Source organism: Nostoc sp. (assembly GCF_036918245.1).
Lineage (GTDB): Bacteria > Cyanobacteriota > Cyanobacteriia > Cyanobacteriales > Nostocaceae > Nostoc.
Map to the genome: position 1 here is coordinate 1 of NZ_JBALEF010000091.1, position 45,022 is coordinate 45,022.

Below are 45,022 nucleotides of genomic sequence, written 5' to 3' on the forward strand. Positions count from 1 at the left end.
TACTTCAAAGTTGTGTTGAGGTACTTCAAAGTTGTGTTGAGGTACTTCAAAGTTGTGTTGAGGTACTTCAAAGTTGTGTTGAGGTACTTCAAAGTCGTGTTGAGGTACTTCAAAGTCGTGTTGGAGTACTTCAAAGTCGTGTTGGAGTACTTCAAACTTTGTCGCACCGCGATCAAGTACACAAGTGCGGGCTACGCCTACGCTTGACTTTTAAAACAGTCGCTACAATTATCCTTAAGTGAAGATTAGCAATCAGTTAGCCTGGAAGCTGGTAAAAGTTCAATAATAAAAAAGATTGACACAGCCATTTTTGGTTTCTCAATCCCATAACCTTACTCCCATTCTACAAAAATTATGCAAAATCTCACTAGAATTACTCGTAATCCTGAAGTGATGGGCGGCAAACCCTGCATTCGGGGAATGCGTGTCACCGTTGGAACTGTCGTCGGCTTAATGGCATCTGGTCACAGTAATAGCGACATCCTCAAAGCGTATCCCTACCTCGAAGAAGCCGACATCTATGAGGCACTTGCCTACGCTGCATGGCGGGCTGAAGAGATTGAAGTCCCTCTCAGAAGTGCATGAAAATTTTGATTGAGATGAACCTTTCCCCTGATTGGGTTGCGGTTTTTGAGAGGTACAATATCTCCGCTGTCCACTGGTCTACGGTTGGCGACCCCCGTGAGAAAGATTCAATAATTATGGAGTGGGCAAGAACTAATGGATATATCGTCTTTACTCACGATTTAGACTTTGGTTCCCTACTAGCTGCGACAGGTGCTGATAGTCCTAGTGTTATTCAGGTTCGTACCCAGGATGTTTTGCCAAAAAGTATCGAAAATCTAGTTATAGCAACCGTCAGCGTGGTTAGGACGCTAAGTGCAGGACATACTCCATCGCATCACGTAGACAATCAAACTGGTCAAGTTGCTTGCGAATCCGACTTTTGAGCCAAGACCAGCATCGCTCAATCTTATTAAAGTCCGGTGAATAAGCAGGTAAGTAGAGCAACTCACATCCGGCTTCCTGAATCAGTAGTTGAATACGACCTCCTTTATGAAACGTGGCATTATCCATGACCACTACCTGCCCCGGTTTCAGTAGAGGAATTAAGCACGTTTCCAACCAAATCTCAAAAACAGTCCGATTGCAGGAGCCAACGACTGTAAAGGGAGCCATCAATTGTCCAAGACATTGAGCGGCAATCATATTTACTCGCCCCTGGCGTCGTCCTGACTTCAAGGCATGAAATCGTTGTCCTCTTTCATTCCAGCCATAAGCGTAGTCTTCCCGATTGTCCATGCCCGCTTCATCCACATAAACAATCACTTCCTCCTCATGGGTTGCCAATTGCTCTCGGAATATCTGCCGTTTCACTTCATCCCGTTCTTGGTAGCCGTAGGTCTTTTTTTTCGCGTGAACCCAATTTTCTTCAACCCTCGTGAGATTGTGCGATCGCTGATGTCGCCCTCCCACAGTTGAGCCATCTCCACCTGAGTTTTTTCGCCATGAGTTTTGGCAAATGCGCGAAACTGTTCCCAATCTGTGATTTTATGGTTGTTGCCAGGAGGGCTGTTAGGCAATGCCTGAACATCTCCCGTTTGGGCTTTGCGCTGCAACCAAAGGTTGATCGTGTTGCGGCTGATGTTGAACAGTTCACTGGCTTCGCTTTTCTTGAGTCCATCTAACTCAATCGCTTGGAGTACTTTCTGACGGAAGTCGTAACTGTATGGTTTAGGCATAAGTAGATCAGACGATAGCAGGTCACGATAACATCTTTAGTCTACGTCCTAATTGCCTTGGCGGTTGCTATATTTCAGCCTTGAATCAGTTTGAGTTGTCACTAGAGACAGGTGCATTAGTCACTGTTGACCAAGCCCAATCCAGGGTGCGTATTCTACCAATTAGGCGCGGATAGTATTAGGGAAATATCGCTAACTCAGTTTCCGGGTCAAAAAAGTGAATTTTCTCTAGAGTTAGCGATAACCATAGTTGCTCACCAACTTGTACAAATCGATCTGGTGGTATTCGCACTTGTAGATAATTGACTGTAGTAGCAGGTTGAGATCCCGGTTCGGCAATCTTAACAGCGAGAAAGGAATCGTTGCCGAGATTCTCTACCAAATCTACTTGCACTGGTAGATTTTTAGTGGCAGGCATACTCAAATTCAAGTGTTCTGGGCGAATGCCTAAAATTAGAGTTTTCCCATCATATTTTTGTAAAGCTTTTCCCCAGACTTCTGGCAGGGTGAAACGAAACTGGGAATGAGTAATCAACTGCGGGGCATGAAATTCTACAGAAATAAAATTCATCGGTGGTGAACCAATGAACTCTGCTACAAAAAGATTGGCAGGGCGGTTGTAAAGTTCTAGGGGAGAAGCAACTTGCTGAATTTTACCCTCAGACATAATTGCAATGCGATCGCCCATTGTCATCGCTTCTGTTTGATCGTGGGTAACGTAAATTGTCGTTGTCCCCAATTGGCGCTGCAATTTGACAATTTGAGCGCGGGTTTCCGCCCGCAGTTTAGCATCTAAGTTAGAAAGCGGCTCATCCATTAAAAACACTTGGGGGTCACGCGCGATCGCTCGTCCCAGTGCAACCCGTTGTCTTTGTCCCCCAGATAGCTGTTTGGGTAAGCGATTCAGCAATGTTTCGATTTGCAACAGTTGAGCAACACTACGCACCTGTTCATTTACCGCCCGTTCTTTGTCAGATGTGTAGCGCAATCCTTTAGGTAACTTTCTTGTCGCTCCCACAAAAAGATTTTCTGTCCACGTCCGAAGATATGGAGATGAGGGAGTAATTTCTCCCCCTGCTCTCCCAAAACGGCGGCGTAACCCAAAGGCGATATTGTCATACACCGTCATGTGGGGATATAGGGCGTAATTTTGAAATACCATTGCGATGTCGCGTTCTTTGGGTGGTAAGTCATTGATCAAGCGATCGCCTACCCAGATATTACCGCCAGTCATCACTTCTAACCCGGCGATTAACCGCAGTAGGGTGCTTTTACCACAACCAGAAGGGCCTACCAGCACCATAAACTCGCCATCTGCGATCGTCAGGTTAATCCGTCGCAAGACATTGACACTTTCCGCACGCTCTGGCGCTACATCAGTTTTTTCCGCAAGTGTGAGAGGAGATTGGGTTTGTGAGGTAACACTTTCCCCTTTGCGTGAGGAAAAACTTTTATAAACGTTTTCTAAAATAACTTGGGACACAACTGTTAATTATTATCACTGGGCATGGAGCATCGGGCACTTGTACTGAGCGGAGTCGTTGGCGCAGCCTCTCGTAGAGAAGTATGGGGCATTGGAAAAAGGACTAATGACTAATGACACTTTAGCGCTCATAATAATACACGTTCAGGGTAAATACGAAAAGTTAAAAAAATAGCTTTAACCATAAAAAACAAACTATTCTAAATTTTAGGGCTGTCAGGAGGTGTTGTTATGACTACCGATGTACCTAAAAATCTTTCCCAAGACCCAAGCATTAACCCTGTCCATGACATTGTAGACGTACAAACTACAGATTGTTGCATTGTGGGTGGGGGGCCAGCAGGAGCAGTATTGGCGCTGTTGTTAGCGCGTCAAGGCATTTCTGTAATGCTGCTGGAAGCACACAAAGACTTGGATCGCGATTTTCGTGGCGATACGATTCATCCGTCGGTGATGGAAATTATGGAGGAATTGGGACTTAGCGATCGCTTGCTAGGACTTCCCCATACCAAAATGCGCCAAATTAGTATTCAAACTCCTCAAGATACTGTCACATTTGCAGATTTTAGTCATCTGAAAACCCATTATCCCTACATTACAATGCTTCCCCAGGTGAAATTCCTGGAGTTCATCACCCAAGAAGCACAAAAATATCCTAGTTTCCATCTGGTAATGGGTGCGAATGTGCAGGAATTAATTACAGAAAATGAGGTGATTCAAGGTGTCCGCTATCGAGGAGGCGGTGGTTGGCATGAAATCCGGGCAATACTGACAGTGGGTGCAGACGGTCGCCACTCACGTTTACGCCACCTGGGTGAGTTTGAATCCATCGAAACTTCGCCGCCAATGGATGTCCTGTGGTTTCGCCTACCGCGTCAGCCAGAAGACCCAGAGGGGGGAATGGGGCGCTTTGGTCAAGGTAAGCTAATCGCCATGCTTGACCGTGGTGATGAGTGGCAACTTGCCTATGTTATTCCTAAAGGAGGCTATCAACAACTAAGGGCTGCGGGTTTGGAGGAATTAAAAAAATCTTTTGTGGAAGTGGTGCCAGAATTCCAGCAACGCATTCAAAATTTACATGATTGGTCACAAATAGCTTTTCTCTCAGTCGAGTCTAGCCGTGTCAAACGCTGGTATCGTGAGGGACTGTTACTCATCGGTGATGCAGCTCATATAATGTCCCCCGTTGGTGGAGTTGGCATTAATTACGCGATTCAAGATGCTGTAGTTGCGGCAAATGTACTCAGCAAACCGCTCAAAAACCGAGAAGTACAACTTAGCGACCTAGCAAAAGTACAACGTCAACGCGAGTTGCCCACACGTATCATTCAGGCGTTTCAAACTTTTATCCAAAAACGGATATTAGCCCCGGTTATCACCTCAAATCGCCCCTTTGTACCACCTGCGTTTTTGCGCTTACCCATCTTGCGCGACCTTCCAGCCAGGTTGATCGCCTTGGGTGTTTTTCCAGTTCACGTCAAGGCTTAATTTTTGCCAATAATTTTTTCTATTTAATTAATTAAGTGGTACAATTATACTACTCTATGCAGAATTGAATGCTCAATTTAGTCAAGCGAAGGTGGCGAACAGTATACTTAATGCTGTTCAAAGCGATCGCTTGGCTTTTATGCTAGAAAGGACTAAAAACTCAGAGTGGATGTAGAAAATTTATTCAAACATTATTAAAAAATGCAAACAATTAAACCTATCTAGATATTAATTGGCACTACATAGAAAAACCCCCTCTTTTTCAATCAGTACTTTTTGCAGTCAGGAGTAATTTTAATGAACAGCTGCGTTTTGATGGTGGAAATTATAAACGAGCCACAACTCCGCTATACAGCGGATAATCTGGGAGTCACGGAAATGCTGGTGCAGTTTCCCAATTCCCAGAAACCAGAAGATCCGCCAGCCACCCTGAAAGTTGTTGGCTGGGGGAATTTAGCGACAGAAATTCAGCAAAACTACCACCAAGGCGATCGCGTTATCTTGGTAGGACGTTTAACTATGAATACTGTTGATCGTCAAGAAGGTTTTAAAGAAAAACGCGCTGAATTGACAGTACAACAAATTCAATCTGTTGGAGGTAGTTTTAATACTGATCCATTACCGTCAGCAACCGTAACTCCATCATTCACTGAAACTGCTCCCCGACAACCATCTTCAGCATCTCGTCCTCCACAGAAAGACGTTCCCAGTTACGAGTCAGCACGTCCAGCACCAACCCCAGCGACAAATCCTGTTGGTGTTGCTCCCCAAACGAAAACTTACGAACCCGTACCCCAACCCACATATGAGCGAACCACTTATCCAGCAGTGAAAGAGGAAGAACCAGATCCAGATGATATTCCCTTCTAAAGTTGGTAGTTGAGCATGTATTCTGTTTGCTCACATACTTAGCAGGAAGTATTACGATTAGACAATTTTTACAAATAGCCATCCTTTAGGATGTGCTATTTTTTCTTAGTTGATCATTACTATGCACTATTACCCATAATCAAACTAAGAGTAGATAGGGAAGAGTTAATAGGTATAATTTAGCATTTTTCCTGTTCGTGCAATAACGCCCTTTCAATCAACAACATCATCTCGCTTTAAAGCAGCCGTCAATTCTTTCATAAACTCAACAAAAACGCGAACTTTAGCCGAGAGATAGCGTTTTTGCGGATACAACACGGAGATCGGTAATCCAACTTGGGTCGTGTAGGCTTGGAGAATCGGTTGGAGATCGCCCCGTGCGATCGCGTTCGCTGCAATAAATTTGGGCAATTGCACTACACCGGCTCCTTGAATGACCGCCTCTAAAATGACTTCTGAGTTATCAAATCGCAGATAACTGTCAACGGCAAGGTGAATCGATTTTCCGTCTTGTGCAAACTTCCAGTTAGCTTCTCGCCGAGTCTGTGGATAGATAAAGTTGACACAGCGATGCTGCAATAGTTCTGTGGGTATTATGGGTGTACCATACTGGGCAAGATACTGCGGCGAGGCACAAGTGATGTAGCGTGCAGTTGCCAGGTGGTGCATGATTAAACTGCAATCGCTGCTGATTCCAATCCGCACAGTCGCATCAACGCCTTCCTCAATCAGATCGATCAGGCGATCGTTAAAAGAAACATTCAGATTTAGCTTCGGATATTGTGCGGCAAATTGCAACAGAGCCGGGGCGATATGCATTTTACCAAACACAAAGCTCAGATCCAGTCGCAATGTTCCCATCGGCATGGATTGCGATTGTTTGACTTCGAGTTCGGCTTCTTCCAAATCGTTGAGAATTTGCTGAGAGCGTTGATAAAATCGGTTGCCATCTTCAGTCAACGTCAAACTGCGAGTCGTCCGCTGGAGCAAGCACACCCCCAATTCATCTTCTAAGCGCAATACAGCCCGACTTACGGCTGACGGAGCCATGCCTAACTGTCGGGCTGCCTCGGAAAAGCTGCCATATTGAGCAGAGCGCATAAAAATCATCAGGCTTTTGAGCTTGTCCATTGACGCAACCACATCTTTGAATTTTTTGCATAAGTGCTTTGAATTTTAACTACTTTCTCTCTTCGTCTGTATAAGCTACTGTTTAGACTGTCCGGAAATTTCAGATCCGCAAACAGTATCGAAAAAACAAGCATGACACAGCAAATAAACGCAGAACGACTGATCTTAGTCACCGGAGCCACGGGCAATCAAGGTGGTGCGGTGGCGCGTCATCTTTTGCAGCACGGAAATTTCAAGGTGCGTGCCTTTGTGCGTGACCCAAACAAGCCCGCTGCTCAAGCACTCCAACAAGCAGGGGCAGAACTCGTAGTCGGAGAGTTTAGCGATCGCGCTTCCCTCGATCGCGCTCTGCAAGGTGCCTATGGCGTTTTTTCGCTACAGACCTTCCTTAAAGGCGGATTATCAGCCGAAATCCGCGACGGCAAAACGGTCGCAGACGCAGCTTCATCGGCGGGCATCCAGCATTTCGTCTACAGTTCGGTGGGGAGCGCCGAACGCAACACGGGCATTCCGCATTTCGACAGCAAGTTTCAAGTCGAAGAATACATCCGATCGCTTGGTTTGCCTTACACGATGATGCGTCCGGTTTTCTTTTTCTACAATTACAACGCGATGCGTCCAATGGTTGAAGCCGGAACGCTTTCCCAGCCGCTCAGTCCGGAAACGAAATTACAGCAGCTTTCCGAAGAAGATTACGGGGAAATGGTCGCTGAGGTGTTCGATCGTCCCACCGATTTCTTGAACCGTGAACAGGAAGTCGCCAGTGTGGATATGACAATGACGGAAATCGCTGCCACATTCAGCCGCATTTTCGGAAAAAACGTCGAATACCAACAAATTCCGTTTGAAGCGTTTGAGCAGCAAGCCGGGGAGGAAGTGACCATCATGTATCGCTGGCTTGAGAACGTTGGCTACGGGGCGGATCTAGCGCAGTTGAAACGTGATTTTCCGGCACCGACCGACTTTGAATCCTATTTGCGCGATCGCAACTGGGCAAAATCTGACAAGAACTTGTAATTGATGCCTCACAAACCGATCGGAACTTGCTAACCACTTTAAAGGAGCAAACGATGCGATTCTCGAACAAATTCGTAGTTGTTACTGGTGCTGCTGGAGGAATTGGTAGCGCAATCACGCGCCACTTTCTGTCGGAGGGAGCGAAGGTCTGTGCGGTCGATAACAGAACGGAAGCGCTTAACCAATTGGTAGTTGATCTCGGCTCGCCAGATGCGTTGCTGGCGATCGAGGCAGATGTAAGCAGTGAGTCAAACTGCAAGAATCTCTCAGATCGGGTACAGCAGACGTGGGGTGCAGTCGATATTCTGGTCAACAATGCAGGCAAATTTCCAGTCACGCCTTTTGAGGAGATATCGTATGCTGAATGGCGCGAGATATGTGCAATCAATCTCGACGGCCCATTTCTAGTCACGCGATCGCTCCTACCGTTGATCAAGGTCAGTAAAGCCGGGCGGATCATTAATACGAGTTCTGGAAGTATTTTTGCAGGAACGCCAGATCAATGCCACTACGTCGCTGCAAAGGCGGGTGTGATTGGGTTCACCAGGTCACTTGCAAACGCACTCGGACAACACAACATCACCGTCAATGCGATTACTCCAGGCATAACGGATACACCACCAGTCATTGCGCTTTTTCCTGCCGCTGTACTCGACAAGCAGGCACAAGCAAGAGCGATCAAGCGACGAGAAACTGCTGACGATCTGGTTGGGACAGTACTATTCCTTGCGTCTGATGACGCAGCATTTATAACTGGTCAAACTATCAACGTTGATGGTGGAAACAACTTCGTTTAGTGGAGGAAAATACCGTCGCGTTTGGATGACCACAGATGATTTTCTACTCACAGGTTTAGGCAATTAGTGCGGCGTATCGACCGTGAAACGCAACAGGGCAACTTGAGTAAATCTAAAACAGGAGCAAATTCAACCTCATGGAAAATCCAATTAATGATCTTACGACTGTAAATCCTCAGGACGGTCAGATTCTGTCAGTTGTCGGTGATACCTACCGCCTGGTGATCACTGGTGAACAAACTGGAGGAGCTTACGCCGCCATTGACATGCTGATACCGCCGAAAGGTGGGCCTGGACCCCACGCGCACGCTAACTTTCAAGAATCTTTTTACGTCCTGGAAGGGGAAATCGTCGTTAAAACGAAAGCCCAGTCCTTTGTTGCCCGGAAGGGTTCTTTTGTCAACATTCCCAAAGGCGGGGTAGTGCATGACTTTAAGAATGAGACGGATACAATAGCGCATCTGTGGTGCGTGGTAGTTCCCGCCGGACTGGAGAAATTCTTTCAGGAGATCGGGACGCCTGTAGCGGCGGGAACCTTTCTGCCTCCCCCAATTATGGATCAGGCAGCGCAGCAACGGATGCAGGAAATTGCCAGAAAGTATGGTCAGGAAGTGTTCCCGCCGGACTATCTTGACTAACGAATCACGATGCTTTGCTCAGATTTTGGTATGCGACCGATCGCCGTTCCCGACCCCTTCAGATTCTAAACGTACTCAGGCGGTATGCCATCCGATCATCTGCCGCGTCCCATTAGGCGGACAGTTCAGGGATCATAATGGCGTTAACACGACTATTACTGACAGGATCAGGCATATTTCGGTCGCGGGCGAGACCTATACCATCCTGCTGAACGGCGACCAGACTGGCGATCGCTTCTGCCCGATCTGACCAGTTTCTGCCACGAGCAGCTAAGACGTCATGCAGGGTAGGACGAACCGCGCGGGCCGATCAGAAATATTGGAAGTCGATTCACTGATGAAACTGCACATTCCCGACTCACTGCATCTTGATATCGAGACGCTTACCTTCTGAAGCAATGGAAAAAGCTGGTTGGCTCACGGTACTAAATATATTTCATTTTTAGTGCTGTATTTTACCATACAGTCTTTATGTTTAAAATGAAATAGCCCTGATTATAGTTGAGGTCTAAGCAGTGAAAAACTGCCAAGGAGTGTAAAAACCAAATTTACCGACATAATAGATTAAAACTATTGTTAAAATCCAAATAATTTTAAGTTAAGATTCATACCCAACTCCTATGAGAGAAACTGTCCTAGAGGTTCGCAATCTCCAAGTTGAATTTCCCGGTGATGGCAATAACGTCAGAGCTTTGGATGGTATTTCCTTTGAGCTGCATCGAGGTGAAACTCTAGGAATAGTAGGAGAATCGGGGAGTGGTAAATCAGTGACAGCCCTAGCTGTGATGGGTTTGTTGCAAACTCCCGGTATAGTTACTGGCGGTGAAATCTGGTTTCGTCCGCAGGAGAATGCTAACCCGATCGATTTGGTAAAATTGCCTCCTGAACAAATGCAGTTACACCGGGGTGGCGACATCGCCATGATTTTTCAAGAACCGATGAGTTCGCTCAATCCAGTTTATAACATTGGGTTTCAGCTAACAGAAGCGATTGTGCGACATCAAAATGTGTCAGCAGCCCAAGCACGACAAATTGCGATCGCAGGTCTGCAAGAGGTTAAACTTCTACCTAGCAATGAAGAGATCCAACAGCAGTATATCGAAACTTGGCATCAAACCAACAGCAATTCATCGAAACCAGAACCATCAAAGTTGGCACAGATGGTTAAAGAACACAAAGAAGCCATGCTGGAACGCTACCCTCATGAACTTTCTGGGGGTCAGTTGCAACGGGTGATGATTGCAATGGCAATTTCTTGCAACCCATTAATCTTAATTGCCGATGAACCAACCACAGCTTTGGATGTGACGGTGCAAGCGACTATTTTGGAGTTAATGCGAGAATTGCAGCAAAGCCGTGACATGGCAATGATTTTCATCACCCACGACTTGGGGCTAATTTCAGAAATTGCTGACCAAGTAGCGGTGATGTATAGAGGCAAAGTTGTCGAATCTGGTGCTTCTGAGCAAATTTTCAGCAATCCCCAGCATCCATATACTAAAGGTTTGATCGCCTGCCGCCCCACACTTGACCGCCGTCCCCAAAAATTACTCACCGTTTCCGACTACATGAGTGCAGAAGAGACGCCAACGGGACAAGTAGTAATTCAGCCAAAAGAACCCGCACAATCCATAGAAGTGACTACCGAAGAGATTGCTGAAAGATTGGCAAACTTCAATGAATTGGAACCCCTACTGCAAATCCGCAACCTGAAAGTTGGTTTTCCAGTGCGCGGGGTGTTTGGTGGGACAAAACGCTACAATATGGCAGTTAATGGCGTTTCTTTTGATGTAAAACCAGGGGAAACACTAGGTCTGGTGGGAGAATCTGGTTGTGGCAAAACCACCCTTGGCAGAACCTTGCTGCGATTAATTGAACCGATGAGTGGTCAGATTATCTTTGAGAAACAAGATATTACTAGCCTCAAAGGGGAACGGTTGCAAAAACTGCGGCGGGAAATGCAAATAGTCTTCCAAAATCCTTTTAGTTCCCTCGATCCACGAATGAAGGTTGGGGACGCGGTAATGGAACCATTGTTAATTCACTCCGTTGGTAAAACAAAGCAACAACGACGCCAGCGAGTAGTCGAACTCTTAGAACGGGTGGGGTTGAGTGCAGATGCAATTAACCGCTATCCTCATCAGTTTTCTGGTGGTCAACGCCAGCGAATTTGCATAGCCCGTTCTTTGGCGTTAAATCCTAAGTTTATCATCTGCGATGAATCAGTTTCAGCACTGGATGTTTCCGTACAGGCGCAGGTATTAAATCTTCTCAAAGAATTACAGTCAGACTTTCAGCTTACCTATATCTTTATTTCTCACGATTTAAGTGTGGTTAAATTTATGAGCGATCGCATTTTAGTCATGAATCGTGGTCAAATTGTTGAAGAAGGCACAGCCGAAAGCATTTACCAAGAACCCAAAGAGGAATATACGCAAAAATTAATTGCTGCGATTCCTACCGGTAGTGCTGAACGGGTGCGAAATCGTCATCTACGGGCTTTATAGTTCAAAAGACGGTATAAACCAATACACTTAAATTAAGCATTTCTTTCTTCTCTTCCTTCTCTTTCTTTGCGTTCTTCTCTACAAGACGCTACGCGAATGCGCCCTACCCAGCGGGAAGCCGCTTTGCGTCTATGCGGTTCGTTAAAAAAATTGACTTTGACAAAGAGTTAAGCCTTAACTTCCGAGTTAAAAGGCTCAACTGCCGAGTAAAAAGGCTCAACTGCCGAGTTCAAAGGCTCAACTTCTGAGTAAAAAGGCTCAACTTTCGAGTAAAAAGGTTCAACTTTCGAGTAAAAAGGCTCAACTGCCGAGTAAAAAGGTTCAACTTTCGAGTAAAAAGGCTCAACTTCCGAGTAAAAAGGCTCAACTGCCGAGTAAAAAGGCTCAACTGCCGAGTAAAAAGGCTCATAAACCGCGTCTATACAGGCAAAACCCACCTCCGTGGGTTATAAAATTCTTTTCAACAGATATTTGTACAAACAAAGTTAATTACATCTGCAAGTCCAGACTGAGTTTTTAAATTAGTAAAAATAAAAGGTTTATCGCCGCGCATTTTTTTAGCATCTCGTTCCATCACACTTAAATCTGCACCAACATAAGGTGCTAGGTCAGTTTTGTTAATCACCAACAAATCAGACTTAGTAATGCCGGGGCCACCTTTGCGGGGAATTTTATCGCCTGCTGCAACATCAATGACGTAAATCGTTAAATCCACCAATTCGGGACTAAAGGTAGCAGCTAAGTTATCGCCGCCACTTTCCAAAAATACCAAATCCAAATCGATAAAACGTTCTTCTAACTGTTCAATTGCCGCCAAATTCATCGAAGCATCTTCGCGGATAGCAGTATGGGGACAACCACCAGTTTCTACACCCAAAATGCGATCGCTTGCCAACGCCTGAGAACGCACTAAAAACTGAGCATCCTCCTGAGTATAAATATCATTCGTTACCACTGCAATCTGATACTGCTCACGCAATCCTTTACATAAAGCATCCACCAAAGCCGTCTTCCCCGAACCCACTGGCCCAGCAACCCCTACTCGAAATGCATTCATTGTCATTTGTTATTTGTTCTTTGTTATTTGTCCTTGATACATGGTTATTACTCTTTAGTTTTTAACCAATGACTAATGACCAATGACTAATGACTAACTCCTAAACAACCTTGTATACTGCGTTTCATGCTGCATACTCGCTAGCGACAAACCCCAACTACAACAGGCGAGTTGATCGTCCTCCAACGCGAGAATTTCTAATGCCGCAGCACTGAGTAATGGTTGCAAATCTAGCAATAACTGCTGTCCTGCTGTTTGTCCAAGGGGGATAAGTTTTACGCCAGCAGTAATCAAATTACTTGCCCAACTGTGCAGATATCCCAGTAATGCGGCTTTGATACTGATTTGCCAATGGGCAACGGCAATGCCAAAAGCGATCGCATAATTGCACGGATTACCTACAGCATTAGCAATAGGTATAATCTGCGGTTCTAGTTTAGCAAGTAATTGGATCAGCGATCGCCCCATTTGCCAACTAGAAGCGCGTAACTCTTCTGTTTCCCTAGCAGCCGATAACCACAGATTCCAACGGCATAGGGACTCAACATCACCTGTTTTTGTAGCTTGCTGCGATCGTACCATCACCGCTGCCTCTAGTCGAATTGCCCCGTAGAGCAACTCTGCTTTTAACCAATCTTTGAGATGTGTCTGGTTAGCGATCGTACCATTTTCCACCAGCATTTCCAAACCTTCAGAATAGCTATATGCTCCCACAGGCAAAGCGGGGCTAGCTAGCTGCAAAATACTTAAAAGATGGCTATCAGTGAGCATGATGGTGTTGTCCATAAGCTCCCAATTCTGGCTGAAACGGTAAAATTTCCTCTTTAACTTCTAACCCCAATTGTTCCAACATCTGGCGTAAAACCGAGTCTGAGGACAAGCGTAAATAAGTTGGGGTAATTTCTACAGGTACATGGCGATTTCCTAGATGGTATGCTGCCCGTAATAATAAAAGTGGTGTTTGGGCAAAGGCAGTCACCACTAGTTCTGGTTTGGCAGTAATTCTGATTAAACAGCTATGGGTTTCTTCTTGTAAAATATCGCCATCATGTAAAACAGTTCCTCTGGGTAAATGTAAAAACACAACTTTACCATCTTCAATTTCAAAGCGATGACGAGTGCGGGTACGTTCTTCTGCTGTCAGCGCTAGAGTAAAAGTGACTGTGGCATCAGGGTTAGGTGATTTCAGTTGGGTAAATGTCAGCATACAGAGTTTAGCCTGAACTTCCGCTTTTCATGATTCTGGTTCTAATTTAACTAATTACAAATTATTTTAATCCCCTTAGATAACAGTCTCTAATTACGAATTACGTTAGCGCAGCATAAAGCCTTCTCTACGAGAGGCAACGCCTTCGGCATAGCAACTCTTAGAGACGCACTCGCGAACGCTTAGAGCGGCGTAGGAGCGTCATTACGAATTATTTTAAACCCCATAGTTGCCTTGCTTGAAGGAAGAACCAAGCCATTGAGGGAGTACGCTGGACAATTCACGATTTAGAGATTCTACCCGAAAATGAGTTTTTGGCGCTAACTGAACGGTATTGACCCTTGGATAACATTTTTTTGGCATTAATTTGAACAGATTTATGCAAACAAAAAAAAGAGAGTATTACTACTCTCCTAACATAATATGAGGGAAAATTTTCAGCTTAGTGATTAAAATGAGTATGTCGTTCACGGGCTTGACGTTCATGCAATTCACGAGCGCGTTGTTCACGGGCTTGACGTTCACGCAATTTACGAGCGCGTTGTTCACGGACTTGACGTTCACGCAATTCACGAGCGCGTTGTTCACGGACTTGACGTTCGCGTTGGACTTTATTGTTATTAACAGCTACAGTATTACGATTAAAATGATCATGCTCAGATTTAAATTCAGCAGCATTAGCATTTTGAGAAAGAGCAGCAATTGAAACAGCTGCTAATAGGCCTCCAAGAAGAATAGATTTAAAGCGGTTCATATATCTTTTAATCTCCGTTGCATTACTTGATTTGTATATTCTCGATCTAATCGGAATAATCAGGCATACGCCTGTATCTAAAGTCATGTTGAAATGGTTACTTTTGTCACTAATACTAAGATCTATATTTGATTTTTTAAATCGGATAACGGTAGAAACCTTCCCTGACATAGGTTATACCCCAGTATACCTAGCAAAACTCCAGTCGGATTCCTATTAAACTTGACAAATTACTAGTCAGCTAATAGGTAATGTAAACCAGAAAGTTGCCCCTGCATCTAATGCACTGTTCACACCTATTTCGCCGCCGTGAGCATTGATAATCTGCTTAGATAAATACAAGCCCAAGCCCAAACTTACAGAATTGCGGATACTTGCACCCCGAAAGTAAAGGTCAAAAAGCCGATTGCTTTGTTGTTGACTAATTCCCACGCCGTTATCACTAACAGTACAATAAATTTTGTCATCTTTACGGGTAGCGTTAATTGTCAGGAGCAAACCAGGAGGATTATGTTTTAGAGCATTGACAATTAAGTTAGAAAAAACTCGCCATAGTTGCGTGGGATCTGCATTCACTAATGGCAAATCTGCGGATACTAAAATTGTCAGCTTGGCTTGATTTTGCTCTAACAATGGTTCTAAATCTGCGATCGCAGCTTCGATAACTGTCAGTAATTGTACGGTTTGACGTTGTAAAACAACACCTTGCACCTCGCTGACATGAGCTTCCATCAAGGAATTAATTAAGTTCAATTGGCGATCGCTACTTTGAATCATCCGCTCTAAAATTGAGCGTGAAATCGCAATATTTTCTTCTGGACGGGCAAGCAAATTTTTCAGTACCATTAAAGTACCTAGTACTGGGTTGCGTAAATCGTGGGAAACTGCATGAAAAAATACTCGTAGTTCTTCTTCAGTTTGCTTGCGCTGGGTAATGTCTTGAATCAAACCTTCGTAGTAAAGCAGTTTTCCCTGTTCATCGCAGACTGCGTAGGCTTTTTCTGAAATCCAGACAATACTCCCATCTTGGCGATAAATTTGGGACTCGAACTCGGAAACACTGCCATACTTTTCCATCAGGCGCACAAATTCTGCCCGACGGTTCGGATCAACGTACAATTGTTCAATATCAGTGAAATTTGCTGTCACCTCCTGCGCTAAGGAGTAGCCATAAATCCTCGCTAAAGCAGGATTTGCTGTAATGTAACGTCCATCGGGGCTGCTTTGAAAAATCCCTTCAACAGCGTTTTCAAAAATACTGCGATATTTAGCTTCGGCAACCTTGAGTTTTTGGTAGGCAGATTCCAGTTCTTGACGGGCGAAAAATTCCGAACGTTGCAGGCGATCGTACAGATAAACACCGATGTCACATATAGTACAAAACCAGAAAATGTATAAAATGAACGTTACATTATATATTCCTGGGTGGTCGGGGATTGGTGTTTTTAGCCCAAGTGCTGTGTTGACACCAAAATAGTAAATCAGCACACTCACTTGAGTCAGCAAGTGAAGAATCCAGCAGACAGGCATCAACACAGCTTGGCTCAAGAACAACAGTGACCAACCAATGGTATCGGGTAGCGCGAAACCACTAAGAGTTGCAAACAACTGTGATGCTAAACTAATTGACCAGGAAGACCCTAAAAATAATAAATCTGGTCGATGACGACCTAATTTAGTTTTGTGTAAGGCAAAGCAAATAATTAATGTTGCAAGCATTGTAACATTAATTACTAAACGCTGAGTTCTAAGTACTTCTGGTAGTTGCTGCAACTCTGCAAAAGGAAAAAACAAGCTGTAAATGTCTCGCAAAGTAAAAGACAATAGACAAATCAGCGCCAGCCATAACCATAAACGTAATCTCTGCCACAAGAAACGATTACGCCAAGCTCTATAAAGAGTAGTGATTTCATCTGTTGTTGGTGCAGAAAAGGTTTTTCTCCACCAGCTTTGCACTGTTGTAAATGGAGTAGCCATTAGCATCCGAGCAACTTTGCCCATACCTTGAGGGTGTTTCCCTTACTCAACATTGCCATAAATAACACCCTCTCATTTTTTGGTGATTTATGGGCGATTTGTTGCGGATGAAGTTGCTAAAGGTAGTGTAAACCAGAAAGTTAATCCACGCTTGCGGTTACTCATAACCCCGATTTCGCCGCCATGCGCCTTAATAACTTTCCGACAAAGATACATTTTTAAGCCAATGCTTGTAGAGCAACAGTCTTGAGGATCGCGGACATGGAGATCGAAAAGGCGATCGCACTCTACTTTACTCATTATCACACCGTCATCTTGAATCTGAGTGCGAATCATTCCCCCCTCAACGGTGGCACTCAGGGTAAAATTTAATCCTGGTGGATTATTCTGCAAGCCATGTGCGATTAAATTTACCAAAACTTTCTGTAATCGAGTCCCATCTGCCATTACTAACGGTAAATCTGCGGGAACCAAGTTCTTCAGAGTCGCTTGATTTTGTGTCAGCATGGGTTCCAACTGAGAGAAACATTCGCCCAGTAGGGTACTAAGTTGCACAGGTTCGAGTTTGATCTCAATACCCTGTTTTTCACAGGAATTAATTTCTAGCAATGAGTTAATCATTGTCAGTTGGCGATCGTTGCCCTGAATCATTCGCTCGATGATTGAGCGAGATATTGGGATTGGGGATTGGGCATTGGGGATTGGGCATGGAGCATGGGAAAGAGGCAGAGGAGAAAGACTTGCTGCAATTTCCCCCTTGCTCCCATCCTCCCCTGCTTCCCCACTCCCCACTCGCTGATTTAACAAATTCTTTAATACCATCAAGTTACCCATCACCGAAGTTCGTAAATCGTGGGCAACTGTATGCAAAACAACATCTTTGACACGATGCAAATTTTCAACTTCTTGCATTTTCTGCTGCAACTGTGCTGTTCGTTCTTGGACTTGGTGTTCTAAATTAGTGTTGAGTTCTGCTAGCTTTTGGCATATCTGGCTTTGTTGAATCGCGATCGCTACCTGTTCTGACATCTGCTGTAACAAATCAATTTCTACTGGCTGCCAATGACGCGAACCTGAGCATTGATTGGCAATTAATGCGCCAAACAATTCATTATTTAGCATAATTGGTACAGCCAAAGTCGCCTTCGTTTGGAATTTTCGATAGTGTGCTTTTACTTTGGGAGATACTTCTATTTGGGTTATGTCTTCAACGACACGCACAAGATTATCTTTTAGTAAATTTCGTAATTCTTGTAAATAAGCTTCATCATTAGTAGACCAACCTGAGACTGATGGATATTTGGGATCTACTGATTCAGCAATAGTTCTGACTCCTAAATTGGCATTATTTAAACCAATAAAAACTCGATCTGCTTGGAGAAATTGCCTGACTTCCGTCACGGTGGTTTGAAGAATTTGCTCTAAATTAAGCGAAGACCGAATTCGCACGAGGGTTTCTGCCAACAAGCGATCGCGTTGGGCACAAAAGCGTAATTGTGCTTCTACTTGTTTGCGTTCTGTAATGTCGTGATGTACTGCTAAAATGGCAGGAACACCATCCAAATCAATGACTTCGGCTGAAAGCAGGCTTGTAATTATCTCACCAGATTTTTGCCGAAATTCAACTTCCAAGTTCCGAGCGACTCCCATGCTTTGCAACTCTTGCACTAAGTTTAGGCGATCGCGATCGTCTACCCAAAGATTTAACTCAAAAGAAGTTTTACCAATTGCCTCATCTCTCCCATAACCTGAAAGATTCACAAAACTGTCATTAACTTCGATAAAGCGTCCTTCTTGCAGCGTGCTAATCGTAATTGAATCGGGGCTGCAACTAAAAGCTTTCGCAAATTTTTGGGCAAGATTTTGTAAGGCGACTTCTCCTTGTTTGCGTTCTGTGATATCTCGGACAATTGCTAATACTTCATCTGCGCCGCTCACTACCAACCGCGCCTCATAATCTCTGACACCCAAAGATGTTGGTAGTTGATATTCACAAGTTTGCAAAATTCCAGAATCTAAAGTTTTAGCGATCGCTACTTGGCTAATGGCTGCAACATCAATCGGCAATAACTCTTGCAAATTTTTTCCAACTATTTCTTCTCTCGAAAGAGTGATATTTGCGCCCTCACTTTTCAAATCTAGATACTCGCCATCGCGGCTGATGCGAAACATCAAATCGGGGATAGCATCCAAAATTGCTTTATACCGTGCCTCACTTTCTTGCAATTTTTCTTGGGCTTGTTTTCGGTCTGTAATATCCATAACCAAGCCATGCCAAAGAAAATCGCCTGCTGCTTGTAATTCGGGTTGTAAAGTACCTTGAATCCATTTAAGTTTGCCACTAGGCGTAACGATCCGACCTTCCCAATGCCAAGGTGTAAGAGTAGTACGACAAACAGCAATAGATTCTGTAAAAGCTTTTATATCCTGTGGATGAATCAGTTTGTATAACACCTGAAAGTCTGCCTGTACAGCCTCTGGTTCTAATTCATACAAATATTTACAACCAGAACTAATATAAGGGATAAATATAGAACCATCCTGACGTTGCAGAATTTGGAAAATCGTCCCTGGTAAATTGGTAGCAATTGTTTCCAACAAAGTGGTCTTCTCTGGTAGAAAATCTGGTTTCTGCGGTGATTTTACAATTTCATCCACTCTTAGACCCTTTGATATATAAGCAATTGGCATAATATTCAAGGTAATCATAGCCATTGTAAAAGTTTTTAGCTGTCAGCGCGATCGCTCACAACAAAAAAGTGGCTCTACTTTCAGAGTAGTTCTGGATGCTGCGATCGCATTCACCCAATCGGGTGAACCATTTGTCAAAGAGCGAATCAGTTCACGAGTGCTAAGTCACTTTGAGGCAAAGGTTTCATCCTTTTCTGAACACTAAGTACAGTTTTGCATAAATTCGTAGCTTTTTTAAACCCAAAGGAATGCAAAGAAAATGTAAAGATGTAGCACTCCTACGTCTCTACAAGGGCTATGGATAATAACTAATTTATAGAAATATCTAAGAGGTGATTAATTAATAAAATTTTGTAGTAAGCTAATCGTCGTTCAAATAGCATCTGGGTGTCTTTGCGTAAGATTATCTGCACATCAGCTTATTCTCATATCCTTGAAAAAAACCCCTGATTTTGGGAATAAGAACTATCTACTAGAATAGATATATTGCTTACATCCAAACTGATAACATGAATACTACCACCGTCAGTTTACCTCCTACCCTTGAATTAAATATCGACTTGACTGACGAGCAATTTTTTCAGCTTTGTCAAAATAATCGAGACTTAAAGTTTGAGCGGACAGCTTCAGGGGAATTAATTATTATGCCACCTACGGGGAGTAGTACTAGTGACCGTAATGCCGATTTAACTTATCAATTAAGAGCTTGGAGTCGTCAAAATAAGCTAGGTAAATCCTTTGACTCGTTCTGGTGGTTTCAAACTTCCCAACGGTGCAGAGCGTTCTCCAGATGCTTCTTGGGTGAAAATGGAACAGTGGAATGCTTTAAGTGAAGCAGAAAAAGAAAGATTTGCTCCTTTGTGTCCCGATTTTGTGGTTGAGTTCATGTCTCCAAGTGATTCCTTAGAAAAACGCGAGCCAAAATGAGGGAATATATGGAGAATGGCGCAAGATTAGGCTGGTTAATTAATAGAGGACAGCAACAGGTAGAAATTTATCGTTTTAATCGAGAAGTTGAGATTTTACAAAGTCCTAAAACTCTATCGCGAGAAGATATTTTACCAGGATTTGTTTTAGATTTAGCAGAAATTTGGTAAGTAATTGCCTACCCTGAATCATTCGTAAGAAACAAGATCCCCAAAAAATTTTATGAAGTCGGGGATATATGGGTTGCAATTATCACAAACAAAATAGGATTGCTATACAAAATTATGATAATTTAATTTCGCGAATAGCCCAGACAAGTACTTCCAAAAACTGTCTAATAACCATTTTATCATTCAGAGTATAAAAGGGAATATACCAGCAATAAGGATTAATAGAAATTGATGTTCCTACAACAGATTTAAATCGAGTCAGAAGTTCTGCTTTCTTTTATTCTAAATTGAATGGTGGCTCGTAAGCACAAATTTCTACAGTGGCATTACTCCAAACTCGGAAAAAAGTGCGATTTTTTCCCTTGTAATTAAATTTAGGGACAAAAGAAGCCTGACTTCTACCTGTACCCCATTGAATCTGCAAAGTTTGAATAGTCAGCTAGTAGCTTTTGTAGCCCATCCTCTGATTCATAAGGTTCTTCCTTCATCTCAACTAATTGACAATTATCCTGAATCAGGTAAATACCACCACTCATAAAAATTCCGTTGTGTTGACCTAATTTAAGGTTCCCGGTTTCATCGAGTAGTGAACACCCGTTTAGCGAGTTTTTACATTAAAAAACTGAGATAATCAACTTTGATCGCAACAATCAGATAGAAAATAGTTTATCTATACATTTAATCTAGTTTTACCTAAAGACAACAACTAATAATGAATACTCTAAGATGGGAAACTTTGCAATAGATTTAAGGAGACATGAATGCAATTACAACAGACACAAATTTTGGAAGAAACACTATGGGAAGCAGTTCTCAATCGAGACTCCAGTTTTGAAGGCAAGTTTTTCTATGGTGTTCGCTCTACAGGCATTTATTGCCGACCTATTTGCCCTAGTCGCAGACCGAATCGGAATCAAGTTTGTTTCTTCCAGTCGGTACAAGATGCTGAAATTGCAGGTTTTCGACCTTGTAAGCGCTGTCAGCCACAATCTGAAATAGTTCCAAATACAGCCAAAATCTTAGCAGTATGTCGATATATTGAAGCACAAGTTGACCACATCCCAACCCTCTCGGAATTATGCTCTCAGATGGAAATGAGTCCCAGTTATCTACAAAGAATATTTAAGAAAATAATTGGCGTATCGCCTTTTCAATATGCAGATGCGCTGCGTAGCCAACGACTGAAGCAGCGTTTACAGTCGGGGGAAGAAATTGCTGATGCAGTTTACGATACGGGGTATGGTTCAAGTAGTCAACTTTATGAGAAAGCACCTAAACAACTGGGAATGACACCAAAGACTTACCAACAAGCTGGAAAGACAATCAGCATTATCTATGCGATCGCTCCATGTCCATTGGGATATTTGCTTGTGGCAACAACAGAAAAGGGTATCTGCGCCGTAAAATTGGGTGATGAAGCAGACAAGCTTGAACACATTTTGAAGCAGGAATTTCACCAAGCGCAGCTCCTGCGTGACGAGCGCATACACAAAGACTGGATACAAGCAATCCTCGATTTTATTGCAGGAGGCGAAACACATCTTGATTTACCACTTGATGTCCGTGGGACAGCATTTCAGAAACAGGTTTGGCAAGCATTACAAAAAATTTCTTATGGCGAAACCTGCACTTACACTGATATTGCCCGTAATATTGCCAAACCCCAGGCAGTCCGAGCTGTAGGTAATGCTTGTGGAGCTAATCCGATCGCGCTGATTGTACCGTGTCACCGAGTGCTGCGGAGTGATGGCAGTCTTGGTGGTTATCACTGGGGAATTGAGCGCAAACAAAAACTGCTTACACAAGAATCAGAACGCACCGCGCGGGATTAGAATTCTTCCTTACTCGCCACTCCTTTTTCCAAAGATGACTCAAACACCTGAACTAGAATCGTTGACTGAAGAAAGTTTGACCCGTGGTTTAATGGTGCTTGCCAAACTTGATAGCGATTTGGCTCGGATTTTAGAAACACTGGGGCCTCCACCGATGTGGCAAAGAGAACCAGGTTTTGCAACGTTGTTGTGCATAATTCTGGAACAGCAAGTTTCCGTAGCGGCTGCAAGGGCTGTATTTAAACGTCTATGTGAGGTTGTAACTCTGACGCCAGAAAACTTTCTGACATTGGATGATGTTCAATTAAAAGCGATTGGATTCAGTCGGCAAAAGATTCTATACTGTCGTGGATTGGCTCAGGCGATGCCGAAGGCGGGCTACGCCGACGCAACTGGTCAGCTTGACCTCAGCAAACTCCAAACAATGGACGAAACTACTATCAGAACTGAGTTAAAGCGTCTCAAAGGGATCGGAGACTGGACAGTTGATATTTATTTGCTAATGGTGCTGCAACGTCCTGATGTCTTTCCTAAAGGCGATTTAGCGATCGCGATCGCTTTACAAAAACTCAAAAACTTGGCAACGCGTCCAACACCAGTGCAACTAGAAGAAATGACACAGCACTGGCGACCGTGGCGGGCAGTTGCGGCAAGACTTTTATGGCACTATTACCTAAGTAATCCCAAATAATTACTCTTTCTTTCTTGGCACACTTGGTGAACCAGCGCTGTAGGCGGGTTTCCCGCCGTAGGCGACTGGTGAACCCGAAGGGCGGTTCGTATCAAAAATATAAACTAAATGGCAGAAAATCAATTAAGCTTAATACCAGAAAAGTCTGAGAAAACTTCAAAGATACTGCCGATAATCATCGTAATAATTGCATTATTCGCTTTATCTTCAACAGCAATATTTATTAAAATTGCTGTTAGAGAAATGAGCGCTGTTGCTACATTCTTTAATCGTTTATGGATAGCGACTATTATCTTTGGATTATGGAGTGGAATTAACCAAGCACAGACTAAAATTACTGATGATGAACCTGTATTACCACAGCAGCCTTACCCAATCAAAGATATCGCGTTTTTAATCGCAGTGGGTTTAGTTCATGTATTAGGTCGATTATCTTGGACTTGGTCGCTAACTCAGACTAGTGCTGCTAATGCTAATGCCTTAGGTTGCCTCAATCCGCTATTTATTACTTTAGGAGGATGGCTATTTTTTAATCAAATTTTTGGGCGCAAATTTATCATCGGTCTAATCTTAGCCATAATCGGTGCGCTCGCTGTCGGATTTGAAGATTTATTGCGTTCTAATAATATTACAGGTGATGCTGTTGCCCTCATATCATCGATATTTTATGCAGCAAACTTTTTACTTATTGAGCAGATCCGCAATAAGTTTTCAGTTATCACCATACTCCTGTGGCGTTGTGTAATCGCAACTTCATTGATGATACCAGTTGTGCTAATCTTTGAAAAACAAGTTTTTCCAATTACTTTGTCGGGGTGGTTAGTAGTATTTGCGCTAGCTGCTATTTGCGAAACCTTGGGTCATGGGCTAATTATATACAGCCTCAAAAATTTTTCATCAGGATTTATCTCTTTATTCTTACTACTCAATCCAGTGATTGTTGCTATTCTTGCTTGGATACTTTTCTCGGAAAATTTGAGTCTTTTTAACTTGTTAGGTTTGGCTCTAATTTTAGCGGGTATATCTCTAGCAATTTCTAATAAAGAATCTGTGCAATCTAAAGTTAAGTGAATCTTAACGAGTTCGTAGTCAGGACTTTAGCCCTGATTTTCTCAGCCCTAAAGTGCTTATTACAAACCCTTAAAATAAGTTTGTAGTCTTCTATGGCATTACTCAAGTAGTAATGCCAATGGTAAGTCGGTTACAGTTTACCAGTGAATACCTTTTCAGCCGGGCCTGTCATGTAAACTCGTTGGTCGATTTCTGACCATTCAATTTGCAAGGGGCCACCGGGTAATTCTACAGTGGCAGTGCGATCGCATTTCCCAGTTAATACACCAGCTACTAAAGAAGCACAAGCACCAGTCCCACAAGCTAATGTAATCCCAGCACCCCGTTCCCATACTCGCATTTTCAAATAGTCACGGCGTACCACTTGCATAAATTCGCTGTTTATGCGTTGAGGAAAAACTGGGTGATGCTCAAATTTTGGGCCGATGGTTTCTAGCTCAATTGCTGCGACATCTTCCACAAAAGTAATGCAGTGAGGATTTCCCATATTTACACAGGTGACATCCCAAGTTTTCCCCGCCACCTCTAACGGCTGAGAAATGACTTTTTCTTCATTGGGTGAAAGGGTGGTGGGAATTTCACTAGCGAGTAACCTGGGTAAACCCATGTCTACTTTAACTTGACCATTAGATAAGAGTTGGGGAGTCATTACACCACCCAAAGTATGAATGCGATATGAGTCTTGATTGCGGGATTCGCCTTCTAAGTCTGCCACAAAGCCAGCTAAACAGCGAATGCCATTGCCACACATTTCTGGTTCTGAACCATCGGAATTAAAAATCCGCATCGTGTAGTCAGTGCCGTTTTCTCCAGGTAGGGCAAAAATTACACCATCAGCACCGATGCCCAAGTGGCGATCGCACAACTTGATGGCTTGCTCTGGAGTCACTACAGGCACAGATGACGAGCGATTGTCAATCAGAATAAAGTCGTTGCCTAGACCATGATACTTAGTAAATTCGATTGCCATTTCTTCAAGGATGAATTATCAAGGATTAGTTACTCTTCATTTTGCCTTGTAGGTTTATCTTTACTAAAAATGCTTACCGAATTTGACACCACTTTACCCAGTATTAGACAAGTCCAAAACCTAATTAAACAAACAACGCCGGTAGAGTTAAAGCTGCTGACTGGTGATGTACTCACAGGAAGGGTTTTATGGCAAGACCCACAGTGTATCTGTATTACTGATGAAAACAGTCAGCACACCGTTTGGAAACAAGCGATCGCTTATATTAAACCCAAGAGTTAGTCAAAAATCGGCGTTTGAAACGCCCCTTCCCACGGTGCTGGCTAAAATTTACCAAATTAGGAAAACCTTGTAGTGGTAAAAATCATTTTTACTACCACTACAAAAAATCCTTAACGTTACGAACCCAAACTAGTACCGCAAGGCAAAAGTCAAAAGGAGCCAGTGCGCCCTTGCGGTTTCCCGACTTGTTCGCGCAGCGTCTCCCCTTGGGAGAAGCAACTGGCTCTCAAAAATCAAAAAGCTTTAATTTTGCGCTTTCTGGCTATTTTGAATGGTAGGTTTATTTACGCCGCGTTGTACTAGTAGTCTGTCAAGCGAAGTTTGAAGGGTAAAGGAACGAACCGCATAACTCCTACAAAGCAGCAAGCTACGCGCAACGGACGCACCAGAAGGACGCAAAGAGCGCGTTCGCGTAGCGGACGCACCAGAAGTCAGAAGGAAAGAAGAGAAATTGAAGAATTTATTTATTCGTCAAAGTTGACTTTACAGACCACTAGTGATATTTTTTTAGCCGAAGTTAGCAGAGATTAGCGATCGCTTGCTTTTGCATTTGAGATTTTTATATTCCAAAAGTAATAAAAAATACATCAATCAAATAAACGTCTAATATAATTAAAATTTTATATAGATTAAGATGATTGTGCAGTCAGACAATCTTGATTCTTATTGCCAAACATTTAGTGCTTGGCTAACATCCGGCTATCAAGATGAGTCATGTTTACTGCGGGGGCAGGCATTGCAAGAGGCTTTAGACTGGGTACAGGGGAAAAGCTTAAGCAATTTGGACTATCAGTTTTTGATAGCCAGCCAAGAAATAGAGCGTCACCAACTTCAGCAAAAACTAGAAGCCGCTAATGAAGAATTGCAGCGATTAAGTACTATAGCTACTATCGATTTTTTAACTCAAGTAGCTAACCGCCGACGATTTGACGAGTATCTTGATATTGAGTGGCGGCGCATGACACGCTCACAACAGCCCCTCTCCCTCATCCTTCTTGATGTAGATTTCTTCAAATCCTACAACGATACCTATGGTCATCCAATGGGCGATCGCTGTCTTAGTAAAATTGCTAGAGTCATGAAAGATGTTGTTCAACGTCCTGCTGATTTAGTTGCCCGTTATGGTGGGGAAGAATTTGCTGTAATTTTGCCTAACACAGACATACTTGGTGCTGCTCACATTGCAGAAAAAATTTGCTTTGCTGTACGGAAACTGGCAATTCCCCATGAAAATTCACAAGTTAGTTCTTATGTAACCCTGAGTGCTGGGTTAGCTACAGTAATTCCTATATTTAACTTTAACTTTCAAAAAATAATTGTGGCGGCGGATAAAGCATTGTATCAAGCAAAGGCAGCAGGACGCGATCGTGTGTGCAGTCAAGAGCAAACTGAAAATTTAGAAGTAAAGCGGATTGCAACTCTTGCAAAGCTGTTCCTCTCAGATAAGTCGTTGATTAGAGAGGAATTATGGCTGTCTATACAGAAATCCCAGCAGATTAAAGAGAAAAACCAACAGCTTATGAAGCAAGTCCAAGGGGCTATGCAGAAAAACCAACAGATTATGCAGAAAAATTCCGAAATTATGCATAAAATGCAATAAAATTTTTGGACAATTATTCATGTCAATATTTGCTAATTGGATTAGTTCATTTCTGATTAAATTACTCTTATTACAACTGATACAGCGCTTCTCGTTTGCGTGAAGTACATCCGTAGGGGCACGGCACTGCCGTGCCCCTACACCCCGCGATATAATGTTGTACCGCATCTGAATGGGAACCGCTATAACTGATAACTAATGATTACTTCCATAAATTATCCATAGGGAGAAGCGCTTAAAGAGCTTCTGCCTCACTAGCTTTTACTACTGGGATAGAAAGGGGTACTTTAGTGGCGATCGCAAATAACTGTTCTAGTTGACTCAAACCTGTCAAGCCACCACATAATAATACTTGGTCGCCGATTCGCAAGTCCATGCCGCCATCAGGATAGCGAATAAATTTACCATCTCGCCGGATCGCCTGTACCTGGACTCCATACTGCTTACCGATCTCTAAATCTTTAAGGGTTTTACCTAGTGTTGGCGCATCTGCATTAACTGTAACCCACTGGCAAGCACTATTTTCTCCAGGAACAACAGCTTGTCCTTTAGCTAATTCTGCTAAAGCCGCTAGTTCTTCATCTGCTCCCACCACCAGCAAGCGATCGCCTTCTGCCAATTTGGTTTGATTATTGGGATAATCGATTTCATCCCCGTCAGCGCGGCGAATTGCCATCAAACTCACTCCTGTTAAGTAGCGCATATCCGCTTCTTCTAAGCTCATGCCAATTAAGGGCGAATCGGATGGTAAAGGATACCAGCGCTGATTTAAATCGCGGGTTGCTTGGCGCAAATCACGAGCAACTTCAGTAGCAGAACGCTCTGGGCGCAAATCTAAATAATGATCGTTGCGGATTTGCTGCATTTCTCGTTGTACCACAGCTGGCGACAACAAGCCTAAGCCAGTTAATAAATGAGTTGCCATTTCTAAACTGGCTTCAAACTCTGGTTGCACAACTTCTTTGGCTCCCAATTGATACAGTACCTCAATACTTTTATCCTGGGTAGCACGGACAACCAAATCTAACTCTGGGCGCAATTCCAAAGCGCGTTTCAAGCAAAGACGGCTACTCATGGGGTCTGGGAGTGCGATCGCCATTCCTTTGGCATGATTCACCCCGGCAGTTTCCAGAACGTGTAAACTGACGCAATTGCCATAGACATAAGACACCCCAGCCTCGCGCAACTGCTGAATTCTACTCTCCGATTGGTCGATTACCACCACAGGTAGGTCATGTTGCAGCAACAACTTCACCAAATTTTTGCCGACTTGCCCATAGCCACAAACTACCACATGGTCTTTGAAGGGCAAATCTTCCGACACATCCCGCGCCTCTTGTTCTTCTAAATACGGTTTCAACCAGGGTATTGATTCGGCAAAGTTAAATAAAAATGGCACTAACCGCAGGACAAAGGGAGTAAGCATGAGAGTGACTGCGGTGGTTCCCAAAATTAATAAGTATATTTGTCGGGATACTAGCCCTAAAGACTGCCCTTCACTAGCGAGAACAAAGGAAAATTCCCCAATTTGCGCCAGTCCTAAACCGGCAATTATCGCTGTTTTCAAAGGATAGCGGAATAGTTTTACTAGGGGGGTGATAATCAAAAATTTACCGACGAAAACTATTGCTACCAACCCCAAAATCAATTCTAGGTTGTTCCACAAAAACACTGGGTCAATTAACATCCCAATGGCGGCAAAAAACAAACTGGCAAAGATATCTCGCAGTGGTTCGACATAAGTCAGGGTTTGGTCGGCGTACTCCACCTCAGAAATCATCAAACCCGCAACAAATGCCCCCATCTCAATGGACAGTCCCAAATGCTCTGTCAACAGGGCAATACCCAAACACAGAGCTACAACCCCTAATAAAAATAGTTCTTTACTTTCGGTACGGGCTAGCAGTTGCAACAAAGGCGGTATCAGCCAAATCCCCGCAGCTACCGCCCCAGCTGCAAATAAAGCAATCGAACCTAGCGCTGTTAGGACAGCAATGCCAATAGTTTCTGCTGGTTGGTTGAGGGCTGGTAAGACTGCTAACATCAGTCCTAGTGCCAAGTCCTGGACTACCAAAATCCCTAGCATTACTTGCCCGTGGGGCGTTTCTGTTTCGTTGCGCTCCATCAAGCACTTAAGGACAACCGCTGTGGAAGACAGGGACAGAATACACCCCAAAAACATCCCCTTAGCAGGTAAGGCTCCCCAGGCTCCGCTTAACCCGCATACTAAAACCGTGACCAAAATCGTCAAAGCAATCTGGAGTCCACCTCCACCAAGAGCGATCGCTTTTACCTTCTTGAGTTCCGTAAAGGAAAATTCCACACCCAAGGCGAATAACAAAAAGGCGACCCCGAACTGTGCCAGAGTCTCTACTTGAATAAGTTCTTTAATTAATCCCAGTCCCGTTGGCCCAATGACTATCCCGCCAATGAGATACCCCAGCAGCACAGGTTGTTGCAAAAGTGCCGCGAATAGTCCACCACAGGCTGCAACGCCTAGAACTAAAACTAAATCAATAATTAACCGAAAATCTTCTTGCACCAGTTTTAAAAAAACTCTTAAGACCTATTAATTCAGGATACAAAGTTTTACGATCTCAAACAGCTTGTTTCGTGAAGGGGTGACAAAATTTGCTTATTTTGAAGGGGGTAGGTAGTAGGTGAGCAGGAAGGATACATCAAGATTTTTGAAGGTATTTTGATTCACGAGTATCAAAGGTGGATTCATCCAGTTCAAACACTCGTCAACGGAGATAAAAGGTGGATTCATCCAGTTCAAATACTCGTCAACGGAGATAAAAGGTGGATTCATCCAGTTCAAATACTCGTTAACGGAGTTCAAAGGTGGATTCATCCAGTTCAAATACTCGTTAACGGAGTTCAAAGGTGGATTCATCCAGTTCAAATACTCGTCAACGGAGTTCAAAGGTGGATTCATCCAGTTCAAACACTCGTCAACGGAGTTCAAAGGTGGATTCATCCAGTTCAAATACTCGTCAACGGAGTTCAAAGGTGGATTCATCCAGTTCAAATACTCATGCACGAGTATCAAAGACTTATTGTCGCATTATTTAAGACGCATCTCTTCTGGCTCCATACCCAATGCCCATTAAATTTTAGGCGAACTGAGGGCATTCAATAATAGCAGCGACCACGGCACTTTAATATCAGGTATGAGCCATGAATACTTTCTCAGTACGGGTAATGCAGCAGGTAGTACAAAACGCAGAGAGCGTAACGATGCGGGCCGATCGCCATTTTCATCTACAAGATTATATTTCTTAGCTAATTCGGCAACAATCTGCACACGTCCTGTATGGTGGATAACATTTGGCTCACCAGCAAGTGCAGCGATCACTCGTCCAGTTAATAAGGGAGTTTCCCAGTTGTAGCGATCGCTTAAAAATGAGAAATTCTTTTCAGTAGCATTGGTTTGATTCATTTCAGAAGCAAAACGGGAAAAAAGCTCAGTACCAACAATACCCGGCCAAATTGAAACAGAAGTGACGTTATGAGGTTTTAACTCAACAGCCATATTAGCAGCTAGGCGATCGCAAGCTGCTTTGCCAACACCATAAGCTATATCAAAGATATAAGACATCCCACCCCACGAGGAAATGGTGCAAATTAGTCCAGAGTTACGCTTAGTCATCATCCGAGCCGCAAAAACACTCGCAACATAGTGGCTGCGAAGACCAACGTTGTTGCTAGCATCCCAAAGACTTGGTTCAGAATCCCAAAAGGGTTGCCCATGAGCATCTTTTACTGCCTGAACTCCTGAGTAAGCATTATTTACCAGTAAATCGAGTTGTCCATCCTGCTCATCTTGAATGCGATCGAAAAGCAAACGCACCTGCTCATCGTCGCTGTGGTCTACTTGGACGGGAATGCATACACCACCGACTTCCTCAATGGCTGATTTCGTTTCACTAAGACTCCCTGAAACCCCATCACTGGAGGAGTTGTTGAGGCTGCGACCCGTGATGTATACAGTTGCACCTGCTTCACCAAGACCAATGGCAATTCCCCTACCAATTCCCCGCGTAGCACCTGTTACTAAAGCCACTTTACCTTCAAGATGTTTCATGAGCGCTCATTTCTAATCTTTTACCGTTAAATATTGATTATTACAATATTCTTTCGTAGCTGTGACTGAAACAACTTCTACTTCGATCGGTTTTTCTTTAGTTGCGTCGATCAGAAACTCACTAGCTCCTTCACGAGGTTTTTTGGGATTTCCCCAATCATAGGTGTAACCTAAACCTGTCCAAGGATAATGTTCTTGACTAGCAACTGCATAAGAAGTTGTGTATATCTCTTGCAAAATCGGATAACTAGCAGAAATTGGTATATCAAAAACATTACAACTAAAATCATTAATTTCTGGATCGACACATGGTCTACTTAAATCTTCAGCTTTCACCCACATTTCGACAAAATGCGTCTTATTTGAATTTCTATTTAAAATTAAGCCTAAATACTGCTGTAACCTCAGAGAAAGCATGATATTACCGGGAATATTTATGCCGATACCCTGACAATTTTGACAAAATTCTTTAACTTGAGGAACCGCTGTTAACCAAGTCCGTGCTTCTATACTTTTTTTTGTACCTATTTTCCAATCCTCCGTTGGGTTTTTGACATATTTCCAACTCGCCATCAAATATTCAATTTTGCCGTTATTTTCTCTCCACTTTATTTGAGCATTAGTTTTTGACAATGACCAAAGATTTTTTACTACTTTATCTTCACTTGGTCTTTTGGCATCTTCAATAGCTTTATCTAACTGCTTTTTCAGAGCGTTATAACTTTCTGGTTTATGTTTCTCCAGATACTCATTGACATTTGGATTGCTTTCTGATTGCGCTAATAAATTCTTTCTGAGGTTTGATGTACTCTGTAGGGGAATTTCTGTAGCCCGCAAACTGGAATATCCGACTGCCAAAAATGCACCTGTCAAGCCTAAAAATACTTGAGTCTTCAATTTTTTCATCAAAATAATCCTGTGGATTTTCAACAATATGGTGAATATTCCATCCCATGTAAATATGGGTTCAACTCAAAGATTAAATCTGATTTTATATTTATGTTTGGCTGATATGATATTGTGCTTAATATTTTTAATTAACTCTATATTCTGGATTCTGCGATCGCAACTGTGCTTAGTGCGATCATCAACTTTATTGATGCTATTATCAATAAATTTAGTCTGTTTGACCTGAAATACTTCTATGACCACCCATAGATGATAAAAAGCCTGAAGTGTTTGTAAAAGTTGAATTATAGGCATTTTATAAAAATTCAGATTTTGGTAAAACTACCTGTGGAGAGCGAAATATTGAGTAGATTTACTCGGAAAAATTTTTGATTAAATAAAAAATATTCTTAATTATCTTGTGTCTTGCATCACTTCATAATATGATTCAACTAATTTCAAGTTAAATGATAATTGTTCTCAGGTATTCTCATTGTGCCTTCACGTACAACCAAGTAGTGTGATTGAGTGTAAGCGGATAAATGAAGTTAGATAAATTGTTTCAAAGCCTGCTGCTGACAGGTACAGTAGTTCTTTTTATCAGCACTCCTGGTAAAGGTGAGGAAGTACGAGAAGATATTCAAGGCAAATCTTTTACCCAGGTAATAGGGAAATCTACTTCACCGCAAACAGCAAAATCTGGTAAAGAAAGTAAAAACATTCCCCAACTTAGCGAAATCGAACTTCCCGCAACTAGCGCTAAAATGCTAGTACAGACACCAATACCAATCACCCCCCCGAATCCAGAACAAAGAAGTGGGGATCAAGTTGTACCAATCATAGGAGTTAAAGCCAGTCCTACAGACAAAGGTGTGGAGTTGATTTTAGAGACGACTCTTGGGGAACAACTACAAGTTAAAAATCGCAGTACGGGTAATAATTTTATTGCAGATATACCTGGTGCACAGTTGCGTTTACCATCGGGAGAAGCTTTTACATTTCGTTCAGAAAAACCACTTACAGAAATTACTGAGATAACAGTTACAAATATTGATGTAAATACTGTCCGAGTAATGGTGGTAGGTGAGAAAGCTTTACCCACAGTTGAGTTATTTGATGATAATGCAGGGCTGGTGTTTGGTATAAATTCTGCGGCAACGGCAACTTCTCCACCACAGCAACCTCAAACACCGCAAGCCGAAAAAAAGCCAGCAAGCGGGACACCGCCAGAAGAACCAACAGCACAGCAGGATGAGCCGATTGAGTTGGTGGTGACGGGGGAGCAAGATGGGTATAACGCACCAGATACGTCAACTGCCACTAAAACCGATACACCCCTGCGCGATATTCCCCAATCGATTCAGGTGGTGCCGCGACAGGTGCTGGAAGATCGCAAGGTAAGAAGTGTAAAAGAGGCAGTGGAAACAGTCAGTGGCGTTGTTGATGGAGGAACCAACTTCGGTGCGCCTTCAGGAGGCAGAGTCATTAGAGGATTTGTGCAGATCGGAAATTTCCGCAATGGCTATCGAGATACAAATGATAGCTTTACGCTGACAGGCATTGGGACGATCGAACAAGTAGAGGTTCTCAAAGGCCCCGCCTCAGTTCTATTTGGCGCTGTAGAAGCGGGTGGAATCGTCAATGTGATCACCAAACAACCTTTGAGTGAACCCGACTACAGTCTCGAATTTGAGGCAGGAAATTTTGGATATTATCAGCCCAGCATCGATTTCTCAGGGCCATTAAATGCCGATAAAACTGTACTCTATCGGTTTATTGCGAGCTATCAAAATTCGGAGGGGTTTCAAGATTTCGTCAACACAAATATAACCACAATCGCACCCTCAATCACTTTGAAATTGGGTGATCGGACAGACCTGAATCTATACTATGAATACACTAACTATAATGGATATCCGAATCAGTCTGGTAGTTGGTTTTTCAGTGATGGTAGCTTCCTGCCTCGGAATCTGTTTCTCGGTTATCCTCATTTAACCTTTATTGATGCTACGACTCAAAAATTTGGCTACACCCTGAATCATAAGTTTAGCGACAACTGGCAGATTCGTAACAATTTGGCGGTGGCTACTACTAGAACTAGAGACGGATTTGCCTCAGGATCAGATATAGTCGACGATAGTTTTCTAGTAGGTATTGACACTCAAAAACGTGAATACACAATAGATAACTATTTTGGACAGATCGACTTGCTTGGAAAGTTTAAGACGGGATCGATTTCGCACCAACTTCAGTTCTACTTACGGTTACACTTTAGGTCTTGAAAGAGGTGCGCCCTTGACAATCATCGGCTCTATTCGTTGGGAGCTTTAACTCGCTGTTGTATTGGTAATCGGCTGAACAACGTGTTGCTAGCAAAGCTTCTCGTAGAGAAGAATTCGTAGAGTGTGCATAAGTAGCAGGGTTTGTTGGGTTTCACTTCCCTATGGGACGCTGTTCGCGTTCGTTCAACCCAACCCAATACTGCGTAGGTTTTGCCTAAAAAATCACTTCGGTGTAGGTTGGGGAGCCACTGCGTTGGGAGGGTTTCACGACCTTCAACCCAACCTACAAATTTTCTTAACTGAACCGTATTGAATCAATACTTTCTTTTTCCGGCTGGCATATCTGCGACAGGAGGCGATCGCAGTTGAGCTATAGCAATATCGTGCCCGTAGAATTACTTATCAATTTCCGGGTAATAGACCATGCCCTACGGGCACGATATTGCTCATTCGTGTACCCCTAAAACATATTACGAGGCAACCCTAACAATCTCTCGCCTGCGGAAAACATTGTTTTCTCGTTTATATGAGGGGTCTAACCCTCTACTTATCACAGTGGAAAGGGGTTTTGGTCAAGCCATGCTTGTTAGTAATCAACTTGAGCGTTTATTGACAGGATGACGCTGGCTAAACAAGCGATTAAACTATGGATAATGTCAAGCAATTGTTGCTTTTAACACCACTTACATAAATTTAATCTCATTGTCAAATTTAAAACCTCATCCTGCTATATAAAATACCAGTTATGTCAGCGTATCAAGGAAGTTGTGGGGAGACCACCGATTTGATTATTGGTGTTCACAACCAAGAAAACCTCGAATTACCAGCAAATTCTGCTCCTGTGGGTGCTCTTGCCACAAGACAAGGAACTTTTTCTACGTTTCTTGCTCCCCTAACTCAGGATACTTTTAAACAGGTCGTTAAGGATGTCGAGCAAAAATTACAGATTGTTCATCAAACCCTATCAATGCTTGATTCTCATGGGTTTGAAACTCTTCTGCAAGAAATGTTGCATTCGATTACCTTGAAAACCGGGGAATTACTGGGAGCAGACCGGACGACGATATTTTTATTGGATGAAGAAAAACAAGAACTTTGGTCAATTCTAGCTGAGGGTGAGGGCGGTCGCTCTTTAGAAATTCGCATCCCTGCTAATAAAGGCATTGCTGGTGAAGTCGCCACTTTTAAAGAAGTTATTAATATTCCCTTTGATTTTTATAACGATCCGCGATCGCATTTTGCCCAAGAACAAGAAAAGAGAACTGGCTACCGTACCTACACGATGTTAGCTTTGCCACTCTTAAATGAACATGGGCAATTAGTTGCAGTAGTGCAATTACTGAATAAATTAAAATCTGGGAATAATCACGATGCTTTACTTGCAGAGCGCATTGATACCAAAGGTTTCACCTGTGCTGACGAACAATTATTTCAAGAATTTGCCCCTTCAATTCGCTTGATTTTAGAGTCCTCGCGCTCTTTTTATGTGGCTACCCAAAAACAAAGAGCAGTGGCGGCGCTGATGAAGGCAATCAAGTCCCTCTCTCAAAGCAGTCTCGACTTAGAAGACACCCTGAAGCGGGTGATGGATGAAGCCAAGGAACTGATGAATGCCGATCGCAGTACACTATGGTTAATAGACCGCGATCGTCATGAATTATGGACGAAAATCACTCAGGATGATGGTTCAACCAAAGAGTTGCGAGTCCCCGTAGGTAAAGGCTTTGCTGGGATAGTAGCGGCTTCTGGCAAGAAGCTAAATATTGGCTTTGACTTGCACAACCATCCTGACTCGGAGACATCCCGAAAATTCGACGAGGAAAATGGCTATCGCACCTGTAGCTTGCTTTGTATGCCAGTATTTAACGGCGATGAACAGCTAATTGGCGTTACCCAGCTTGTAAATAAAAAGAAATCCGGGGATTTTCCCCCTTATAATCCAGCTGATTGGCCTAAAGCTCCCGACTGCTTCCAAGCTAGTTTTGACCGCAACGATGAAGAGTTCATGGAAGCTTTTAATATTCAAGCGGGAGTAGCACTACATAATGCCCAGTTGTTTGCCACAGTTAAGCAACAAGAACAAATGCAACGGGATATTCTGCGTAGTCTTTCTAATGGAGTGGTTTCCACTGATAAAACTGGGTTAATTATCGCCGCCAATGAAAGCGCCCAACGTTTGCTAGGATTGGGAGTAGATGACCGTTTAGAAGGTAAATTAGTTAATGATGTCATTGGCATCAAAGAAGGCGACTTTAGCAAGTGGTATCAGGATGCTTTACACGCAGTTGACTTAAAAGGCCGCCAGCAATATTACCCCGATCGCACACTCATAACCACTGATACAGAACAGCACAGTATTAATTTATCGATTAACACAATTGCCGATGCTAGCGACCAAGAGCAAGTCCGTGGGGCGCTGGTAGTCATGGAAGATATTAGTGATGAAAAGCGGCTTAAGAGTACGATGTACCGCTACATGACCCAGGAATTAGCCGAAGAATTGCTGAAATTAGATGATGCTAAACTCGGAGGCGATCGCAAAGAAGTTTCGATTTTATTTTCCGATATTCGCGGCTACACCACTTTGACGGAAAACTTAGAAGCAGAAGAAGTGGTGAGTATGCTCAATGAATATTTTGAATCAATGGTGGAGGCAGTCTTTAAACATAAAGGCACCCTTGACAAATATATCGGCGACGCTATTATGGCTGTATTTGGTTCTCCTCTACCATTAGAAGAACACGCTTGGATGGCAGTACAAACATCTTTAGAAATGCGCGATCGCTTGCACGAATTTAATCAACGTCGCCATACAGATGATAAGCCCAGAATTAAAATCGGTATTGGCATCAACTCAGATACCGTGATTAGTGGGAATATCGGCTCTAGTAAGCGGATGGAATTTACTGCGATTGGCGATGGCGTTAATCTTGGCTCTCGATTAGAAAGTGTCAGTAAACAGTATGGTTGCGATATTATTATTAGCCACAACACTTTTAAACCTTGCCAAGATAATATTTGGGCTAGGGAACTAGATTACATTCGTGTCAAGGGTAGAAACGAACCAGTAGCCATATATGAATTACTGGGTTTGCGTTCCAATCCGATTGAAAGCGAAAAATTGCAAGTGATTGAGCACTATCATAAAGGGCGTGAGTATTACCTCAAGCGGCAGTTTTCTCTTGCCAGAGCTGAGTTTGCTAATGTGTTGGCAGCAGACAGCCAGGACAAAGCTGCTATGTTGCATCTGTTGCGTTGTCAGCATTGGTTACAATCACCCCCAACAGAATCAGATTGGGATGAAGGAGTCTGGACATTTCAGGAAAAATAACTAGTCAAATTCCCCACTGACTTTTTGGTTATACCATTTTACGAAATACTTGATACAAATAATTTGTCTCTAACTCTTTCCCCTTGCTTTCGTTCAGCTACGCTCACGGCAAGCCTGCTCCCCTGCTGCCTATTTGTATCAACCTAAAAGCGAAATGGTATTAGGGCTTGTAACTAATACCATTTTGAAAAAAGATGTACATTAACTGATTATTTGTCACTGTTAACAAATTAACTCACTCAGACAATCTTCTATAACTACAATGATAGTGAACCAGATAATATTAAACCTTAAATCTCTAAAATAATAGGCTGTTTAAATGTAGTGACTTTCTATATTAAGAAATTAAACAATATGTTGAAAAATAACTTTTATTAAATCTCCTTGTTTAAAAGGCTTAGTTAAATAGCCTGATGCTCTGACCATCTTCGCTTTAGCTCTATCTAGAAATCCTACTTTTTCTGACACCATAATCACAGGTGTATTTTTAAAATATGAGTGTTTACGCAGCAAAGAGCAGAGTTCATATCCATCTAGATTAGGCATTGATATATCCAACAAAATTATGTCGGGTTTTATACGGATAATCTGCATTAAAGCTTTTAAAGAATCAGTGACTCCGATAACAGAAAAGGTTTGCTCATCTAAATAACTTTTAATAGCATTCAAGACTGTAGGACTGTCATCAATACACAAGATTGTGTAGATTTTTCTGTCAGCAGATGGTTGAATGATTTGCTGACCCCTGTTTTCATTAGTATTAATAGAGTAGGCTGCTGGTTTATAGCCGTTTATTTTAGGCAACTTTGGCGTAGTTTTGGCTTTAGGTTGTAGCTCATTTATTTGGATAAATTGTGAGGTATGCGATTGATAACTTGGCGATATTTGACGATAAACCGCTTCATTTGGGGGTGTTAAACATCGTTCAACTAATAAACGAACATTTAGATGACAAAACTTTGGCATATCATCCAGAAAGCTCTCAGGAATAAATTCATAACTTCCCTCTTCTAAATTCAAAAATGACTCCAGAACTTCTAGCGCCAATTGCTCTATTAGCATTGCGGCTTGAGAGGAACTAATATATTTCTGATTGACTAACCAACAAATAGCCAGATAATCTGGGTTCGGTATTGCCTGATTTTCAATACCAGTCTCAAATATCGCCCGCAACTGGTCTTTGATTCCGTCAGGGAGAGTAGAAATTTGCTGACTCAAGCGTTGCAAATTTCTGTAAAGCGGCTCAAACATTTTCTCTGAGTAGCAGGCATAGATTAGTTTCCCCTCATCTACATATATTGACCAAGAGCCTGATGTGCTAAACACCTGTAAACAACCAGTAACCGACTTCCCAGTGATTTTTTTCAACAAAGGTAGGGGCTGGAGCTTTTGGAAAAATCTGTATCTACTAATCGGAAATGTCTTCATTGGGATGGCTCTGGAATAAAATTAACATTTGCAGGCAAAATTAGTGAATTACCTTTTCGGAATTCACTGCGACTTTGTTAGAAGCACTGTCAGATAAATATAGCGGTAACAATTGAGTTAGTACAGAGATTCCACACCCCCCAACTCTTAATTCACCAATCTCTGTTAAGCTATAATCCACGAGTTACAACTAAACCAATTCATGCTACTGACCAATAGCAAAATTGCCCGACTAGTTGCCAGGATATAGTATTTCAAAAATTAGATTGGTTTTCTGTATCTTTAGCTAATCTAGCCAATCTAACAGTAACTCAAGTGCCACACAAAGACCATTGGCTCTCGCCCATCAGTCACAAAAGTATCATTATTATCCGTATTTTGCAGCCTAAAATTATAGATACTTTAGTTCTCTTGCAAAAGTTTTTTGTCCCTAATGCGAAAGTCTGGAGCGACCAAAATCCACTATGATGAAGATGTAAATGGCTCTCTGTCAAGGCTCTTAGGCATTACTTCTGTGCTGACGAACTATGTTTTTGTAGCCGTTACGAAAGTCATCAGGTACTTTTTCAAGAAGTTTATTCTTGAGGATAACTTCACAAGAGAAAAAGTATTATTAAAAACTAAGCATTCCAAAAGTTCAATATCTTACTTAAGTTTGTGATTGTAGAGCAACTCTTAGTACCGGGATTCGGCAAAATTATCACTTGCACAAGAGAATGGCAAACTTCAGGTCAAGAATGAGTTTGCTGATAATTGCCGCCATGATGGTGTGTGGTGAGATGCACAGGCGACCAAATCAGCAGAAGGGAATCTCTTCATAAGTACTGGAAACGGGTTCTAATGTTGTGTGGGGCTAAATAGTCACCCTGCACAAATTGGAGTGACAAATTCAAGAACTTACAGGGAAATCCTTGATTAGTAATAGATACCTGCAAAATAGCTGTTTTTAGCTAGATGGTAGATAACAAGTAACATACTCACTAAAACTTAGATTACTATAATTTTCAAAAAAAGTTACCAGAAATATATAAACTTCATGATAAATCAGTAAAGTAAACATGAAAACTAATTAATATCATCTTCCAGAAAATTGTTATAAATATTTATTTGTTTAGATATCCGGGAAAGCTGAAAATATATAGTAAAAGATAATTATATGTATGCTTATTGAATTACACTTATAAAAAACTGAATCATTTTATAGTAGCAATTTAGCCGAAAAATCCCAAGTTTTAAAAATCACAAATATAAATACAAAACTGTACGCGTAGGCGTAGCCCCTCGTAAACATCACATTCATTAACCCATAAGATATATGTAGCGAAAAGACGCAAAGAATTTCTTTGCGTCTTTGGTGTGAGATTTATAAGTGGACATTCTCACCGTTATACTTCTCCATCTACTTAAAATTGCTCTCGCCAGCACCAGCTTAAAAGTGTACCACCAGCTACCAGCTTCACTACTTCTAGTAGCCAATAACTACCGTGTAGTAAATTCATTGTCGATGGAATAGCAGCAGCAGCTTCAAATAGGTTGAGTTGAACTCCTATAGCGCACATCTGCGGAGTTAAGAAATAGGTGTCAAGCATAGCTATAGTTAGCAGCAGTACAGATAAAACAATACTGCCAATACTCCAGTGATATCGGGTTTTGCTCAAAGCTAGTGCCCCAGTCAGGACTACGGCAGCTGATAATAATTCCATCCGATTGAAGTTCCAAAAAATCGTATAGCCTGCTGTAGTAAAACCAGCTTGGCTCATCATCCCCGAAAGATAAAGGCTAGGCATAATTACCCAGTCTAAAACTAGACTAGCACTGAGCCAAAAGCCCAAGGTCAATACGATCGCGGTTTGCCAAATTGGTCGTTTGAATTCAAGGTTAGAAATAGCAGTCATAAAATAATTACGTGTGTTGTATTTCTCTAGTTTCTAACTTCACCAGCAATTTGACAACTAATATCAACTAACCTTTACAAAGTGATCGCTCCTACATTCTGAAGTCAATACCAAGATTTTTTAAACTAAGTTAAGAAAGCTTAAGATTTTATAAAAAGTAATTTAAATAGATTTTGTCTGTTAGAAATACTCAAGCATAACGCTTGAGCAACTTTTTAGAATCCATAACTCAATATGCTTGGGTTAAGAGTTATTGGTGTAGATAATTGGTCTTTCAAGACGCGAATTCTCGCGTCTCTACATCTGGATTTTGTTGCTCATTCTGAACTGTGTTGAGCCATAAATAACCCAGATTCTCCACATTTAAGATGGCAAGCTTCATCAAAACTTTAAAAAAATTAAGACACAAATAACTTGAATATTTTTTTTGCTATATGAAATAATTTAGATTTGTTGCTTTTGTTTTATTAACCTTCTCTTAATTTTAGGCCTTTGTAAATCAGGTGAACGTTGTCAGTTTTCAACGCAGATATGATCTAAAAACAGCGTGTGTTCCATTATGTCTTAGATTACGCCACTTGCGATCGTAAGTGGCAATATTTTGCTATCTATGTGAATTAGTGTACTGTTGAGTTTATCCGGTAAATCGCGATCTTTTACCCGTGAATCTGCCTGCAAAAGTAAAACATTGCATTTAGGTGCATCTAGAACCGACAAAAGCAACGGATTTCGGGCAATGCAACGCATAATTAAATTCACCAGATGTTTCTTAGATATAGCTGCTGCTTAAAATATTTTATTCTATAAAACATCTATCTTTAGATATACTTTTTTGTAGATACCTGGTTATCCAGTACACTTCGCATGGGGGATTGACTTAAATATATTTACAGATGTTATGATTTATATTAATATAATGTTATGATTTGTGTTGTAGTTTTCAGTTAAAAACTAGTAAATTATTTGCTAGTTTAAGCTAAAAAAGCTTAATTTAGGACTAAGAAGGCAATTCAAGCAAACTTAAAAACCTTTAATACACACAACCATTCCTTAAAAAAGTTAAGTTTTTGTTACAAAGAACTCAGATACATTTAAATTCTGAATTTTCAAAAGTTGCTGAGGTAAGTATGTTGATTACTGAGCAGTAAAATGACTTAAAAAAATGTATTATACTGATATTATGAATAGAATGCAGTGAGTCATCTTTGTTTTTAGCCATTTTATGGTTTGGGACTAATGCAAAAAAACAGCGAAATGAGGATTAATCGTTCCTGTAATATCAAATGTCAGCCTGGAGATAGACAATGATAAACAATATGAGTAGTTTACTAAGATATGAGTTTTGCAAAGTCTAATGATCGAAAAGTTGCTAGAGACAAACATATTGGAGTTGATAGAAATTCAGGTAAACTTCCTAAAAGTTCACTGTTATTCTGAAGCAAAGAGAATGTAGCGAGTTTAGTAATATAAGGTTTGAGATTAATGCTAAGAAATAGCGAACTAACAATTAACCAGGGTTCTAACCTCAAATTGAAGCTTGGAGATAAACGATACAATCAGTTGTCTAGGCTAGAATTTTTGCGGAATCGTACAGTTGGAAAGCCACTATATTTAGATATAGTGGAATCAATCTGAATTCAGATAAATTTCCCGAAATTAAAGTCAATAATCAACAGAATAGGTAGGCAAATATTATGCGAATATATTGCTAGTGGTACTACTTGACTTGTTTGAGGTTATGCCGAATTAAAGGTTAACCCATCTACAGAATTTACTCAAATGAATGGTATTGTTTAAAAACATTGCCAGTCAGTAATAAGCGTTAGCTTTTTCTTGAAAGCTAATTTTGTCCTGTCTTTTATCTGAAAGGGTAAAAAGCATAGTTGCTTGCTGGCATACATTAGGGTAAATCGCAATTATTAGCGGAATCTCACAACTTTTTAATTGGAATCAGGTCAAAACACATGAATAAAGTTCAAGCATCATTTGAAGCTACAGAAGCTGCGTTTCACGTGCAAGGTTACGAAAAAATCGATTTTAGTCTTGTCTATGTGAACGGTGCATTTGATATTCAAAACAGAGAAATTGCAGATAGCTATGCAAAATTTGGTCGCTGTCTGACTGTGATTGATGCTAATGTCCATGAACTTTATGGCGATCAGATCAAGTCATATTTTAAACACTATGACATTGAACTGACGGTATTTCCAATCATTATTACAGAGACAGCTAAAACGCTGGCAACTTTTGAAAAAATTATTGACGCTTTTTCGGACTTTGGCTTAGTTCGTAAGGAACCAGTCTTAGTCGTCGGCGGTGGTCTAATCACTGATGTGGCTGGGTTTGCTTGCGCTTCTTACCGTCGCAAGAGTAACTACATTCGCATTCCTACCACGTTGATTGGTTTAATTGATGCAGGTGTAGCAATTAAGGTTGCAGTTAATCATCGTAAGGAAAAAAATCGCTTGGGAGCATATCATGCACCTTTGAAAGTAATCTTAGATTTCTCATTCTTGAAAACCTTGCCAACTGCTCAAGTTCGCAATGGAATGGCAGAGTTAGTGAAAATTGCGGTAGTTTCTAACTTGGAAGTCTTTGAACTGCTATATGAATATGGTGACGAACTGCTTTCCACTCACTTTGGACATGTGAATGCTACACCGGAAATTAAAGAGATTGCCCATAAAGTCAACTACGAGGCAATTAAAACCATGTTGGAGTTAGAGACTCCTAACTTGCATGAAATAGACCTCGATCGCGTCATTGCCTACGGTCACACTTGGAGTCCTACCCTAGAATTAGCACCTCAAATACCCCTATATCATGGTCATGCGGTCAATATAGATATGGCTTTGTCTGCAACCATTGCAGCACAACGGGGTTATATTCCAACACAAGAGCGTGATCGCATCCTAGACTTGATGAGTCGTATCGGTTTATCACTCGATCATCCTCTATTAGATGGTGATTTACTCTGGTATGCTACCCGCTCTATAAGCTTGACACGAGATGGCAAACAACGCGCAGCCATGCCTCGTCCAATTGGTGAGTGCTTCTTTATCAACGATCTGACTCGTGAAGAACTTGATGCTGCCTTAGCTGAACACAAACGTCTTTGTGCTGAATATCCTCGTGGCGGAGAAGGAGTTGATGCATACATTGAAAGTCAAGAAGCCAAGCTAGTAGGGGTCTGAAGATATGACCACCGTTGTAGGACGAGAAATAGCTAGACCGATAACGCCACACAGCATCTTAGTAGCCCAGCTACAGCAAACCCTCAAATTAGCCCAAGAAAACAACATTCCCGTAGAGATATTAGATTCTTTGCGGCAGGGAGTTCAATTAGCAGCGGGTTTAGATCCTTACTTGGATGATTACACCACCCCCGAATCGAGCTACTTAACAGCATTGGCGCAAAAAACTAGCATCGAAGACTGGAGCAAACGCTTCAGCGATGGTGAAACAGTGCGTCAACTAGAACAGGAGATGCTCTCAGGACATCTTGAAGGACAGACATTGAAAATGTTTGTTCATATCACCAAGGCAAAGCGCATTCTAGAAGTAGGAATGTTCACAGGGTATTCAGCCTTGGCAATGGCAGAAGCATTACCAAGTGATGGGCAACTTATCGGCTGCGAAGTAGATTCCTATGTTGCTCAATTTGCTCAAGCTTGCTTTAGTGAGTCTCCCCACGGTGACAAAATCGTTGTAGAAGTAGCACCTGCCTTAGAGACACTCCACAAGCTAGCTGCCAGAAATGAAGTATTCGATCTGATCTTCATTGATGCGGATAAAAAAGAGTATGTAAAGTACTTCCAAACCATTTTGGATAGTAACTTACTGACTCCCGACGGTTTAATCTGTGTAGATAACACTTTGTTGCAGGGACAAGTTTATCTCCCACCCGAACAACGCACCGCCAACGGTGAAGCGATCGCTCAGTTCAACCGCATTGTCGCCGCCGATCCTCGTGTCGAGCAAGTTCTGTTACCCATCCGAGATGGTATAACCTTAATTAGACGCGTAGTGTAATGAATTTTGTAGAGACGTTGCAATGCAACGTCTCTACAATAAACAAAAACACAAAGGAAAGACTTATGGCACAATCAATTTCTGGCGTTGCTGAGTGCGGTATGAATCAATTGAACACCAGGATAAAACGATACTTCAAGTAGTGAAGTAATAATCGAATAGAGTATTTCAGTATTT

At 42.1% G+C, this 45,022-nt stretch carries 36 protein-coding genes and 1 pseudogene; 19 read left to right on the forward strand and 18 right to left on the reverse strand.

What is annotated here, in order from left to right; genetic code table 11:
- The 3 genes from V7L12_RS25430 to V7L12_RS25440 form a co-directional block, all read left to right on the forward strand.
- On the forward strand, window positions 1-242 hold a 242-nt coding region (locus tag V7L12_RS25430; RefSeq protein WP_335088591.1), incomplete at its 5' end, for a hypothetical protein.
- 112 nt (window positions 243-354) lie between these two features.
- Window positions 355-585: a DUF433 domain-containing protein gene (locus tag V7L12_RS25435; protein ID WP_292741094.1), complete on the forward strand. Its 231-nt coding sequence runs from the start codon at window positions 355-357 to the stop codon at window positions 583-585.
- A complete protein-coding gene (locus V7L12_RS25440) occupies window positions 582-950 on the forward strand; it encodes a DUF5615 family PIN-like protein (RefSeq protein WP_335088593.1) in 369 nt (122 codons plus the stop codon). The genes V7L12_RS25435 and V7L12_RS25440 overlap by 4 nt, the downstream gene beginning before the upstream one ends.
- Here V7L12_RS25440 and V7L12_RS25445 read toward each other — a convergent pair.
- Both V7L12_RS25445 and V7L12_RS25450 read right to left on the reverse strand, forming a co-directional pair.
- A protein-coding gene (locus V7L12_RS25445; protein ID WP_335088595.1) for an IS630 family transposase occupies window positions 868-1,742 on the reverse strand; the annotation gives its coding sequence in 2 pieces (ribosomal slippage) (window positions 868-1,410 and window positions 1,413-1,742; 873 coding nt in all). The two genes, V7L12_RS25440 and V7L12_RS25445, sit on opposite strands and share 83 nt — an antisense overlap.
- Before the next feature lie 178 nt (window positions 1,743-1,920).
- Window positions 1,921-3,225 carry an ABC transporter ATP-binding protein gene (locus V7L12_RS25450; RefSeq protein WP_335088597.1) on the reverse strand — a complete coding sequence of 435 codons (1,305 nt, stop codon included), beginning with the start codon at window positions 3,223-3,225 and terminating at the stop codon, window positions 1,921-1,923.
- Window positions 3,226-3,456: 231 nt separating this feature from the next.
- Here V7L12_RS25450 and V7L12_RS25455 point away from each other — a divergent pair, with 231 nt between their 5' ends.
- Window positions 3,457-4,713, forward strand: coding sequence for an FAD-dependent oxidoreductase (locus V7L12_RS25455; protein ID WP_335088599.1), 1,257 nt, complete (start codon window positions 3,457-3,459; stop codon window positions 4,711-4,713).
- Window positions 4,714-5,010: 297 nt separating this feature from the next.
- Entirely contained in the window at window positions 5,011-5,583 is a 573-nt protein-coding gene (locus tag V7L12_RS25460; RefSeq protein WP_334816425.1) for a single-stranded DNA-binding protein, read from the forward strand.
- A gap of 213 nt (window positions 5,584-5,796) precedes the next feature.
- On the opposite strand, the gene V7L12_RS25465 is transcribed toward V7L12_RS25460, so the two are convergent.
- Window positions 5,797-6,714, reverse strand: coding sequence for a LysR family transcriptional regulator (locus V7L12_RS25465; protein WP_335088601.1), 918 nt, complete (start codon window positions 6,712-6,714; stop codon window positions 5,797-5,799).
- Window positions 6,715-6,846: 132 nt separating this feature from the next.
- Here V7L12_RS25465 and V7L12_RS25470 point away from each other — a divergent pair, with 132 nt between their 5' ends.
- The 4 genes from V7L12_RS25470 (at window position 6,847) to V7L12_RS25485 (ending at window position 11,673) form a co-directional block, all read left to right on the forward strand.
- Window positions 6,847-7,731 carry an NmrA/HSCARG family protein gene (locus tag V7L12_RS25470; protein WP_335088603.1) on the forward strand — a complete coding sequence of 295 codons (885 nt, stop codon included), beginning with the start codon at window positions 6,847-6,849 and terminating at the stop codon, window positions 7,729-7,731.
- A gap of 53 nt (window positions 7,732-7,784) precedes the next feature.
- The gene (locus tag V7L12_RS25475) at window positions 7,785-8,528 is read left to right on the forward strand and encodes an SDR family NAD(P)-dependent oxidoreductase (protein ID WP_335088605.1); all 744 of its coding nucleotides are present in this window, start codon (window positions 7,785-7,787) and stop codon (window positions 8,526-8,528) included.
- 137 nt (window positions 8,529-8,665) lie between these two features.
- A complete protein-coding gene (locus V7L12_RS25480; protein ID WP_335088607.1) occupies window positions 8,666-9,166 on the forward strand; it encodes a cupin domain-containing protein in 501 nt (166 codons plus the stop codon).
- Between the two features lie 620 nt (window positions 9,167-9,786).
- Window positions 9,787-11,673, forward strand: coding sequence for an ABC transporter ATP-binding protein (locus V7L12_RS25485; RefSeq protein WP_335088609.1), 1,887 nt, complete (start codon window positions 9,787-9,789; stop codon window positions 11,671-11,673).
- Between the two features lie 167 nt (window positions 11,674-11,840).
- On the opposite strand, the gene V7L12_RS25490 is transcribed toward V7L12_RS25485, so the two are convergent.
- The 7 genes from V7L12_RS25490 to V7L12_RS25520 form a co-directional block, all read right to left on the reverse strand.
- Window positions 11,841-12,110 carry a hypothetical protein gene (locus V7L12_RS25490; RefSeq protein ID WP_335088611.1) on the reverse strand — a complete coding sequence of 90 codons (270 nt, stop codon included), beginning with the start codon at window positions 12,108-12,110 and terminating at the stop codon, window positions 11,841-11,843.
- A 23-nt stretch (window positions 12,111-12,133) separates the two neighbouring features.
- Window positions 12,134-12,730 carry an urease accessory protein UreG gene (ureG, locus tag V7L12_RS25495; protein ID WP_100901384.1) on the reverse strand — a complete coding sequence of 199 codons (597 nt, stop codon included), beginning with the start codon at window positions 12,728-12,730 and terminating at the stop codon, window positions 12,134-12,136.
- 93 nt (window positions 12,731-12,823) lie between these two features.
- Entirely contained in the window at window positions 12,824-13,516 is a 693-nt protein-coding gene (locus V7L12_RS25500; RefSeq protein WP_335088613.1) for an urease accessory protein UreF, read from the reverse strand.
- Complete coding sequence (gene ureE / locus V7L12_RS25505; protein ID WP_335088615.1) at window positions 13,491-13,937, reverse strand: urease accessory protein UreE; 447 nt, start codon at window positions 13,935-13,937, stop codon at window positions 13,491-13,493. The genes V7L12_RS25500 and ureE overlap by 26 nt, the downstream gene beginning before the upstream one ends.
- A 442-nt stretch (window positions 13,938-14,379) precedes the next feature.
- Window positions 14,380-14,862: a hypothetical protein gene (locus V7L12_RS25510; RefSeq protein ID WP_335088617.1), complete on the reverse strand. Its 483-nt coding sequence runs from the start codon at window positions 14,860-14,862 to the stop codon at window positions 14,380-14,382.
- Between the two features lie 66 nt (window positions 14,863-14,928).
- On the reverse strand, window positions 14,929-16,668 hold the full coding sequence (locus V7L12_RS25515) for a PAS domain-containing sensor histidine kinase (RefSeq protein ID WP_335088619.1): 1,740 nt from the start codon (window positions 16,666-16,668) through the stop codon (window positions 14,929-14,931).
- A gap of 87 nt (window positions 16,669-16,755) precedes the next feature.
- Window positions 16,756-19,383 (reverse strand): sensor histidine kinase, encoded by a 2,628-nt coding sequence (locus V7L12_RS25520; RefSeq protein WP_335088621.1) that lies wholly within the window; start codon window positions 19,381-19,383, stop codon window positions 16,756-16,758.
- A gap of 485 nt (window positions 19,384-19,868) precedes the next feature.
- Between V7L12_RS25520 and V7L12_RS25525 the strand changes: the two are divergent.
- The 4 genes and pseudogenes from V7L12_RS25525 (at window position 19,869) to V7L12_RS25540 (ending at window position 24,050) form a co-directional block, all read left to right on the forward strand.
- Window positions 19,869-20,456 (forward strand): annotated as a pseudogene (locus V7L12_RS25525) (Uma2 family endonuclease).
- A gap of 761 nt (window positions 20,457-21,217) precedes the next feature.
- Window positions 21,218-22,288 (forward strand): bifunctional DNA-binding transcriptional regulator/O6-methylguanine-DNA methyltransferase Ada, encoded by a 1,071-nt coding sequence (ada, locus tag V7L12_RS25530; protein WP_335088623.1) that lies wholly within the window; start codon window positions 21,218-21,220, stop codon window positions 22,286-22,288.
- Between the two features lie 34 nt (window positions 22,289-22,322).
- The gene (locus V7L12_RS25535; protein WP_335088624.1) at window positions 22,323-22,979 is read left to right on the forward strand and encodes a DNA-3-methyladenine glycosylase family protein; all 657 of its coding nucleotides are present in this window, start codon (window positions 22,323-22,325) and stop codon (window positions 22,977-22,979) included.
- A 108-nt stretch (window positions 22,980-23,087) separates the two neighbouring features.
- Window positions 23,088-24,050, forward strand: coding sequence for a DMT family transporter (locus V7L12_RS25540; protein WP_335088626.1), 963 nt, complete (start codon window positions 23,088-23,090; stop codon window positions 24,048-24,050).
- Between the two features lie 130 nt (window positions 24,051-24,180).
- Here V7L12_RS25540 and dapF read toward each other — a convergent pair whose 3' ends face one another.
- Window positions 24,181-25,020: a diaminopimelate epimerase gene (gene dapF / locus V7L12_RS25545; protein ID WP_335088628.1), complete on the reverse strand. Its 840-nt coding sequence runs from the start codon at window positions 25,018-25,020 to the stop codon at window positions 24,181-24,183.
- A 69-nt stretch (window positions 25,021-25,089) separates the two neighbouring features.
- Between dapF and V7L12_RS25550 the strand changes: the two genes are divergently transcribed.
- On the forward strand, window positions 25,090-25,302 hold the full coding sequence (locus V7L12_RS25550; protein ID WP_335088630.1) for an Hfq-related RNA-binding protein: 213 nt from the start codon (window positions 25,090-25,092) through the stop codon (window positions 25,300-25,302).
- Between the two features lie 640 nt (window positions 25,303-25,942).
- On the forward strand, window positions 25,943-26,902 hold the full coding sequence (locus V7L12_RS25555; RefSeq protein ID WP_335088632.1) for a diguanylate cyclase: 960 nt from the start codon (window positions 25,943-25,945) through the stop codon (window positions 26,900-26,902).
- Window positions 26,903-27,137: 235 nt separating this feature from the next.
- Here V7L12_RS25555 and V7L12_RS25560 read toward each other — a convergent pair whose 3' ends face one another.
- The 4 genes from V7L12_RS25560 to V7L12_RS25575 all read right to left on the reverse strand — a co-directional run bounded on the left by V7L12_RS25560 (window position 27,138) and on the right by V7L12_RS25575 (window position 31,895).
- Window positions 27,138-29,444, reverse strand: a complete 2,307-nt coding sequence (locus tag V7L12_RS25560) for a cation:proton antiporter domain-containing protein (RefSeq protein WP_335088634.1) — start codon at window positions 29,442-29,444, stop codon at window positions 27,138-27,140.
- A gap of 93 nt (window positions 29,445-29,537) precedes the next feature.
- Window positions 29,538-29,924 carry a hypothetical protein gene (locus tag V7L12_RS25565; protein ID WP_335088636.1) on the reverse strand — a complete coding sequence of 129 codons (387 nt, stop codon included), beginning with the start codon at window positions 29,922-29,924 and terminating at the stop codon, window positions 29,538-29,540.
- 87 nt (window positions 29,925-30,011) lie between these two features.
- Window positions 30,012-30,989: an SDR family NAD(P)-dependent oxidoreductase gene (locus V7L12_RS25570; protein WP_335088638.1), complete on the reverse strand. Its 978-nt coding sequence runs from the start codon at window positions 30,987-30,989 to the stop codon at window positions 30,012-30,014.
- A gap of 12 nt (window positions 30,990-31,001) precedes the next feature.
- Window positions 31,002-31,895: a hypothetical protein gene (locus V7L12_RS25575; RefSeq protein WP_335088640.1), complete on the reverse strand. Its 894-nt coding sequence runs from the start codon at window positions 31,893-31,895 to the stop codon at window positions 31,002-31,004.
- A gap of 524 nt (window positions 31,896-32,419) precedes the next feature.
- On the opposite strand from V7L12_RS25575, the gene V7L12_RS25580 reads away from it, so the two are divergent.
- The gene (locus tag V7L12_RS25580; RefSeq protein ID WP_335088642.1) at window positions 32,420-34,159 is read left to right on the forward strand and encodes a TonB-dependent receptor plug domain-containing protein; all 1,740 of its coding nucleotides are present in this window, start codon (window positions 32,420-32,422) and stop codon (window positions 34,157-34,159) included.
- A 745-nt stretch (window positions 34,160-34,904) separates the two neighbouring features.
- A complete protein-coding gene (locus V7L12_RS25585) occupies window positions 34,905-37,490 on the forward strand; it encodes a GAF domain-containing protein (RefSeq protein ID WP_335088644.1) in 2,586 nt (861 codons plus the stop codon).
- A 345-nt stretch (window positions 37,491-37,835) separates the two neighbouring features.
- On the opposite strand, the gene V7L12_RS25590 is transcribed toward V7L12_RS25585, so the two are convergent.
- From V7L12_RS25590 to V7L12_RS25600, 3 genes are all read right to left on the reverse strand, one after another.
- Window positions 37,836-38,918, reverse strand: coding sequence for a response regulator (locus tag V7L12_RS25590; protein ID WP_335088646.1), 1,083 nt, complete (start codon window positions 38,916-38,918; stop codon window positions 37,836-37,838).
- A 1,403-nt stretch (window positions 38,919-40,321) separates the two neighbouring features.
- The gene (locus tag V7L12_RS25595) at window positions 40,322-40,813 is read right to left on the reverse strand and encodes a hypothetical protein (protein ID WP_335088648.1); all 492 of its coding nucleotides are present in this window, start codon (window positions 40,811-40,813) and stop codon (window positions 40,322-40,324) included.
- 564 nt (window positions 40,814-41,377) lie between these two features.
- A complete protein-coding gene (locus V7L12_RS25600) occupies window positions 41,378-41,572 on the reverse strand; it encodes a hypothetical protein (protein WP_335088649.1) in 195 nt (64 codons plus the stop codon).
- 1,205 nt (window positions 41,573-42,777) lie between these two features.
- Here V7L12_RS25600 and V7L12_RS25605 point away from each other — a divergent pair.
- A complete protein-coding gene (locus V7L12_RS25605) occupies window positions 42,778-44,007 on the forward strand; it encodes a sedoheptulose 7-phosphate cyclase (protein WP_334816360.1) in 1,230 nt (409 codons plus the stop codon).
- A 4-nt stretch (window positions 44,008-44,011) separates the two neighbouring features.
- Window positions 44,012-44,845, forward strand: a complete 834-nt coding sequence (locus tag V7L12_RS25610; RefSeq protein ID WP_335088651.1) for an O-methyltransferase — start codon at window positions 44,012-44,014, stop codon at window positions 44,843-44,845.
- Window positions 44,846-45,022: the final 177 nt, after the last annotated feature.

Excerpts from the sequence above, each read along its gene's own strand:
- V7L12_RS25435 (WP_292741094.1), top strand. The coding sequence starts at position 355 with ATGCAAAATCTCACTAGAATTACTCGTAATCCTGAAGTGATGGGCGGC.
- V7L12_RS25440 (WP_335088593.1), top strand. The coding sequence starts at position 582 with ATGAAAATTTTGATTGAGATGAACCTTTCCCCTGATTGGGTTGCGGTT.
- V7L12_RS25455 (WP_335088599.1), top strand. The coding sequence starts at position 3,457 with ATGACTACCGATGTACCTAAAAATCTTTCCCAAGACCCAAGCATTAAC.
- V7L12_RS25460 (WP_334816425.1), top strand. The coding sequence starts at position 5,011 with ATGAACAGCTGCGTTTTGATGGTGGAAATTATAAACGAGCCACAACTC.
- V7L12_RS25465 (WP_335088601.1), bottom strand. The coding sequence starts at position 6,714 with ATGGACAAGCTCAAAAGCCTGATGATTTTTATGCGCTCTGCTCAATAT.
- V7L12_RS25470 (WP_335088603.1), top strand. The coding sequence starts at position 6,847 with ATGACACAGCAAATAAACGCAGAACGACTGATCTTAGTCACCGGAGCC.
- V7L12_RS25475 (WP_335088605.1), top strand. The coding sequence starts at position 7,785 with ATGCGATTCTCGAACAAATTCGTAGTTGTTACTGGTGCTGCTGGAGGA.
- V7L12_RS25480 (WP_335088607.1), top strand. The coding sequence starts at position 8,666 with ATGGAAAATCCAATTAATGATCTTACGACTGTAAATCCTCAGGACGGT.
- V7L12_RS25485 (WP_335088609.1), top strand. The coding sequence starts at position 9,787 with ATGAGAGAAACTGTCCTAGAGGTTCGCAATCTCCAAGTTGAATTTCCC.
- ureG (WP_100901384.1), bottom strand. The coding sequence starts at position 12,730 with ATGAATGCATTTCGAGTAGGGGTTGCTGGGCCAGTGGGTTCGGGGAAG.
- V7L12_RS25500 (WP_335088613.1), bottom strand. The coding sequence starts at position 13,516 with ATGGACAACACCATCATGCTCACTGATAGCCATCTTTTAAGTATTTTG.
- ureE (WP_335088615.1), bottom strand. The coding sequence starts at position 13,937 with ATGCTGACATTTACCCAACTGAAATCACCTAACCCTGATGCCACAGTC.
- V7L12_RS25510 (WP_335088617.1), bottom strand. The coding sequence starts at position 14,862 with ATGTCAGGGAAGGTTTCTACCGTTATCCGATTTAAAAAATCAAATATA.
- V7L12_RS25515 (WP_335088619.1), bottom strand. The coding sequence starts at position 16,668 with ATGGCTACTCCATTTACAACAGTGCAAAGCTGGTGGAGAAAAACCTTT.
- V7L12_RS25520 (WP_335088621.1), bottom strand. The coding sequence starts at position 19,383 with ATGGCTATGATTACCTTGAATATTATGCCAATTGCTTATATATCAAAG.
- ada (WP_335088623.1), top strand. The coding sequence starts at position 21,218 with ATGCAATTACAACAGACACAAATTTTGGAAGAAACACTATGGGAAGCA.
- V7L12_RS25535 (WP_335088624.1), top strand. The coding sequence starts at position 22,323 with ATGACTCAAACACCTGAACTAGAATCGTTGACTGAAGAAAGTTTGACC.
- V7L12_RS25540 (WP_335088626.1), top strand. The coding sequence starts at position 23,088 with ATGGCAGAAAATCAATTAAGCTTAATACCAGAAAAGTCTGAGAAAACT.
- dapF (WP_335088628.1), bottom strand. The coding sequence starts at position 25,020 with ATGGCAATCGAATTTACTAAGTATCATGGTCTAGGCAACGACTTTATT.
- V7L12_RS25550 (WP_335088630.1), top strand. The coding sequence starts at position 25,090 with ATGCTTACCGAATTTGACACCACTTTACCCAGTATTAGACAAGTCCAA.
- V7L12_RS25565 (WP_335088636.1), bottom strand. The coding sequence starts at position 29,924 with ATGAATCCACCTTTGAACTCCGTTGACGAGTATTTGAACTGGATGAAT.
- V7L12_RS25570 (WP_335088638.1), bottom strand. The coding sequence starts at position 30,989 with ATGAAACATCTTGAAGGTAAAGTGGCTTTAGTAACAGGTGCTACGCGG.
- V7L12_RS25575 (WP_335088640.1), bottom strand. The coding sequence starts at position 31,895 with ATGAAAAAATTGAAGACTCAAGTATTTTTAGGCTTGACAGGTGCATTT.
- V7L12_RS25580 (WP_335088642.1), top strand. The coding sequence starts at position 32,420 with ATGAAGTTAGATAAATTGTTTCAAAGCCTGCTGCTGACAGGTACAGTA.
- V7L12_RS25585 (WP_335088644.1), top strand. The coding sequence starts at position 34,905 with ATGTCAGCGTATCAAGGAAGTTGTGGGGAGACCACCGATTTGATTATT.
- V7L12_RS25590 (WP_335088646.1), bottom strand. The coding sequence starts at position 38,918 with ATGAAGACATTTCCGATTAGTAGATACAGATTTTTCCAAAAGCTCCAG.
- V7L12_RS25595 (WP_335088648.1), bottom strand. The coding sequence starts at position 40,813 with ATGACTGCTATTTCTAACCTTGAATTCAAACGACCAATTTGGCAAACC.
- V7L12_RS25605 (WP_334816360.1), top strand. The coding sequence starts at position 42,778 with ATGAATAAAGTTCAAGCATCATTTGAAGCTACAGAAGCTGCGTTTCAC.
- V7L12_RS25610 (WP_335088651.1), top strand. The coding sequence starts at position 44,012 with ATGACCACCGTTGTAGGACGAGAAATAGCTAGACCGATAACGCCACAC.